The sequence below is a fragment of the Maribellus maritimus genome (genome assembly GCF_022267315.1).
GTDB classification, from domain to species: domain Bacteria; phylum Bacteroidota; class Bacteroidia; order Bacteroidales; family Prolixibacteraceae; genus Draconibacterium; species Draconibacterium maritimum.
Genome location: NZ_JAIKLE010000001.1, coordinates 1 through 57,671, shown reverse-complemented (window position 1 = coordinate 57,671; position 57,671 = coordinate 1). Strand labels below are relative to the sequence as shown.

Sequence of the window (57,671 nt, the reverse complement as noted above, 5' to 3'; positions counted from 1 at the left end):
ATGAAAATTTATATCGAAAAGGATTATCGGCTTCTTCAGGAGCAGCAAGTGCACCACACAACGAGTAAAACTCTTTGATTTTTCCTCCGTCGCTGTGTACTTTGTCAATAATTCGCATCGCAGTCATGTGATCAAACCCCGGATCTACGCCGATCTCATTTAAAATGATAATTCCCGCGTCTTTTGCCTCGTCGTGAAGGGCTTTCATTTCTTCCGAAACATAGGAAGTGGTAACCATATTTTTTTTGAACTTCAGACAGGCTTGGGCAACGTTTACATGGTAGGTATAAGGCAACAACGAAACCACAAGGTCGTGTTCCGAAACCATTTTATCCAGCTCTTCCCGGCGCTCAATAGTCCAGGATACTGCGCGCCCGTTGTTTCTGTTTTGAATTAACTTGTCAGCTTTTTCTTTCGTTCGGCTTGCAATGGTTAGCTCAAACTTGTGGTCGAGAAGATAATCTGCAATTGGTTTGGCTACCATTCCCGCACCAAAAAGAAGTACTTTTTTCATGTTTTATTTTGTTTTTCAAATCAGGAACTGGTTTTTCTGTTGTAGTTCCTGCCACCCTTTTATTTGAAAGTTAAAGTTGGTGATTTTTTTGGAATTAAAACTGAACTTAATGTTACTTAAACAAAAACCGTGCTGTTATACAACATTTCTAAATAGTACAAATAAAAAGGTTTTGCGATCTGTTTTTTTTAAGTGAACAACTTTTCGTAAATTAAATAGATGATTCAATCGTATTCATGTCCGGTTTTCTTTTATGTCGGGATGCCTGAATGTCTCGATGAGGATACCTTTTCGCATTAGTTTTTCCCTTTCAACTTTTTCTTCTGTGAACACAACTACTGAGTTGAGGTGATTTTTTTTAATACTTAAAATGAAAACAATGAAATTTCAATTTGATATAAATGCAGACCTTCAAAAACTGGGGGTTGAAAAAGAAAGTTATGGTATTTGTACCGGAACAAAATGGAAAAAAACGACCGGGAATTTTGTGAAGTCGTTTTCTCCTTCTGATGGGAAATTAATAGGCGGCGTTTACCAGGCTTCTCCCAAAGATTTTTATGAAGTGATTCAAACAGCTAAAAATGCATTCGGAACCTGGAGAATGATTCCTGCTCCCAAACGTGGTGAAATTGTGCGGCAGATTGGTTTGGAATTGAGAAAATACAAAGAACCGCTGGGCAGATTGGTTTCTTATGAAATGGGAAAAATTTTGCAGGAAGGTTTGGGAGAGGTTCAGGAAATGATCGATATCTGCGATTTTGCTGTTGGTCAATCGAGGCAGTTGTACGGATTTACCATGCATTCTGAACGCGAAAAACACAGAATGTATGACCAGTATCATCCGCTTGGAGTTGTGGGCGTGATCTCAGCATTCAATTTTCCGGTGGCTGTTTGGGCGTGGAATGCGATGATTGCGCTGGTTTGTGGCGATGTAGTGGTTTGGAAACCGTCTTCAAAAGTATATTTGTGTGCGGTTGCCGTGCATAAAATTATTGCCAATGTTTTGAAAGAAAATAATGTGCCGGAAGGAGTTGTAAACCTAGTGGCTGCCGATTCCAATCAATTCGGCGACGAATTTCTCAGTAATAGAAATATTCCGCTTATTTCTTTTACCGGCTCAACAAAAGTGGGGAAAAAAGTAGGGCGACTTGTCGGCGGAAGACTTGGAAAAGCAATTCTCGAACTGGGCGGAAACAATGCAATCATAGTTACTAAAAATGCCCATCCGGAAATGGCACTCCGCGCCGTTGTTTTTGGCGCTGTGGGAACTTGCGGGCAGCGATGTACTTCAACGCGGAGAATCATCGTTCATCAATCTATTTTTGAAATGTTTAAAGAAAAGTTGGTGGAGGTTTACAAACAACTTGCTATTGGTCATGCACTCGACCCACAAAAGCTGGTTGGTCCGCTGGTTGATAAAAAAGCAGTGCAAAATTATTTGAATGCCATTCAGCGAGTGGAAGAAGAAGGTGGAAAAATGATTTTGAAAGGAGAAGTTTTGACTGGTGATGAATTTGAGTCAGGATGTTTTGTTAGCCCGTCGATTGCTGAAGTTGAAAACCATTTTTCAATCGTTCAGGAAGAAACTTTTGCACCTTTGCTTTATATGATAAAATATACGGAATTGGATGAGGCGATTCGTTTGCACAACGCCGTTCCACAAGGATTGTCATCCGCAATGTTTTCAACCAATTTATTGGAAACTGAAAAATTTTTGTCACACGAAGGTTCTGATTGCGGAATTGCAAATGTAAACATTGGAACTTCGGGAGCCGAAATTGGCGGTGCTTTTGGCGGAGAGAAAGAAACAGGTGGCGGAAGGGAATCGGGTTCCGACGCCTGGAAAAGTTATATGTGGCGGCAGACAAATACCATCAATTTTAGTACAAATTTGCCTCTGGCGCAGGGAATAAAATTTGACGTGTAGCGATATTGGTGCTTTTTATTTTTGCAGTTTTAGTATCGCAAAATGAGCGCAGTGATCTGAAGCGATACTGTCGCAAATTATTTTGGTTTCAATTACTTTCCATTTGCTTGCTGGTTTGTAAAGTATGTAGTCAATTTTTCTGTTTGGCTTATCCGAAGGAAAGGTAAAAGGAGCTTCGGTTTGATAAACATCTGTCCAAACAGATTCTAAAATACCGATGGCTTCACTTTCAGGAGTAGCATTTAAATCGCCGGCTAAAATTGTGGGATATTTGTTTTCAGAAAAAACACGATTAATTTTTTGGGTTTGCGTAATTCGGTCAACACTATTTGCCAGATGATCAAGGTGAGTGCCAATAAAACAAATGGTGTCGCCGGAAGGGAGTTCTATTGTAATTTCCAATGCTGCGCGTGGCTCATTTTTCGGAGAATGAGGAAGCAAAACATTTTTGCTGGAGATAATCGGATATTTTGACAAAACGCCTTCCCCATAACCGCCGCAATCATAATCCATGGCTTTTCCAAACAGTGGTGCCATTTTTGTGCGCCAGCCGAGTTCTGTGGCTAAATCGTAACCCCGGGCACGCCTGGTTTTGAAATCTACCTCCTGCAAAGCCACCACGTCGGGATTGGTTTGTTTGATCACAGATGCAATTTTATCCAAATCAAAATCTCCTTTGGTTGTTGCGCCATGTAAAATATTAAAGGTTAACACCCGAATTGTTTGCTCTTCCTGCGATTTAACTCCTGTGAAAATCAAAAAAGCGGAAAGAAAAAAGATACATTTTTTCATAAAATATTATAATTCCTTTTTTAAAAAAGAAGTGATTTTGTCGGCAATTTGTTTATATCCTTCCGGGGTATAATGGACATTGTTTGGCGCTTGCCCGTATTTTTTGTGGATTTTTTTAGTGGCTTTCCAAATATCGTTTACCAAAATTCCGTTTTCTTTCATAATTTGTTTTGCCATTTTATTGTATTTCAACTCGTCGCCGGGAAATCTTCCCGCTTCGTTTTCGGGAACATAAGAAGTTGTCACAAAAATTAATTTAGCTCCGGTCATTTTTAGTTCTTTTACGAGTTGTTCCAGATTTTGCTGATACTCTTCAACTGAATAGGTAATTTTTCCATTTATTTTATCGCGGTTTCCCTGTTCTTTGGAATCCTGACTTCGGTAACATAAATCCCACAAACCCCAGTTGAACTGAATTACATCCCATTTTTCATTATTTATCCACGAGTCCAGTTTTTCCAATCCGTTGCCTGTGTGTTGGCCGTTTCCTTCGTTATGAACTATGAGCGCTTTATCTGCCAACGCCTCTTTTACAAACGGAGTGTAGCCAATCGAAATGGAGTCTCCGATAATTAAGATTTTCTTTTGTTTTTGCTGAAACCCTGAAAAACCGATCAGAGCAATGATTATAATTAGATATTTGTACATAACGTTCGTTTAAGTTGGAATAAAAGTATGCTTTTATTTTGAGGCTGTAATAATTTTTAGGTTAACTTTGGTTGCTTGTAACCTAAACCTAAGTTTATGAAACGAAAAATCACAGCCACGGTATTTCCCATTTTACTTTTTTGTGTTGTAAGTTTTGCTCAGAATCCGAATAGCTGGACACATTTTCGAGGCTCTAATATGGACGGACACGCGCAGGTTACAAAAGCACCTTTACATTGGAGCGATTCCACAAATGTTGTATGGAAAGTTCCGGTAAAAGGAACGGGCTGGTCATCTCCGGTTGTTTTTGGCAATCAGATTTGGCTCACTTCGGCAACGGAAGATGGGAAAGAATTTTATACGTTTTGTTTCGATTTAAATTCAGGAAAGTTGTTGGATGAAAAAACAATCTTTTCCTGCGTGGAACCACAACGCATTCACAGCACCAATTCTTATGCAACGCCCACACCTTGTATCGAAGACGATTTTGTATATGTACATTACGGAACATTTGGTACAGCTTGCATCAACACGAATAATTTTGACGTAGTTTGGAAACGCGAAGATTTAAAATGCGACCACATGCAGGGACCGGCATCATCGCCTATTATTTATAAAGATAAATTGATTGTGCATTTGGAGGGAACGGAAGATCCGTATGTTGTTGCGCTTGATAAGTTTACAGGTGAAACCATTTGGAAAAGTGTGCGGCCAAAGGAAGTTTATGATAAGCTGGAACCGGTGTACCGCAAATCGTACCAAACGCCAATTGTAGTGAATGTAAACGGTCGTGATTTGTTAATCAGTAACTCTTCATTTATGTGTTTCGCACACGATATTAATACTGGTGAGGTAATTTGGACGATTGAATATGGCTACGATTCTACCGTCAGCCAGCCACTTTTTTGGAACGGATTGGTATTTGTAAACTCAGGCTGGATTTTTTTGGATAATAAACCCTATTTTACACGGCAATATGCGGTAGACCCTACAGGAAAAGGAAATGTTACAGAAACTCATATTAAATGGATGTATGAAGATGAAGTACCGCAAATTCCAACTCCGGTGATTATTGACGGGAAAATGTACATGGTACACGATCGTGGAATGGTTACCTGCCTTGATGCAATGACCGGAGAAGTGATCTGGAAAGAAAAACTAAGAGGGAATTTTAATTCTTCTCCTGTTTACGCAGGTGGAAATATTTATTTTATCAATGTGAAAGGTTTTTGTTCGATTGTTAAACCCGGAGACACATTCCAAAAAATAGCAGAAAATGATATCGATGAAACTGTAAAAGCGGTTCCCGTTTTTATTCAGGATAAATTACTACTGCGTACAGAAAAGAATTTGTATTTGATAGAGTAGAAGGAACCTGCTTATTGGGAAAATAGAAACTCCTCAATGTTTTCAGGTGAAATCGTTTTTGTTGTATTAATAGGGTAGGCTTCAGTAAACGTTTTTGAAAAGCGAACTCTTTTTTTTGAGTTTAACTTAAATTCAAATGCTGAAAATTTCCCATCTGCTTCCTCAATGAAATCTATTTCCTGTTGTCTGAAAGTTCTCCAGAAATAGTAGTTTCCATAAAATTGATTATAATTCAATTTTTTAATTCTTTCGCTTATAATAAAGTTTTCCCAAAGAGCTCCTTTATCGGTTCGTAGTTCAAACTGCTGAAAATTACCTATTAGCGCATTTCTGATCCCATTATCATAAAAATAGATTTTTTTGCCTTTTTTTATTTCATTTCTGATGTTTCGGTTAAGGGCGTTTAGTTGGAAGATAATAAATGCTTTTTCGAGTAGGTTGATATAGCGTTCAACAGTTTCTTTATCAGCTCCAACTATTTGGCTTAGCTCGTTGAACGATACTTCATTACCAAGTTGGAGTGCCAGTGCTTTTAGTAATTTGTCAAGTAGCACAGGCTTTTGAATGGTCCCAAAAGAGAGAATATCTTTGTATAAATAGCTTCCGGCCAGGCTTTTTAATAGTTTTATTTTATTTCCCGGATTTGTTACAATGTCGGGATAATAACCAAAAATCATGCGATGTTTTAACTGTCGTTTTTCTTCTGTCAGATTTGTGTAATTAACCATTTCTTCAAAAGAAAGGGGGAAAAGTTGATATTCTAATTTTCTTCCTGTGAGTGGTTCGTTTATATTATTGGCAAGTTCAATAGACGAGGAACCTGAGACAAATAATTGTACATCTTTTAAATAATCTGTGATACGTTTTAATGCAATTCCTATATCGGGAATTAGCTGAGCTTCATCAATTAAAATTGCTTGGGCGTTACCAATTGTCGATTTTAAGCGGGAAGACGTCAGATTTACAAGTTGTTCATTGGAATCAGGCTCGTCTCCGTTTATTATTTTCACATGTTTATAATCAGAAACAAGTTTTTGTAATAAAGTTGTTTTTCCAACCTGTCGGGCGCCAGTCAGAACGATTGCTTTTTTTGAGTTTAAAATCTTCTGTTATTGTATGCTCCAGAATTCTTGGTATCATTTACTTTTTTATAAAATGTATATTGTTTCGATTAAAACCGAAGAATTAACCCTTAATTTTTCGGTTCTAATCGAATATTTAACTGTTTGGACTGAGTAGATAAGAGATTCCATTTTGAAAATATTGGAAGTTTAAAACTTATTGTTTTGTGTATTCAGAATCCGATATTAATTTTCTACATATAAATACCGATTTAACCGTAATTTGATTTTTCTGAAAAAAAACTTTCTTACTTTTGCGCGCCAATTTACTTAAATCATTCTGATTCAGTTTAAAGTGCAAACAAAGAATGAGAACATTTTTAGGTAAACATGGTTTTAGTTTTTAGTAAAATTTGAAAATGACAGAAATTAGAAATATTGCAATTATTGCACACGTTGACCATGGGAAAACGACACTGGTTGACAGGATTTTACACCAGGTGAATCTTTTTCGTGAAAACCAGGAAGTTCAGGATTTGATTTTGGATAATAATGAACTGGAGCGTGAACGTGGAATTACCATTCTTTCCAAAAACGTTTCGGTACGTTACAAAGACACAAAAATCAATATTATCGATACCCCCGGTCACTCCGATTTTGGAGGCGAGGTAGAGCGTGTGTTAAACATGGCCGATGGAGTGTTACTGATTGTTGATGCTTTTGAAGGCCCGATGCCACAAACCCGTTTTGTGTTGCAGAAAGCTATTGATCTTGGTTTAAAACCAATTGTTGTGATCAATAAGGTTGACAAGCCAAACTGCACACCTGAAATTGCACAGGAAAAAGTGTTTGATCTGATGTTCAGCCTGGAGGCAACCGAAGATCAGCTGGATTTTCCCACCGTTTTTGGTTCATCAAAAGCTGGCTGGATGGGATCCGACTGGAAAGAACCCACCAGTGATATCAGTTATCTTTTGGATGAAATAATAGAACATATTCCTGCAGCCCAACATAAAGAGGGAACATTACAAATGCGCATTACCTCACTGGATTATTCGTCTTACACCGGGCGGATTGCTGTTGGAAAAGTAACACGTGGTCAATTGGTGCCCGGTTCTCAGGTTTCGCTGGTTAAACGCGACGGAAAAGTGGTAAAAACCGTGGCCAAAGAAATTTACCTTTTTGAAGGTTTGGGAAAAGAAAAAACAAAAGAGCCGGTTCCTTCAGGTGAAATTTGTGCCGTGCTTGGTTTGGAAGGATTTGATATTGGCGATACCATTGCCGACGGAGAAGAGCCGGAGGGATTAACGCCGATAAAAGTGGACGAACCAACGATGAGTATGTATTTTGTAGCAAACAACTCACCTTTTTTTGGGAGAGATGGAAAGTTTGTTACCTCGCGCCAGTTAAGAGACCGATTGTATAAGGAAACAGAAAAAAATCTTGCACTTCGGGTTGAAGATACTGCATCGGCCGATTCTTTTTTGGTTTATGGCCGGGGAATTCTTCACTTGTCTATTTTGGTAGAAACCATGCGTCGTGAAGGTTTTGAGTTGCAGGTTGGACAACCGAAAGTACTCACAAAAGAAATTGACGGAAAAAAACACGAGCCCATTGAAGCTTTAACAGTGCATGTTCCCGACGTATTCTCGGGAAAGGTGATTGAACTGGTTACACAGCGGAAAGGAGATATTGCCAATATTGAGATCAAGGAGGACCGCGCTCATCTTGATTTTTTAATCCCGGCGCGTGGATTAATCGGGTTGCGAAACCAAATGTTAACAGCAACCGAGGGAGAAGCAATAATGGCCCATCGTTTTTATGGGTACGAACCCTGGAAAGGCGATTTGGGAGTTCGCAGAAACGGAGCCCTGATTTCGCTGGAAACCGGAACAGCCATTGCCTATTCAATTGATAAGATGCAAGATCGGGGAAAATTTTTTGTTGAACCAGGCGAAGATGTTTATGCTGGCCAGGTAATCGGAGAAAATACCCGCCAGGATGATTTGACCCTCAATATTGTAAAAACAAAAAAGCTTACCAATATGCGTGCTGCCGGTTCCGACGATAAAACCGCAATTGCTCCGGCTATAAAATTTTCGCTGGAAGAAGCTATGGAATATATTCGCAATGATGAATATATTGAGATTACGCCAAAATATATGCGTTTGAGAAAAATCCTGTTAAATGAGCACGACCGGAAACGACAGGCAAAATCGGTTACTCAGGAATAAGACTGATATTCAAAAATAATTTAAAGCTCTGTTTTGCAGGGCTTTTTTTATGTCTGCATTTGTTAACAAGATCTTAATAAAATGTAAACATATATTACTATTTAGACATGTAATAAATTGAATTCACCCATTGCAAATGATGCGCATTGATTTTATTTTAGACGTTTAATATAAACCTTAAAGTCATGAGTAAAAATACTTTGTTGCTAGTTTTTATCCTTTTGCTAACAAGCTTTGTTTCTGATGCACAAATTCCTACCAAGTGGCGTGGTCCACATGGAAATGGAATCTATGATGAAACTGGTTTGTTAAAAGAATGGCCGGCATCAGGACCCGAAATAATTTGGCATTTTGATGATTTGGGAGAAGGATTCTCATCTCCTGTTTTTGCGAACGATATGATTTATATAACCGGAGGGAAAGATAATGAAGGGTATGTTATTGTTCTCGATAAGAACGGAAAATTGTTATGGGAAGAATCATACGGAAAAGAATTTTTTGAAAGCTACCCCGGCGTTCGGTCTTCGCCAACCGTAGTTGGCAATTTGTTATACATTTATTCCGGTTACGGAGTTCTCACCTGTATGGATGCAAAAGATGGTTCCTTAAAATGGCGAAAAGATATGTTGAATGATTTTGATGGCAGAAATATTCAGTGGGGAGTTACTGAAACGGTAGTTGTTGACGGGGACAGGGTTTTTGTTACACCCGGAGGGAAAAGAAATAACGTAGTTGCTTTAAACCGTTTTAACGGAGATGTGATATGGTCATCGGAAGGGAAAGGTGAGCTTTCTGCTTATTGCACGCCTCTGGTAGTGGAATTGCCCGCAAGGAAACTTTTGGTTACTCACACCGCCGATCATTTGATCGGACTTGATGCTGCCGATGGTAAATTACTATGGTCTTATCCACATACCAATCGTTGGGCCGTTCATCCTAATACACCAATTTATGAAGCAGGGGGGATATTTTGTTTCAGCGGATACGGACAAGGAGGGGAAAAACTTGAACTTAGTGCCGACGGAAGCAGCGTGAAGGAAGTATGGAAAAGTGAGAAACTTGATAGCCGCATTGGTGGAATGGTAATGGTTGACGGATATTTATACGGCTCCGGTGACAACGCCCGCGAATGGAGATGCGTTGATTGGAAAACAGGTGAAGAAAAATATGCATCAAAAGATTTAACAAAAGGCACGTTAATTTATGCCGACGAAATGTTGTATTGTTACAGCGAACGAGGAGAACTGGCACTGGTGAAAACCACTCCTGAAAAATTTGATGTTATAAGTCAAACAAAGGTAGAGTTAGGTTCAGCCCAACATTGGGCTCATCCGGTGATAAACGACGGTAAGTTATATGTAAGACATGGAAATGTGCTGATTGCCTATAAAATCAAATAAAGACTCATTCTAAATAACATAGAAAGAGGAGCTTAAAACATCTAAACATCTTCTTTTATTATGTGTTCGTCGCAGCAATTTGTTTGTTTATCAGGCATGAAGTAAGTTTGGTAAAAATCAAAAATTAAAATGGCAGAAAATCAGCTTCCTATATTTTTCAGGTTCCGCTTTTTGTGGCATCTTTTATTTTGGGTGCTGATTTTTCTGATGTATTGGATTACCTATGGAGGCTACCTCGATCGTTATCATGAAGAACTTATTATTAGCCTTACCTTGTTACCGTCGCGGATTATTGGTACGTATGTCTTCATATACTTGATTCTTCCCTTTGCAACGGAGAAAAAGAAGTTCGTTACTTTTGGAATTCTTGCCGTTTTCCACGCTGTTCTTTATGGTTTTATCATTTGGAGTTCTTATTATTTTACAAACAGATATACCGGGTATTATGACTTTTCTCATTACTCGCTTTTTTATCTCCCTAAAATCTTCAACAAGTTAATTTCAAATTATGGAATTCCGGTTTTGGCAACTGCAATAATAATTTTTAAGAAATGGTATGTCGATGAGCAAAAAAATAAAAAGCTTGCAGAAGAAAAACTGGCCGCAGAGTTGAGTTTTTTGAGAGCCCAGGTTCATCCGCATTTTCTTTTTAACACACTCAATAATTTGTATGCGCTTACTTTAATAAAATCAGAAAAAACACCGGATATAGTATTAAAACTTGCCGGTTTGCTTGATTACATGATTTATAAAAGTAATGACGATTATGTACCGCTGGAAAAAGAACTGGATATATTGGAAAGCTATATTGAATTGGAAAAGATGAGGTATAACCAAAGACTTGAATTAGATTATAAAATTGAAGGAGATATTGATAGTCATCAGATAGCACCGCTTATTTTGTTGCCTTTTATCGAAAACAGTTTTAAACACGGTGCAAGTAACGATAGAGCAAAGCCCAACATTAAAATAAGCTTAAAAGTTGGTGAAAAATTTTTGCGGTTAAATGTGCTCAATACAGTTCCGGGAGAGACTAAAAAAGACGAAACTGTTGGCGAAGGAATAGGCTTGAAAAATGTAAAAAGAAGACTTGAACTGATATATCCTGATTTGCACGATTTGCTTATCAAATTTGATAAAAAACATTTTGAGGTAGATTTAAAAATATTTTGGAATAATTAATTAACGATGGATAAAAAGGCAAAATGTTTAATAGTAGATGATGAACCTCTTGCGATTGAAGTGTTGAAAACACACCTCAGTAAAATAGATTCCATTGAAATTGCAGGAACTGCCTGTGACGCTTATGATGCCTTTAATTTTTTAGCCCAAAATAAAGTTGATTTAATGTTTCTTGATATTCATATGCCTGAAATGAAAGGAACAGAACTCATCAAAACGCTCAAAAATCCGCCTCATGTAATATTAACAACCGCCCATCGGCAATATGCCCTTCAGGGCTACGACTTAAATGTCCTCGACTATTTGTTAAAACCTATTTCGTTTGAACGGTTTATGCAGGCAGTTGATAAGTTTAACGCGTTTTTTGTATCCGGCAGTGAAGTATCCGTTCGTAGAAAAGGAACAAACGAAGCATTTTTATACTTAAGAGAAAAAAATATAATTCATAAAATTCCGGTCTCCGAAATTGTGTTTACCGAGAGTATGGGCGACAACCTGAAAGTGGTTACTGAAAATAGGGAAATAAACATTCGTTATACAATTTCTTCCATCGGTGATATTCTCCCTTCCGACGTTTTTCTGCGTATTCATCGTTCTTTTATCGTGGCAACAGAGAGAATAACAAGTTTCAGTCCGGTAAGTATTTATATTGGTGAAAAGGAATTTCCGATCGGCACAAGTTATAAAGAAGCGGTATTTAAACGCCTTGATTATAACGGATTTATAAATAAATAATATCAATCAAAAAACTAATAATGAGAACAACGATTACAATCTTTATTTTGCTTATGTCCGCTTTGAGTTTAAGTGCTCAACTCGCGCAATGGCGTGGCCCGAACCGTGATGGGATTTTTAATGAGACAGGCTTGTTAAAAGAATGGCCTGCCGATGGGCCCGCACAAATTCTGGAAGTGGAAAAAATTGGCAAAGGTTGGTCATCTCCGATCTTTTACAATAACATGATTTACACAACAGGAATGATTGATACCCTTGATTATCTGTCAGCTATTGATATGGACGGAAATATAAAGTGGCAGGTGTCATATGGCCGCTCTTGGAACCAGTCATTTCCTGACACAAGAAGTACTCCCACAGTTGAAGACGACCGTATTTATGTACAAAGCGGAACCGGCAGACTGGTTTGTTTAAACCGGGAAACCGGTAAAGAAATTTGGGCCGTGGATGTGGACAAAGAATTTGAATGCCAGTACCACGTTTGGGGAAATGCTGAGACTCCGCTTATTGTTGATGACAAAGTTATTTGTACTCCCGGCGGACAGAAAACAAGCGTGGTTGCTTTTGATAAAATGACCGGGGAACTGGCCTGGCAAAGTGAATCGATAGGAGGACCAAGAGCTTACGCCTCTGCAACCGTTTATGAATTTAACGGACATCGGTTTGTGTTGGCTGTGATTGCTTCGCACCTGATTGCCCTGGATCCGAATTCAGGGGAAATAAAATGGACGTATCAATATTGGAAACCGAAAGAATGGAAATGGCAGGACAATGGTTTAATCTGGACAAATACTCCTCTTTGTAAAGACAATCGAATCTTTATAACCATGGGCTATGATTATCCGGCGGTAATGCTTGAAATGGATTCATTGGGATCCGGTGTTTCTGAAGTATTTGTCGATCATACTTTTGATAATCATCACCATGGAGTTATTCTGTATGATGGTTATTTATACGGTTCAAACTGGTTTGATAACAAAAGAGGCCGCTGGGTTTGTATGAGTTGGAATACCGGCGAAATTAAATATGTTGCCGACTGGGATACCAAAGGATCGCTTGTAATGGCCGACGGTATGTTGTATGCATACAACGAAAGAGGAAATGTAGGCTTAGTAAAACCGGATCCTGATGGATTTGAAGTCGTTAGTCAATTTAGAATTAGTAAAGGTGCCGGAACACACTGGGCGCATCCGTTTATTGCCGACAGTAAATTATTTATGCGCCATGGTGAGGTTTTGATGGTTTACGATATCAAAAACAAATAAAAATTAAAGGAATAATTTTGCTTTTTATCAACGAACTTAATTCATGAGATTCATATTTACCATACTATTGTTGTTGCTGTCTGGAGAAGTACTGTTTGCTCAGGAAATTATTGAGTTTCGAGGAGATAATCGTTCAGGTATTTATAACGAATCGGGCCTCTTAAAAGAGTGGTCTGAAAGCGGACCAGAAGTTTTCCTTGAAATTGAAGGAGTCGGGAAAGGATATTCTCAACCAATTTTGGCTGATGAAACAATTTTTATTACAGGTATAAAAGAAGATACCATCGATATTCTTTCAGCATATAATTTAAAAGGGGAGTTGCTTTGGGATGTTCCTTACGGGCGTTCCTGGACGGCCTCTTATATCGACAGCCGCAGCACACCAACTTATGAAAACAAAAAATTGTATGTGTCAAGTGGCACCGGACAGGTAAATTGTATTGATGCACTTACAGGAAAAGTAGTTTGGCAGGTTGATGCCATAAAAAAATATGGAGGCGAAATTTTTAAGCATGGCGATGCAGAGGCGTTGTTACTGATCGATGACGCCGTTTTATATACAACAGGAGGAGAAGAAAATGCACTGGTTGCCTTAAATAAAAAAGACGGCTCGCTTGTTTGGAAAACAAAAAGTATGGGAGGTGCAAAATCATACGCATCGCCGGTTTTAATAAATCATAACGGAAAAAAAATAATTCTGGCACAAACATCGGAGGACTTCATCGCAGTTGCTCCGGAAGATGGCAGGATTATCTGGAGTTTTGACCTTTTACAATTTCACACGGAAAGTATTGGAGTTGGTGCGCAAACAAATCCACCTTTATACCATAACGGAGAAATCTTTCAAACCAGTGGCTACAATCATCCAGGTATACTGTTTTCTCTTTCTGAAGATGGTGAATCCGTAGAAATAAAATGGGAAAATGATACTTTGGATACACACCATGGCGGAACAGTTTTGGTTGATGGGAATATTTACGGCTCAACCTGGACAAATAACGCACGGGGAAAGTGGGCCAGTGTAAATTGGGATACCGGTAAAACAAACTGGGAAACAGATTGGGAAAATAAAGGCTCCATTATTTTTGCGGATGGAATGCTTTATCTTTTTGAAGAAAAAAGAGGAAATGTTGCTCTTGTCAAACCTTCTCCTGAAAAATTAAAAATTATAAGTACTTTTAAGGTTGACAAAGGAGTAGGACCACACTGGGCGCATCCTGCCATTTACAACGGAATGCTTTTTATTAGGCATGGCGATGTTCTGATGGTTTATAACATAAAAGCTTAGAATGAACGACAAAAAAACCATAAAAATCATTCTTCTGATCACCGGTTTCATTGGAGTCGGAATTATATTTTGGTGGCTGAGCAATGATCCGACCCATAACTTTAAGGTCAGCGAAGCAGGTGCTGATAATCGCGGGGCGGGCGATTCGGTTCAGATGGTAAATATAGGTGAGATTATTCGCGAGTATAATACAGAATATACCGAACTTTCAGAAACCTGGCCAAGATTCAGGGGAGCTGATTTTGACAACATCTCGAAGTCTCCGGTAAAGTTGATTGACAAATTCCCGGCAGAGGGACCAAAGATTTTATGGAGCGTTGAATTGGGTGAAGGCCACTCGGGAGCAGCTATATATAAGGGACTTGCCTATGTGTTGGATTACGATGAGGAAAAACGTGCTGATATGCTGCGTTGTTTTTCGGTTGTGGAAGGGAAAGAAATGTGGGCGCGTGGTTACAGTTTAAATATCAAACGAAACCATGGAATGTCGCGCACAATTCCTGCCGTAACCGAAGACTATATTTTAACAATGGGGCCAATGTGCCACGTAATGTGTTTGGAGCGTGAAACGGCCAACTTAATTTGGGGATTGGATGTGGCCAAGGAGTATGAATCGGAAATTCCATTGTGGTACACCGGTCAGTGTCCGCTAATCGATGACGGGAAAGCGATAATTGCAACCGGAGGAAAAGCGTTGATGGTAGCAATTGATTGTGCAACCGGAGAAAAAATCTGGGAAACGCCTAATCCAAACAATTGGTTAATGTCGCATTCTTCAGTAATTCCTTTCACTTTTGGAGGGAGAAAGATGTATGTCTACAGTGCAGTTGGTGGAATGGTTGCTGTGGCTGCTGAAGGCGACGATGCCGGACAAATACTTTGGGAAACACCCGCCTGGAACCACTCTGTTGTTGCGCCCTCACCGGTATGTATGTCCGATGGGAAGATATTTATGACTGCCGGTTACGGTGCAGGAAGTATGGTGCTTCAGCTTTCTGAAAACAATGGCATTTATTCCATTGAGCCTTTGTATGAATATGCACCAAAGGATGGATTAGCTTGTGAGCAGCAAACGCCAATTCTTTGGGAGAATCATCTTTTTGGAATTTTACCTAAAGATGGTGGTGCTCTCAGGAATCAGTTGATTTGTGTAGACCCCTCCGATACAAGAAAAGTAGTATGGTCGAGTGGTAAAGAGGTTCGTTTTGGTTTGGGCCCTTACTTTATGGCCGACAACAAAATGTTTGTGTTGAGCGATGACGGTACACTTACTATTGTAAAACCAAGTACCCAAAGTTATATTCAGCTCGATCAGGTGAAAGTAATTGAAGACGGGCACGATGCCTGGGCTCCGTTTGCCCTGTCTGATGGATATTTAATTATGAGGGATTCAAAAACAATGGTTTGTATTGATTTGAACGTCTAATTTATCAAAATGAAAAACAAAGGAATCGTTATTTTTTTGGTAATTCTGGCCTTGGTAATTGTGGCTGTTTTTGTGGGTGAATATATGTCGGATAAACCCAATAAAAGCAAGGCAAATCCTTATGAATATAATATCGATGAATTTAAGGATGTAGATGACGATTTGGTTTTATATAAAGAGACAAAAAATTTCAAAATAGGTTTTGATGAACCAGATGCTGTTGCTGCGGGAGAGGGAAAGATTTTAGTTTCCGGAGACGGTAGTTTGAAAATTATTGATTTTTCCGGGGTTTTACAAAATGAATTCAGCTTACCCGGAAAATCTCATTCATTAAAGATTGAAGGAGGCAGTGTTTATGTAACACTTGAAAAACAGGTTTTGGTTTTTTCTGAAAATGGCGATGAACTTTTAAAAATGGATCTGCCTGGTGAGAATACATATCTTACTTCTGTCGCGGTTTTTGGAAACGATATTTTTGTTGCAGATGCCGGAAACAGGAGAATTATTCGTTTCTCAAAAGCAGGAGAAAAAATTGCAGAATTTGAAGGCAAAGCCGGCGATGATATCTTACACGGTTTTATCATTCCAAGTCCATATTTTGACATAGATATAAATGGTGAAGGTGAATTATGGGTAGTAAACCCCGGGATGCATGCACTTGAAAATTATACATTTGATGGTGACTTGCGGGCTTTTTGGGAGAACACAAGCATGAAAATAGACGGATTCAGCGGGTGTTGTAATCCGGCACATTTTACTTTTTTGCCCGATGGGAATTTTGTCACCAGCGAAAAAGGGCTGGTTAGAATAAAAGTGCATAAACCATCGGGGGAATTGCTGGGCGTTGTAGCACCACCGGTTAAATTTGACACCGAGGACCAAGCGCCGGATATAGCCGCAGATAGTTTGGGAAATATTTACGCGCTCGATTTTGAGCGAAAAATAATACGTGTTTTTGAATTGAAATGAAGAATCAATAATGGAATGGTAAAATTGGGAATGGGATATACGCCCGTTTTCCAATTCAGAATTCCGACTTGAAATTATGAATCGAAAAGAATTTTTTAAAACCGGAGGGAGATTATTCCTGTTGGGAGGAATAGCAGTATCCACAGGATATTTGGTTGTCAATAAAAAGGTAAGCTTAAACTGCAGTGTTTCTTCTACCTGCAAAAGCTGTGGAATTTATTCCGACTGTGTCAATCCGGAAGTTAAAACCGAAAGGGAAAAAAGATAGAGTTTCAGAAGTTCGGTGAGCGAAGCGAAATAAAAGGTGCATCTACGCCCGTATTTTTGAAAACGGTGTTCCATGCATCGCACAACGAGAGAACCATTAAGAGACATGGAAAAAAACAATAAATCAAAAAATCGAAGGGAATTTCTGCAAAGCGGAGTACGTTTATCGCTTGCTCTCGCGTTGGGAGGTGTTAGCGGATTGTCGTTAAGTAAAGCAATCAAAGATGATTATGTGTGGCAGATCGACCCTTTTGCCTGCACACAATGCGGACGTTGCGCCACCGAGTGTGTTTTGAATCCATCGGCTGTGAAATGTGTACATGCCTATGATTTATGTGGTTACTGCGATTTATGTGGAGGTTATCTGAAACCCGACTCAAATGCAAGAACAACTGCGGCAGAAAATCAGTTGTGTCCCACTGCCGCTATTGAGCGAAAGTTTATCGAAGAGCCTTATTTTGAATATCATATCAACGAAGACCTTTGTATTGGTTGTGCCAAATGTGTAAAAGGTTGTACATCGTTTGGAAACGGCTCGCTGCACCTTCAGATTATCCACGACATTTGCCTGAATTGTAATGAATGTTCCATTGCAAGGATGTGCCCTTCTGATGCAATAAAAAGAGTGAAGGCAAGTGAAGCCTACAATATTAAAGGAGACTGGACAAAACCAACTATCTGATTAAGGATTTGAGTTAGACATGAAAAAACTAAAATACATACTTTACACTTTTGCCTTTTTATTGCTGACTGTTTCGGTGTATGCTCAGCAACAGAGGTTTCCAAAACCGGAGTTTGACTCCGGTTATACACAGCCCAGTACAATAACACCTGAGCCGCGTGCGCTTCAACTCGAATATTTTGATGTTTTAATACTGGCAATTTTTCTCGCCGTTGCATCTTATTTGATTATAAAAAAGCGTTCGCGCAGAGGAATTTTGTGGCTTTCTGTTTTGGCCCTGCTTTATTTTGGTTTTTACCGGAACGGTTGTATATGTTCCATTGGTGCTATTCAGAATGTTACCTTGTCTTTTTTCGATGCAACGTATGCAGTATCAATAACGGCACTGTTGTTTTTTGTATTGCCTCTTATTGTTACGCTTTTTTACGGAAGAACCTTCTGTGCAGGTGTTTGTCCGCTGGGAGCTATCCAGGATTTAGTGATTATCAAACCTTTAAGTCTACCAAAATGGTTAAATAAAACTTTGGGGTTGATTCCCTATGTTTACTTATCTCTTGCCGTACTTTTTGCAGCAACAGGAACCGATTTTATCATTTGTCGTTACGATCCTTTTATCGGTATATTCCGCATGGACGCGAAGGCTCTGATGATTATACTGGGAGTTGCCATGTTGTTGATGGGAATGTTTATCGGAAGGCCCTACTGTCGTTTTCTCTGTCCCTACGGAGTTCTGCTGAGTTGGATGTCGCGGTTTTCAAAGCGGCATTTAACCATTACACCTTCTGAATGTATTCAGTGTAAACTTTGCTCAAAATCCTGCCCTTTTGATGCAATTGATTATCCTACCAATGAAAAAGAGGTTGTAAAGTCAGGATTAGGCCCCAAAAGGTTTATTACCTATGCGTTAATAATTCCTTTGTGGATTGCGGCAGGTGTTTTTGTTGGTGTAAAATCACACACATTTTTGTCAAAAGCAAATCCCGATGTTTATCTGGCTGAATTGCTGATTTCGCAACCCGAAGTAAAAAATGATCCGGATAATATCGATGTGCAAACCTTTTTGGCTTCAGGAAAATCAATGGAGACACTTGTTGAAGAAGCAGAAGTAATTCAGGATAAGTTCTACACCGGAAGTATGATTGCCGGCGGATTTTTGGGATTGGTAATTGGTATGACTCTATTAAATACGGTTGTTTTTCGAAAAAGACAGGACTACGAACCACACAAAGGAAATTGTTATAGTTGCGGGCGCTGTATGGATTATTGCCCGGTAGAAAAATGAAAAAGCTGCCTCCCCTAACCCCTCCTAAGGAGGGGGATAAAGGATAGAGTTGTTTGGGGAAAGTTGAAATAATGAAACGAAGAGAGCTCTGAAAGAGTTTGATTACAGTAACTCCGAAGGAGTTCAATAAAAATAGCCCGGAATTTTTACTCCGGGAAAATAAACAAAGCGAATAAAAGGCGCATTCACTCCCGCCAAGTCGAAAAGACGGGAACCATTCGCCGCAAAAAGAAACCAGGATTAAAAAGGAACAAACATAAAATGGAACTAAAAGATAAAATCAAACTTTCACAAAACGTAGCAGTATTTTCCGGCATTTTTTGCGTTACTGTAGCGTTGTTGTTGCTTCTAAACTTTTGGCAGATGTCAAAAAGCGACCCGACAGAAAGTAAAGTAATTGAAGCTTTGGTGGAACGATTAAAACAGGAACCCAACAACGAAGAATTAAAGGCAGAAATCCGTAATTTCGACCTGTTAGCCAGAAAAGCTTATTTTAATAGTCAGTGGCAGGTAAAAACAGGCGCATATCTTCTATTGTTCGGAGCCATTGTTTTAGCGCTCGCGCTGCGATACTATTATTCTTTGAAATCAAAAATTGAAGTGCCTGATACACAGCATGAGAATGAAATTGCCAGTAGGATTCTGGCGCAAAAAGGGATAATAATAGTTGGTGCGTTAGTACTTGTTTTGGGGCTGGGAGCTTCGTTTGCTACTGTAAATCATTTAAATTATTACGATGCAGAGAATAGTGTTGCGCAGGCTGTGCCAACACCGGAAGAAGAGGGGATTGAAGTGATTGAAGTTGGTGAAAATGTTGAGGAGGCAGATACCAAAAGTGAACAGGAACAAGCTCTTCAGGAACCGACACCGGAACAATCGCAACCCGTGGAAACTTCGGCAGAAAAAGAGGTGGATTCCGGAGTCAATGAGAATGAAGAAAAAGTGGTGAAGAAAACAGAACCCAAACCTTCAACAGCGGCAACTTCCAACAATTTCTTCGCCGAAATTCGGAAAAATTATAACTCATTTCGAGGTCCGTTAGCGCAGGGAATAAGTTACAGTAAAAATATACCAACAGAATGGGATGGAACTGCCGGAACAAATGTAGTTTGGAAATCACCCATCCCAAAACATGGATTTAACTCTCCCGTGATTTGGGGAGATAAAATATTTATTGCAGGTGCAGATGCTTCCTCCCGGGAAATATATTGCTATAGTCGGGCCGACGGGAAATTACTATGGACAGCAAAGGCCGATAATATTCAGGGGTCACCGTCCTCAATGCCCAGGGTTACACCAGATACTGGTCTTTCAGCCTCCACTTTAACAACTGATGGGAAACGGGTTTATGCCATTTTTGCTACAGGTGATGTTGTTGCTTTTGATATGAACGGGAACCGTGTTTGGGCAAAAAATCTGGGAGTTCCGGAAAATCACTACGGGCATTCTTCATCATTGATTACATGGACAAACAAGCTTTTTGTTCAGTTTGATACCAATCGTGGTGGTAAGGTTATAGCATTAGAAGCCGCAACCGGAAATACAGCCTGGGAAACCGTAAGACAGTCTAAGATTTCGTGGGCCAGCCCTGTTTTGGCAGAAGTTGATGGCAAATACCAGTTGGTTTTAACGGCTGATCCCATTGTTGCGGGTTACGATGTGGAAACAGGAAAGGAACTGTGGTCAGTGGATTGTATGATGGGTGAAGTTGGTCCTTCAGTGGCTTATTCAGATGGAATTGTTGTGGCTGCCAATGAATATGCAAGAATGGTTGCCATTGATATAAAAACGGGAGAAACGCTTTGGGAAGACGATATGTATTTGCCCGAGGCTTCCAGTCCGGTAGCTTATAACGGGCTTTTGTTTATTGCTACAAGTTATGGTGTTATTGTTTGCTATGATTTGAAAACCGGAGAGGAATATTGGGAAGATGATACCGGTTCTGCTATTTATTCGTCGCCGACCATTGCCGATGGGAAAATGTATTTGATGGATAACGACGGAGTAATGCGGATTTATGAGTGTTCAAAGGAAATGAAAAAAATCAGCGAAAATGAACTCGGTGAAACTGCCGGAACAACCCCGGCTTATATGGACGGATATATTTATATCCGCGGAGAAAACAATTTATATTGTATCGGCAAATAAGATGATTTGTTAAAACTGAGACTTAAAAAAAATGAATAAAATAACTACAATAGCAGTATCGGTTTTATTGATTTTGTCGGCAATTGTTATTCACTTTTTGTTGGAAAACTCGACCATTAATTGGGACGAAGAAATTGTTGGGTTTTTTGCAGGAATATGTTTCGGTGTCGGAATAATGTTGCCTTTACGTGTCATTTTTAAGAAGAAAGAATCGTAATGTATTTCTGTTTTTGCAAAAAATAGTATGACAAATAATTTTCAAAATATTGACCAGTTAATTCAGGAGAAAGGTTTCACAAAAAAGAGCTTGATTCCGATTTTACAGGCTATTCAGAAAGAATATAATTATCTGCCTGAGGATGTATTACGGTATGTGGCCGAGAAAACATCTATTACGGCTTCGGATATTATTGGTGTAGCTAGTTTTTATTCGCAGTTTCGGTTGCAACCGGTTGGTGAACACATGGTTAAAGTTTGTGTGGGAACTGCTTGTCATGTAAAAGGAGCAGTTCAGGTTTACGATGCATTCCGTCGCGAATTAAAGTTGCCGGAGGGTGTAAATACAGAGGAATCAGGAAAATATACGCTGGAGAAAGTAAGTTGTTTGGGATGTTGCACATTGGCACCGGTAGTTCAGATTGATAATATAACATATGGACATGTAGCCACAGACCAGGTGGGGCAGATTATTACAGATTTTGAAAGCAACAAAGGAAATAAAAATCCGAAAAAAGCAAGAAAAGCTGATGGCTCGGAAATCAAGGGGGAGATCCGGATTGGACTCGGTTCTTGTTGTGTGGCTAGTGGTAGTGAAGAAATTCGGGAGGAAGTGGAAAGCGTTGTAAATGAAAGTGGGCTGCGGGTACACCTCAAACACGTCGGTTGTGTAGGCATGTGCCACCAGGTTCCTCTTGTTGAGGTCGTTCCAAACGAAGGCGAGCCGACCTTGTATGCCAAGGTAAAGCCGGAGGATGTGAAAAACATTGTCGAATCACACTTTGAAGCACCTGGCTTTTTCACCAAAACCAAAAACAAATTGCTGCACTTGGTAGAAGACATTCAAACCGACCGTAACTGGGATGGCATTGAACGTTACGAAATAAGTATGCGTGAAAAACCGGTCGCTTCTTTTCTTGGAAAACAAATTCCAATTGCTACGGAATATCGTGGAATGATTAATCCGCTGGATATTAACGAATATAAAAAACGCGGAGGTTTTACTGCATTAAAAAAAGTAATTGAATCAATGTCTCCTGATGAAGTAATCAGAGAAGTGAAAGACAGTGGAATTCGCGGACGAGGAGGAGCTGGTTTTCCTACGGGGATTAAGTGGGAATTGGTAAAAAAACAAAAAAACGATACAAAATATCTGATTTGTAACGGAGATGAAGGTGACCCCGGTGCATTTATGGATCGGATGTTGCTTGAGTCTTACCCTTATCGGGTAATTGAAGGGATTTTGATTGCGGCCTTTGCCGCTGAAATCAGTCACGGTTATTTATATATCCGCGCTGAATATCCGTTGGCGGTAAAACGAATTCGTGAGGCATTGAAAATATGCAAAGAGAATAATTTGCTGGGGGGAAATATTCTTGGCACTGATTTCGGTTTTGAGCTAATGATATACGAAGGCGCTGGTGCATTTGTTTGTGGAGAGGAATCCGCTTTAATGGCTTCGATTGAGGGAAAGCGCGGTTTTCCGAGAATTCGGCCACCATTTCCGGCAGAAAGCGGTTTGTGGGGATATCCTACATTGGTAAACAATACAGAGACATTTGCCCAGATTTCATATATTTTAAGAGAAGGTTCCGAAAAATTCAAAAATATTGGTGAAGGGAAAAGTACCGGAACAAAAGTTTTTGCGCTGGCTGGAAAAGTGGCTCGTGGCGGTTTGATAGAGGTTCCTATGGGAATCAGTATTAAACAGGTAATTGAAGAAATAGGTGGAGGTATTGCCAATGGCAGAAAATTTAAAGCGGTTCAAATTGGTGGTCCTTCCGGCGGCTGTATTCCTGCGGAGCATGCCGACACACCAATTAATTACGAATCGTTAAGTGAAATGGGGGCAATGATGGGGTCAGGTGGTTTAGTTGTACTCGACGACACCGATTGTATGGTTGATATTGCCCGTTATTTTTTGTCGTTCACTCAGGAAGAATCTTGTGGGAAATGCACGTTCTGCCGTGTGGGCACAAAACGTATGCTCGATATTCTGGATAATATTACAAAAGGGAAAGGCAAACAAGGGGATATCGAAGACTTGGAGAAATTGGCCGAGTGGACAAAAAAAGGAAGTTTGTGTGGACTCGGAAAGACAGCGCCAAATCCTGTGTTGAGTACATTAAAATATTTCAGAGACGAGTACGAAGCGCACATAAACGGAGTCTGTCCGACAGGGAAGTGTACTGAACTGATTACTTATTCAGTAAACGACAATTGTATTGGCTGTACCAAATGTGTTCAAAAATGTCCGGTTGATGCCATTCCGTTTACACCACATGAGAAACACAGCATTGATACTGAGTTGTGTATTAAATGCGATTCTTGCCGTGCTGCTTGCCCCGTTGATGCAATTGACGTCAAATAAAAAAAAGGTTTGTGTATTAAAATGAATAAATTGAGTAATCTGAAGAATATTAAAAAGATGAAATATTTAATACTTTTTCTGATTTTAATTTTCCCGGTAGCGGGAATGGCAGTTTCTGCAGATAGTTTAAAATATGTTGACGCGGCTACTCTTCCATTGATTGGGAAAGGGTTCGAAGATACTCAAAACCGGTATGACCGTTTGCCGGCACAATTGGAAAACATAACCCGCCCGCCGGTGTGGAATTTGTCGAAAAATTGTAGCGGTTTAGCAATCCGTTTTCGCACCAATTCAACGGTTATTGGAGCAGAGTGGGAAGTAACCAACGACGCTTTTATGAATCATTTTACAATGACCGGAATCAAAGGGTTGGATTTGTATTGTCTTGAAAACGGCGAATGGCAATTTGTAAACACTGCACGTCCTTCGGCAAAAGTCTCAAAGGTGGTAATTATTCAAAATATGCCGGAACAAGAAAAGGAGTACATGTTGTATTTGCCATTGTATGATGGTTTGGAAAGTATAGAGATTGGTGTGGCTGAAAATGCAGAGATTTTGCCGCCGGAAATAAATTCCCCCAAAAAAGGAAAACCTGTCGTTTTTTATGGAACAAGTATTACCCAGGGAGGTTGTGCGTCCCGGGCTGGGATGGCTTATCCGAATATTTTGTCGCGAATGTTGGATCGGGAGATTGTTAACCTTGGTTTTAGTGGCAATGGGAAACTTGATCTTGAAGTGGCTGAAGCAATGGCAGCTATTGATGCTTCCTGTTTTGTTATTGATTGTTTGCCGAATGTAACGACTGAATTAATGAATGAAAAATATGTTCGGTTTTATGAGACAATTCGCAAGAAGAATCAGGAAGTTCCAATAATAATGATTGAAAATATTTTGTATCCGTACATGTATTTTGATCAAAATGTTCATAAACTGATCTTGGAGAAAAATGAAACGTTGAAGCAGATTTTCAAAGAACAGAAGGCAAAGGGCGACAAGAATGTTTTTTACGTAAAAGCTGACGATTTAATTGGGGATAGTCAGGAAGCGACGGTTGACGGTGTTCATTTAACCGATTTAGGTTTTATGAATATTGCCAGGGAACTGTATCCAGTTTTGAAAAAGCGTATTGAATAAGAATGAATCTGAAACGAGCAGAAAGACAATGATTACAGTCAAAATAAATAACACGGAAATTCAGGTAGAAGAAGGAACTTCAGTGATGAAAGCTGCACAGAAAATGGGCATTGATATTCCTAATTTATGCTGGCACGATGAACTGGAGCATTTTACTTCCTGTATGTTGTGTTTGGTAAAAGATAAAAAAAATGGAAAACTTTTCCCTTCATGCTCGGTGAAAGCAACGGAAGGATTGGAAATTATTACCGACGATGCGGAAATTAAGGAGGCGCGCCAAACAGCGCTTGAACTTTTGTTAAGCGAGCACACCGGCGACTGCGAAGCACCATGTCAGATAGCGTGTCCGGCTCACATGAACATTCCTTTAATGAATCGTTTAATTGCTACCGGAAAGTTTGATGAATCTTTGGAAGTAGTTAAGCAAGATATCGCTTTGCCCGCAGTTCTGGGGCGTATCTGCCCTGCTCCGTGTGAAGGCGCTTGCCATCGGAAAACGGTAGATGATCCGGTCTCTATTTGTTTGCTGAAACGATTTGTTGGAGAAGATGGAAATTCACCTCAGATTATTCCTGCTGAGCAGATCGGAAAAAAAGTTGCTGTTCTTGGAGCCGGACCAGCAGGATTAGCTGCCGCTTACTATTTACAATTAAAAGGCATTCAGGTTACTTTATTCGATAAAAATGAAAAAGCGGGCGGTTTGCTTCGTACTGAAATAAATGATGAGATTCTTCCAAAAAATATATTGGATAAAGAAATTGAAACGATTTTAAATACGGGTGTTGATTTTCAGGGAGGAAAAGAAATCAATATAACGGAGTTTGAATCGATGAAAAAGGACTTTGATGCGCTTGTCTTAGCAACCGGAACCGTTTCTGAAAACTCAGAAAAATACGATTTGAAAGCTAGTCCGAAAGGAATTCTTGTTGATAAAGATTCATATCAGGCATCTGATGAAAAAGTATTTGCAATCGGAAATGTGTTGCGCTCGTCGCGTTTGGCAGTACGTTCCGTCGGGCAGGGAAAAGAAGTTGCTTTTTCGGTGATGCAATATTTAAATGGGCAGGAACCGAAAGGCGAACCTCGAATGTTTAATTCGCGTTTCGGAAAGTTGGTAGCCAATGAATTTGCTGAATATCTAAAAGAATCGGTGAATGAGAAACGGACGTTTCCCGAGAAGGGGGGACGTTCAGGTTTTTCAAGTGAAGAGGCGATAGAAGAAGCAAAACGTTGCCTGCACTGCGATTGCCGTGCCATCGATGATTGTAAATTACGAACATATTCAGATAAATATCAGGCGGATCAGAAGCGATTTAAAACCAGTGAACGGCGAAGTATCACAAAAAAAATGAATCATGGTTCGGTTGTTTATGAACCACAAAAATGTATTAAATGTGGTATCTGCGTTCGACTTACAGAAAAATATACTGAGAAGTTTGGCTTCACATACATTGGTCGTGGTTTTGATGTGGAAATTGGAGTGCCTTTCAACGAAGAGTTGGAACAAGGCTTGACTGCAACTGCTGAAAAAGTGGCAAATGCATGTCCAACAGGAGCAATTTCGATGAGGGAAATTTAACTTCTCTGTGCCCTCTGTGGTTAAAAAAATAAAGATGAAAAAATTATTACTTATAACAATTTCAGTTTGCTTGGCATTTCAAACTTTTGCCCAATCAAGCAATTCATGGCCCATTTTTCGTGGTAATCAGCAGTTAACCGGCGTTTCAGAAACAATAATTCCCGATAGTCCCAAATTATTGTGGACTTTTCAAACCGGAGACAATATTAAATCTGCTCCGGTTGTTGAAGATGGAAAAATAGTTGTCGGTTCCACCGATGGTTTTGTATATTGTCTTGATATGAATGGAAAACTCTTTTGGAAATTTGAAACGAATAACACTATTGAAGCTCCGGCTTTGATTCACAATGGAGTGGTGTACGTTGGAAATCTTGATGGTATGCTGTATGCATTTGAATTGGATTCAGGTAAAAAATTGTGGGAATACGAGTGTGATAACCAAATAATTGGTTCCCCAAATTGGTGGAGCGACGGAAAATCAACTTTCATTTTTGCAGGAAGTTATGATTTTTACCTGCACTGTGTGGATGCCAAAACCGGAGATTTGAAATGGAAATATGAATCGGATAATTACATTAACGGTGCGGCCGCGAGTGCCAACGGCAAAGCGATGTTTGGTGGCTGCGATGGTTTTTTACATGTTGTAGATGTTGCTACCGGTAAACTCGATGAAAAAATCGATGTAGCTACCTATGTTGCAGGTTCCGTTGCGGTGGAAAACGATAAAGCTTACATAGGCGATTATGATGGCCGTTTTTTTCAGGTGGATTTGAAAACAAAAAAGACAACCTGGGTTTGGGAAGATGATAAAACACACCTGCAGTTTATTTCTTCTCCCGCGTTGATTGGCGACAAAGTTTTGACTGCCAATTACAACAAATTTTTGTATTGTTTTGATAAAAATTCAGGCGAAAAAATGTGGGAATACAATACCGGTCGGCAGGTAGAAGCATCGCCGGTAGTTGTAAAAGATAAAGTGATTATTGGCAATATGCGTGGTGATCTGGCAATTGTGAACCTTTCAGACGGGAAATTGGTTTGGAGTTATGAAATCGGCAGTCAGATAATAAGTAATCCTGCCGTTGCTTCAGGGAAGATTTTTGTGGGGGCTTACGATGGAAACGTGTACTGTTTTGGGGAATAAAGCCCCTCTTAATCTCCCCCAAGGGGAGAAATTGGAATTTAGTAAAAAAGATAAAATTTAATATAATTATGAATTCTTAAAACTCTCCCCTTTGGGGGAGTTGGAGGGGCTTCTTATTATGAACATCATACAAATTATTCCGGGTTCCGGAGGCAGTTTTTATTGCGGAAACTGTCTTCGCGACAGCAAATATTTTAATGCTTTGCGCGCTGAAGGCCATAACGTGACGAAAATTCCCATGTATTTGCCACTGTTTGCCGATGAACATGACATTTCGGAAGTGCCCATTTTTTATGGAGCTATCAGTTTGTACCTAAAACAGGTGTATCCGATTTTTCGGAAAGCGCCGGCGTGGTTGGACAAATTGTTAAATTCAAAACCGATGATGAAAATGGCGGCTTCCATGGCAGGTTCCACACGAGCCAAGGGATTGGAGGATATGACTGTTTCCATGCTTTTGGGCGAAGAAGGACAGCAAAAAGAAGAACTCGACCACATGGTAACCTGGATTGCCGAACATTGTCAGCCCGATATTATTCATATTTCAAATGCATTACTTCTGGGATTAGCAAAGCGTTTAAAGGAAAAAATTGGTGTTCCCGTGCTTTGTACCTTGCAGGATGAAGATGTGTGGATTGACCCCATGCAACCTAAATTTCAGAAGAAAATCTGGGATTTGATGCACCAGCGGGCGGAGGATGTGGATATGCTGGTTTCGGTGAGCGACTTTTTTGCCGACGTTATGAAAGAGCGGATGAATCTTTCGGATGAGAAAATTACTACGATTCATTTGGGCGTTGATATTGATGATTACGAGTATATTTCAACAAAGGAAAAAGACCGGAATGTCGGTTATATTTCGCGGATGTGCCACAAAGATGGTTTTGATATTGTGGTTGATGCGTTTATTGAGTTAAAAAAGAAACCCGGTTTTGAAGATGTGAAATTGATTGCCACAGGCGGTTCAACCGGCGATGATACAAAATTTAATAAAGAACAAAAACACAAACTAAAGGAAAACAACTTACTGAATTCATTTGAAATTTTACCCGATTTTGAAGGAAAAGAAGTGAATGATTTTTTCAAAAGGGTTTCGTTGGTTTCGGTGCCTGTTCGAATTGGAGAAGCCTTTGGAATGTACATGATTGAATCCATGGCTTCCGGTGTTCCGGTGGTTCAGCCTGCTTTGGGAGCATTTCCCGAAATAGTTGAACTCTCTGGTGGCGGAGTTAATTACATGCCAAATACACCTAAGAAATTAAGTGAAACCTGGGCTGAGTTATTATCGAACCCGGGAAAATTAGAAGAATTGAGCAAAAATGGTTATGAAGGAGTAACTAAAAAGTTCAATATTCACAATCACGCCAAAGAAATTATAACTTTATACGAAAGTCTTCGTCACCCTGAGTGAAGTTGAAGGATGAGTAACAAACAAATTAAAATAAAACACCCTTCGACTACGCTTAGGGTGACAGAGAAAAAATGCTACTACAACTACAAAACATAACAAAAGGATACGGTGAACCGGGGACACACAGTTACCGGGCGGTTCTGAAAGATTTAAATTTTGAACTAGTGCGGGGAACGAAAGTGGCTATCGTAGGGCCAAGTGGTTCCGGGAAGACAACTTTGCTGAATCTGATTGGAGCGCTCGACCAGCCGGAATCCGGCAAAATTCTTTTTGAAGGGAAAGAAATTACCGGGTATTCAAAAACAGAATTAGCAACTTTTCGAAATAAACATCTGGGTTTTGTTTTTCAGTTGCACCATTTAATGCCGCAGCTTAGTTTATGGGAAAATGTGCTGTTGCCGATTTTGCCACAGGGAAATAAAATTTCAAAAGAACAAAAAGACTGGGCCGAGTATCTGACTAAAAAAGTGGGGATTTGGGAACAGCGATACCAGAAACCATCAGAGATGTCGGGAGGAGAGTGTCAGAGAACTGCGGTGGTTCGCGCATTAATCAATAAACCCAAATTGATCCTGGCCGACGAACCAACCGGCGCGCTCGATGAAGAAAATGCAACTGCCTTAACCGATTTGCTAAAGCAGTTGAGCGACGATGAAGGTGTGACGCTCGTAAGCGTAACACACTCATCGGTTTTGGCAGAGCAGATGGATAAAAAATATTTACTTAAGAATGGAAAAGCCTCCCCTGCCCCCTCCATTGGAGGGGAATAAGAGAGTAGTGGTAATAAATTCGTATTCAACGTGAAATCAAAAAAATCGTATTTAAATAAAAATCGTTCTTTATTTTTCTCCCCTTTTGGGGGAGCCAGAGGGAGCTTTGTATTAAAAACATTCTTTCATTATTTTAAAGCTAATTTGCTGGTAGCACTTGGTGTGGTAGTCAGTACTATGGTTTTAACCGGTTCGCTCATTATTGGCGATTCAGTGCGGTACAGTCTGGAGCAATCTACATTTTACCGCTTGGGAGAAACAACACATTTGGTTTCGGTTGTGGAACGTTATTTCAGACAGGAAATGGCAGAAGAAATAGAAGCTGACAATCCGCAAATTGAGGCTGCCCCGGTTTTGCTTCTTGAGGGTGTTGCTGTGGCCGACGGTGGCCAGCGCCGTGCAAATAAAGTACAGATTGTTGGCGTTGATAAGGATTTCGAAAAGATTTCAAAAACAACTGTTTTTTCTGAAATTGAAAACAGTGAAATAATTGTGAGTCAGAATTTGGCTGAGCGGCTTGAAATAAATGAGGGTGACAATTTATTGGTACGGGTAAAAAAGGCCAGTCTAATTCCACTGAACGCACCGTTTATCTCAGCAGAAGAAACCAGCGTTTCATTGCGGGCAACGGTTAAACAAATTGTTCAACGTGATGAGTTGGGGCGGTTTAGTTTAAAAAATTCGCAAACAGCTCCCTACAATATTTTTCTTCCCATTTCACAGTTAAATCAGTTAATGGAATTTGAAGGAAAAGCAAATCAGATTCTTATTTCAACCAATCTGGAAACTGCAGAAGTGTTTCAAGCTGTAAAAAATTGTTTGACTCCCTCTGATGCAGGCTTAAAAATAAAAAATATTGAAGCCACCGACGAAATAGAAGTTTCTACCGAGCGTGTATTTATGGAAGAAAAAGTGGCGAAAACACTTCAAAAATTGCCAAGCGCCCAGCCGATGTTAACCTATTTTGTTAATGAAGTTTCGAAGTTGGAAGCAGGAAGTCAGGAAAACAAAGCCGGGATCCCATATTCTTTTGTTTCAACTTTGGTTTCCCGAGCAAACAAAGATGAGATTATTCTAAACCAATGGGCGGCAAATGATTTGGGTGTTCAGGTTGGCGATTCCATACGGCTAAAATACTGGGAAATTGGCCCACTCCGTAAGCTGATTGAGAAAAAGTCTGATTTTGTTTTAACAAAAATTGTTCCCATGGTTCCCGGTTGGGCAGACAGCACACGAATTCCCAATCTTCCCGGACTTTCAGATGCAGGTCATTGCCGCGAATGGGAAGCCGGTGTTCCGATAGATTTGGATGCCATTCGCGATAAAGATGAAGATTATTGGAATGATTATAAAGGAGCACCCAAAGCATATATTTCGTTGGAGAAAGCTTTGGAAATTTGGTCAAACCGCTTTGGTGATTATACGGCAGTACGTTACTCTGTAAATTCTTTTGACCTTGAAGAATATAAAAAAGTTTTTGCTGAAAATATTACACCAGGCGATTTGGGAATATCAGTCGAGCCTATCCGTGAAATGGGTGTAAGTGCAGCAAAGAACGGAACTGATTTTAGCGGGCTTTTTATCGGACTGAGTTTCTTTTTGTTGGTTGCAGGAGTTGTGCTCACTTCATTGTTGTTCCGGTTAAATCTGGAAACCCGTTCCTCGCAGATTGGACTGCTCGATGCATTGGGATTTAAGCAGAAGCAGGTACGAGGGTTTTATTTGTGGGAAGGTCTTATTGTTGCACTGTTTGGTGGAATTTTAGGAATAATTGTGTCGGTATTTTATACCCAGCTGGTTTTTAAAGTTCTGAATACACTTTGGTTTGATATTGTCAGGACGGATGTTTTACTTATAAAAATTTATCCGCTTACCGCATTTTTAGGTTTGGTTATAAGTATACTCGTGTCACTTGCAGCAATTTATATTTCAGTTTCCCGTTTCCAGAAGCAAAAAACTTCTGAACTTCAAAAACAAACACTGGCAGCAAAGAATAAAACAAAGGAAAGAATATGGAGCGTAGTAATGGGATTCACTCTGTTTGTCTCAGTCGCGATTTTTGGCTTTCAGATTTTCTTCTCCAATCAAATGGATTCGTCCTTGTTTTTTGTTGTTGGCGGGTTACTGTTAATTGGATTACTGCTTGTTTTCCGGCGTTTTATTAGTAAAATGGAAAACAGTAAAAAAGAAACACTCTGGTTGGGACGTTTGGCTCAACTCAACCTTTCGCGTAACAAAGGGCGGTCTTTAACAGTGGTTATTTTGTTTGCATTGGGAACTTTTACGGTTATTTCAACCGGTTCCTACAAAATGGATTTATTTGCCAATGCACAAAATAAGTCGAGTGGCACAGGTGGATTTCTTTATTTTGCAGAAACTACAATGCCTGTTTTATTTGATTTGAATAATCAGGAAAAGCGGGCGGAAGAAGGTATCTTTGAGGAATTTAATGCCGTTCAGTTTCGGAAGGTGGAAGGTGACGATGCCAGTTGCTTGAACCTCAATCGAATATCTCAACCGGCAATTTTAGGCGTTGATTCAGAGACCTTGCAGGGACGTTTTTCTTTTGCTGCAAAAATAAAAGACTTAGGCGATGAAGAACCCTGGCAGGTGCTGAACCAAACCTTTGATGATGGAACGATTCCCGCCATTGCCGATCAAACGGTAATTCAATGGGGACTTGGCAAAAAAGTGGGCGATGTACTTTTATATCAAAACGAACTGGGAGACACACTGCGGTTAAAATTGATTGCAGGAACAACACCTTCTATTTTTCAGGGGTACGTGCTTATTGGCAATCAGAATTTTTTAAAAAATTATCCAACAAACAGTGGCTCTCATATTTTTTTGATTGATGGAGATCCGGAAAATGCGCAGCAAATAGGAGACGAGCTTCAGTCAGTTTTTCGCGATTATGGATGGGAAATGGAATCGACAGCCAAACGTTTGGTTGAATTCTACTCGGTAACAAATACTTACCTTTCTATTTTTCTGGCGTTAGGAGCTTTGGGATTAATTCTTGGAACCATTGGATTGGCAGTAATTCTGGCCAGGACACTTTTGGAACGACGCCGCGAAATTTCGGTGATGCAGGCCATTGGTTTTAACAATAAACCTATTTTTAAAATTATAACTACTGAATATTTAATTTTATTGGTAATCGGTGTAATCATCGGCTTTATAACCGCAGTGGTAGCTACGCTTCCTGCATTTTTATCCACTAATTCCGATGCGTCTTTCAGCACGGTGTCTATAATCACCGCATTGATTTTAGTCAATGGTTTTTTCTGGATTTTTGGCCTGACCTGGATTTCGCTTCAGAAGAAAACTTTGGTGACCGGGTTGAGGGTGGAGTAATTTTTAATCAGAACCATGAATTACACTATCCGCCCAATCATCCGGAATTTCCTGAACAGCCTGAGTGAGCTTGTCACCCCAAAGGTGTGATATTTCAGAAAGCTCTCTTTCTTCAAAACGTTTTATAATCAGGTTTTTACTTCCTTTTGGATAAACAATTACGTCGATTGGAAAACCTACATCGTTGGCAGAAACCCGAGTTGAGTCAAAAGACAAAAAGCCTGTTTTTAATGCAAAACGGATACTCGATTCATAATAACTTATGGTTCGTCGTAAAACCGGAGTTCCGTACCCTGAATTTCCGATGATAGTAAAAGGATAACCTTTGCCAATTTTTATCCAGTTTCCCTGCGGATATAGAAGATATAGTTTCTGTTCCTCGTCGCCATCCAATTGCCCTCCAATAATGGTATTTATGCTAAATTCGATACCACTGTCTTCCAGCATTTTTTTGTCTTCTTTTGCAACGCGTTTTATCTGTTCTCCCAGCGCATTAACCACCTGGTGCATTCGGGTCATGTCTTTTAATTTTTCTTCCATTATTTCAGAAAAATAAGTCAGTGTTTTGTCACGCACCGAACGCAAACCCGAAGTCATCAGGAAAATATTATAGTCGCCTTTTTTATATAATTTGTATTTTTTTGCAGTAACGGTTTGGTTACCTGAAGTTATTCGGGTGTCGCTTAAAGCTACCAGCCCTTCTTTTAAACGGATTCCTAAACAGTATGTCATTGATTTGCTTCTTTATTTTGTTCTTCAACCAAAACGTGGTAATTGGTTTGGTTTGTGCCGCGTCCTTTTATTACTCCTTTTAAGGTTGTACAATCGTTGATGTCAATACCATGCGCAATCTTTACATAATGATGATCTTCCAGCAGGTTATTGGTGGGATCAAAACCAATCCAACCAGCATTTGGAACATAAGCTTCAACCCAGGCATGAACTGCACTTGCGCCCACCGCATTTTCGCCCGGGTTTAAATAACCGCTTACATATCGGGCCGGAATTTTATTTTTCCGCAAAATAGCCAGCATTAAATGTGCATAATCCTGGCAAACACCACGTCTTTCGTTAATGGTTGCCTGAAGTAATCGGTGAGGATCGTCTACCAGGTTGTCGTATTTTATTTCCGAGTGTACAAACTGATTGACCTGTTGAACAAACTGAAAGACTCCTTCTGTTTTTTCTTTTTTTGGAAAATCAAATCTAACCGGGATTTGAGTATGTTCACCAATATTTAGAAAAAGATAATTATCTATTTGGAACCCGGGAGTGTTTATTATTTTGTATTCTTCTTCAACCGGCAAAAAAGAAAACTCAAAAGGATTAGTCTCTTCTTTTTCAACCGATGCTTTTAAAGTAAAAGAGAAGTTTTTTTCCAGATTTTTAATTCTGAAACGTAAAAGTTCAAATCCAAAACAATTTTCGCTGGTATAATATTGTGAAACCGGTTGGTGCTCGAAATGAATACTTTTTATTTTTTGACCGGGAATACTTGCCGGAAATACCAGAAATTCGAGTATGGCCTCGTGAATGAATTCAGAATATTCATTGGTTGTGTGATAAGTTATTTGATAGACAGGCATTTCTATTTAAAATATTCATCAGCAATCAGGTCGCTAATTAAATAAATTTTTGATAATAAATCTTCCAGAAATTCAGTTAAGTTATCATCAATTTCATCAACATCCATATATTGAAACGGGGTAATAATTTTGGCAACTCTAAAATGAAGACTCTTTTTATTTAATGAATGTTCCGGAGAAATTTTGCTAATACAATCAAGCGCCATATCCAATCGGTTCACTACCGACCGCGGAAAAGATTTGTTAAACAAAAGAAATTCTATTGTATTTTGCCGGTTGGGAATACTGGTGTAATATTTATTGCACATGTCTTTTGCCTCAACACAATCGAGTAAAATATCCCATTCGCGTTCGTGTATGGCATCTCCAATTTTTAGTTTACTGATTTCATTGATATCATTTAGTTTACTAATCATGATTCGTACGACCTGTGAAGCACTTTCCAGAAAAAGGCCAAGCTGAATAAAATACCAGCCCACATTATACAATAAAGTATATTGAATCCTTCCGCGTACATTTGAGCAGCTGCCGATAACATTGTAGGTAAAGTCAGACAGTCCTTTTGTTTTATAAATATCTACGGGATAATTGGCAATAAAATGGTAGAAATTATTGATGGCTTCCCATAATTCTGTGGAAATTGCGTCGCGTACACTGCGCGCATTTTCACGTGCCATAAATACCGCAGATACAATCGATACTGGATTATTGTCGTCTAAAGCTGCAGCAACAAGTACTTCTTCCTCGTTGATGTTTTCACCCATTTCCGGTACGGGGAAACCAATCATATCAGCAATTGATAACAGTGCCAGTTCATGTTGTTTTGGGTGTGAACTGTCAAGTGAAGAAAAATATTCAACATTGATATATCTTGCCAGGTGTTCGGTGCGTTCGAGGTACCTGCCCATCCAAAAAAGATTTTCTGCTGCTCTTGATAACATTGTATTCTTTTGATTTTAGAAGAAATAACTAACTACTTTTTTTAATCCACTATCCAGGTATCTTTTGAACCACCTCCCTGCGAAGAATTTACAATCAAACTTCCTTCTTTTAACGCTACACGCGATAAACCTCCCTTTAAAACAAACTCATATTTATTCCCGATTAAGCTAAAAGTCCGTAGATCAACATGCCGGGGTTCAAATGCTTTTTTTCCTTCGATATAAGTTGAATGTAACGATAGGTTCATAATGGGCTGAGCAATGTATCCACGCGGATTTTTCTTTATTATTTCCTTTTGTTTTTCAATATTTTCTTTTGTCTCTTTTGCTCCGATAAATATCCCGTACCCTCCCGATTGATCGACCGGCTTAACTACTAACTTATCAAGGTTTTCCAGAACATATTTAGCTTCTTTTTCGATGTTGCAACGATACGTGGGAACATTGTTTAAAATAGGATCTTCTCCCAAGTAGTATTTTATAACATCCGGAATAAATGTATACACTGCTTTGTCGTCAGCAACTCCTGTTCCGGGGGCATTCACCAGAGTAACGTTTCCTTTCCGGTAGGCCCCCATTAATCCGGGCACTCCCAAAACTGATTCAGGCATAAAAGCCAGTGGATCGATGAACGCGTCGTCAATACGGCGGTAAATTACGTCGACCTTAACGGGACCATCAATCGTATTCATGTAAACAAAATCATGATCAACAAATAAATCACGCCCTTCAACCAGCTCAACTCCCATTTTTTGTGCCAGCGCGGAATGTTCATAATACGCAGAATTATACATTCCCGGAGTGAGAATAACACAAACCGGTTCATCAACACCGGTAGGGCGTACCGAGTGTAAAAGTTTTAACAGTGCCGAAGGATATTCCACAATTGTTGAAACATCGAATTGCTTAAAAATGTGCGAAAGCGTGCGTTTCATTGCCTCGCGGTTTGCAAGTACATAACTTACACCAGACGGGCAGCGAATATTATCTTCTAGAATATAGTAGTTTCCATCTGAGTGTCTGATAAGATCGGTGCCTGAAATATGACAATAGCTTCCGCCCGGTGGAGTAAAGCCGTTCATTTCTTTTAGCATGTGTGCCGACGAAAAAACCAAGTCAGCCGGAATGATTTTATCTTTCAGGATTTTTTTGTCGTGGTATAAATCGTGCAAAAACAGGTTTATAGCATGCCCTCGCTGTAGTAATCCTTTTTCAATGGTATTCCATTCAGACTTGTGGATAATTCGAGGGAAAAGATCAAATGGAAATATCCTTTCCACTCCTTTGGGATTTTCGTTATATGTTGCAAAGGTAATTCCCTGGTTCAGAAAAGAATTTTTTGCCGATTCGTTGATGATTTCGTATTCGGTGTCGTTAATCGTGTCAAATGTAGAAATCAACTGTTGATAGTATTCGAGCACCTTTCCGTTTGCAGAAAATACTTCATCAAACATATTTTGAATTTTCGGATAGTTGTTAAATAATCCGTTTTTTTTTGTCTCTTCCCCTGTTTTCATTCCTTTGGAAATTTGTTTAACCCTTTGTGAATAATTAAAAATAAGAAAATTAATTACATAATGATAGTTATTGTCTTCTATGTTGTCATTTTGATAATAAAATTTTAATATTTATTTCAAAAAGTATATAAGTGGGTTTGTGGTTTTGCAAAATGTTTAACTCGGTTGGAGATTGAGTTATGCTTATTTTAAAATTCTGGTTTTAAGAAAATATTAATTCATTGTGTAGTCTTACTTAAAGGAAAACAATCTATTTAAAGTATTGTTGAAATGGTGACAAAAGCAAAAAACAATGCCCGTAAATATTCCAGAAACAAGTCAGCCCCGAGTTCTGATTATTGGTGCCGGATTTGCCGGATTGCGGCTGGCACGAAAATTATATAAACACGATTTTCAAATCGTATTAATCGACAGGAACAACTATCATCAGTTTCAGCCGCTGTTTTACCAGGTGGCTACATCTGGTTTGGAGCCGAGTTCAATTTCTTTTCCTTTACGAAAGGTTTTTCAAAAAGTAAAAAATGTATTTATCCGGGTTGCCGAAGTAAAAAAAATTAACCCGCAGGAGAAGATTATTGAAACCAGCCTGGGGACAGCTTGGTATGATTACCTGGTGATTGCCTCCGGTGCTACAACCAACTTTTTTGGCGTAGATAGTTTTGAAAAGAACGGTATTCCCATGAAGTCAACTTCGGAGGCTTTGTTTTTACGAAATAAGCTGCTTGAAAATTTTGAAACAGCGGTAACACTTCGTGATCGGGACGAAATTGATCGTTTGCTGAGCGTCGTAGTTGTGGGAGGTGGACCAACCGGTGTTGAAGTATGCGGGGCACTTGCAGAAATGAAAAAATTTGTCCTTCCCAAAGATTACCCCGATTTGGATTTTAATTTAATGACAATTACTCTTGTAGAAGCCAACGAACAGCTTTTGCACGGAATGAGCCGGGAGGCTGGTGTAAAAGCGCTCGAATACCTTACAAGTCTGGGAGTAAAAGTAAAGTTAAATCACAAAGTAAAGAGTTACGATGGAAAGGAAATTGAGCTTGAAGATCAGGAGAATTTCCAAACACGAACCTTAATTTGGGCGGCCGGAGTGAAAGGCCAAATGCCCGACGGAATCTCTGCTGACAATATAGTTGCAGGTAATCGCTTAAAAGTCGATGAATTCAATCGCTTAGAAGACTTTCCCGAAATTTTTGCAATTGGCGATATCGCATACACGGAAACAAAAGATTATCCCAAAGGGCATCCGCAGGTCGCACAGGTTGCGCTCCAGCAGGCAGCTCTGTTGGCAAAAAATCTGATAAATATTAAAAACGGGAACAACCTGGTTCCGTTTCAATATCGCGACAAAGGTTCAATGGCAACTGTAGGGCGAAACCGCGCAGTAGTTGATTTGCCCGGATTCAAATTTTCAGGTTTTCCCGCCTGGCTGGTGTGGATGTTTGTCCACCTGATGTCGATTGTAGGTGTAAAAAACCGACTTGTTATTTTTATTAACTGGCTCTGGAATTATATGACCTACGATCAATCATTACGATTGATTATTCGTCCGAAATCAAAAAATACCTAGACACGATAAACTCTTTTATTTCTTTTTTTGAAAGGTGTTAACGCCGAAATCTGATTTCGACATCTTCTCCTTTTTGCGAAAGATTAAAGATTCCCTTGTTTACAAGCGAATAATTATTTTCTGAAGAAACCTCAGTCATTCGGCTGTACAAATCCTTTTTATCATTAGGATTACAATCGACATGGAAAAAGCAAAATAAATTTTTATCGTTGCTGTCGTCAAACTGGATTAAAAAGGCCATATGTTCAGGGAAGACTAAATCATCATAGGCATAAGTAATATCAAGTCCTGTAGCTTCTTTTACAATCTCGCGTACGGCTTCAAGATTTCTAAATTTCATATTGTTAATTTTAAAGGATTAAAAACCACATTTTTAGCTGCTGAAAACGTTCGGCCTGTTCATATGTCTGGCATTTTACCAGTTCCATATTAATGGCATCTTCAAACTCGCCTTCGTTGAAATCGAGCTTTTTTAGAAGTTCTTCTTTCGAATTGTATTTATAGCATGATTTACGGAGTTCATTATCAACTCCTATCTGTTTTACAAATTTTATTGCTTTTCCAAGTGCCATACTTTTTTATTTTAATTGCATGTAGAACCACAGCTTGAGCATGAGTTGCTATTACACGATGATGAAGAGATAAGTCTTGATTCCTCTGTTGTAAAAGATTTCAGTTCACTTGCCTGAAACAACCTGATGTTTTTTTCAACATCAAAACTCCGGGCTTTAAATACGTTTATGCCATTTCTGTTAAACATCGACAAAACCATGGGGGTGATGTTCATGCTTATGATGGAAAAAATATTTTTTTCCAACAACCCTGAGTTCAGCCCGCCTGGTGTTTCGCTAATCTCTTTTGCCGAAATCCATTCCGTCGTTTTTAAATCAGTGTCGTGAATACAAACATGTCCGAGGTTGTGAAATCCCTCTGCAACCTCGTTCCTTCTCGTTGTATCATCTTTTACAGGTAGCAATACTTTCATATTTTAATTTTTTGAATGCAAAAAAGCAGACAAACCCGGTGCCATAAAATATCGTTTGTTGATTTTTAGTAGTTTAGTTTAATTTAAAGAATGGAAGTCTTTCATTTTTGTAAGAATTTTTAAGCGGAACCTACATAAATGTAGTTTTTATATTTCTTTTTCAACAGATATTTGGTGGTTTGCTTTTCCTGGCTTTTGGTAGTATTTTTAGAGAATAATCTCAGAAAGTATTTTGATGGTAATTCAAAAAAACAGAGACGATAGTTTTAGGGAGGAAAAGGATTTTGAAACGCAACTTTCCGAAATAAAAATGGAGATGGAGGAAATCCTGGCTGCGTTGGAGGAAGAAAAGAACCAGCGGCAGTTTTATCAGTTTGTGGCCGATTTTACTTTTGGCTGGGAGTTGTGGCTCGATCCGTCGGGAAAAATAAAGTATTGTTCTCCTTCTTGCCAGGACTTAACAGGTTTTACTGCAAACCAGGTGATTGCTTCTGAAAATATTAGTGTTTTATTGATTTATGAGCCAGACAGGGAAAAATTTAACCATTTTATTTCCGATTCGCTCGATCAACTAATAATGAATCAATCGCTGGAGTTTCGCATTTTGACCCGCCATAAACAACTTTGCTGGTGTTCGGTGAATGTGCGTGGAGTATATAATAAACAAGGAAGATATTTGGGAATTCGAGCGTCTGTACATGATATCACTCGTTTGAAAAGGGCGTTGGGACATATTCAGGAACTTTCTGAAGGAAAAGAATTTGAAAACCGTGCAAAATGGCGGATGAAATCGAAATTGGACAACAAGGAGCGTGAAGTGATATCCTCTTTGTTGCAGCTTTCGCAAAAAAACGAACTTTTGGCATTGGTTCAGAAACAGCTAAAAAAAATTGTTTCGGGGACTTCTCAGCAGGCTCATCAAAAAGCATCCGCTCTGTTGAAAACATTGGAAAGTGTTTCTATATCACCAGTCGATTGGGAAATGGTTGTTCAACAACTCGAGAATTTGCACCCCGGTTTCATCGACAGGCTAAAACTTAAACACCCGAATTTAAGCTCAAAAGAAGAAAAGTTGTGTTCTTATCTTCGTCTCGGTCTTTCAAGTAAGGAAATTGCCGGTTTGCAAAATATCAATTCCAAAAGTGTTGAAGTCTCCAGAGGCAGGCTTCGTAAAAAATTGAAACTTCAACGGGAGGAACGCTTAAAGGAATATGTAGACCACATTTGAATTTCTGTTTATTGTAGTGTTTATTTGTATTTGTATATTTTATTTGTAGTGTTATTATGTTCTTTAATGTGTTGTTTTATATTTATTTATATTAATATTGTATATTTTTATTAGATTATGTATGAGTTGATGTATTGTTTTTTTATTATGTTTTTAGATTGATTTAAAATATATTTGAAGCATTCTAAAAAGATAAACATGTCCAAATTCACAGAAAAAAAATCTTACCGTTCGTTATATGATGAAGAAATAGGTCAGTTGGTGCATCAGGGGTGTTCTTCCACTGACTGGAGTCTTGTAAGAGTTTCAAATGATTTTATTCCCGATAATGTTGAGAACTGCAAGCTAACAGGTCATATCCGGTTAAACAGTTTTAGTCAAACAGTTGAGTTAATAGGTGGTATAACTTTTAAGGCCGGAATTTACAATGCCTGGTTGCACAATTGCGAAGTAGGAAAGAATGCACTTATTCACAATGTGCGGAGTTATATTGCTAATTACAATATTGGTGAGGGTGTAATTATCCATAATGTAACCACAGTTGCAGTTGACGGTGAAACTACCTTTGGAAACGGAATTCGTGTTGAGACAATTAACGAGGGAGGTGGTCGTGAAATTCCAATTTATGATCATCTGTCAACACATGTCGCCTATATGATGGCTTTGTACCGTCATCGTCCTAAATTGGTGGAAGCCCTTGTTCAAATGGTGGATGAATATTCCGGCTACGTAAAAAATGATGTTGGAGTGATTGGTGCACATTCGAGAATTATAAACTGCAATACCATTTTAAATGTGAAAATGGGACCGGCAACCGTTGTCGATGGCGGTAAAAAATTGAAGAATGGCAGCATTAACAGTAATTTTGAAGCACCGGTGGAGATAGGGGAAGGTGTGATAATGGAGGATTTTATTGTTTGTTCCGGCTCCCGGGTTACCGATGCAACGCTGGTTTCAAAATGTTTTATCGGTCAGGGGTGTATCCTTGATAAACACTATTCAGCGGTAAACTCATTGTTTTTTGCCAACTGTCAGGGGTTTCACGGAGAGGCATGTTCCATATTTGCCGGGCCGTATACGGTAACGCATCATAAATCCACTTTACTCATTGCCGGGATGTACTCTTTTTTAAATGCAGGGAGTGGTTCCAATCAAAGTAATCATTTGTATAAACTGGGGCCTATCCACCAGGGAATTATGGAGCGAGGCGCCAAAACAACCAGCGACTCTTATGTTTTGTGGCCTTCGCGAATTGGAGCATTTTCGCTTGTGATGGGGCGGCATTATAAACACAGTGATACTACTGATTTCCCATTTTCATATCTTATTGAGAGTAAAGATGAGAGTATTCTAGTGCCTGCTATAAACCTAAAAAGTATAGGTACTATTCGCGATTCGCAAAAGTGGCCTAAACGCGATAACCGGAAAGATTCAAACCTGCTCGATTTAATCAATTTTAATTTGCTTAGTCCTTACACCATTCAGAAAATGATGAATGGACGGAAAAAATTGAAAGCCATCCGGAAGACATCGGGTGAATTTGCCAGCGAGTACAGCTACGAAAAAATGAAAATCGAAAAGAAGGCTTTGGACCGTGGAATTGATTTGTATGAAATGGCCATCTGGAAGTTTTTGGGTAACTCACTGATTACACGCCTTCAGGGTAAGGAGTATAAAAATGATGATGAGATTCGTAAAACAATGAAAAAAGACACAGCGCTGGGAGTTGGTTTGTGGGTCGACTTGTCAGGTCTTATTTGTCCCTATGAAGCTTTGAATAATCTTTTAAAGTCTATTGAAGATAAAGTCATAACCTCATTGGAAGAAGTTAATTCAGCTCTGACAGCACTGCATAAAAATTATTACAATTATGAATGGACCTGGGCGCATGATGTTTTGGGAAGGTATTACTGCCGGAAACCGGAGGATTTTACAGCCGAGGATGTTATTGATATTGTTGAAAAATGGAAAGGAAGCGTTTTGGGAATTGACAGGCTGCTCTATGAAGACGCACAAAAAGAGTTTTCGCTTACTAAAATGACTGGTTTTGGAGTTGACGGGCAAAATGGCGACAGGGAAATGGACTTTACACAAGTTAGAGGAGAATTTGAAGAGAATGTTACGGTAAAGGCTATAAAAGTGCATATGGAGACGAAAGAAAGATTGGGAGACGAGCTTATAAACCGGATGAAAAAAACAATAAGCAAACGAGTTCACGTGAATCAGGATTAATCACCAGATAATAAAATAAATATGTGTGGAATTGTAGGTTATATTGGTAACAAGGAAGCATTCCCTGTTTTGATAAATGGATTAAAGCGATTGGAATATCGCGGTTACGATTCAGCAGGGGTTGCCATTTTAAACGGAACACTGGATGTTTATAAACAGCAAGGTAAAGTAGGTGAGTTAGAGGAGTTTGTTCTTTCCCAAAAAGTGCAAGGTAATGTTGGCATTGGTCATACCCGCTGGGCCACACATGGCGAACCAAGTGATGTAAATGCTCATCCTCATTTATCAATGAATGGGAAATTTTCTGTGGTTCACAATGGGATAATAGAGAATTATGCCAAACTAAAAGAAGATCTCGTTAAACATGGCTTTACTTTTTCAAGCGAAACTGACACCGAGGTGTTGGCCAACTTATTTGAGTTTTTTTATAATCAGGGTGATGATATCACTGCAGAAACTGCGGTTCGGCTTGCTCTTTCGAAAGTTATTGGCGCTTATGGAGTTGCCGTTTTGTGTAGCGAAGAAAAAGATAAGATTATTGTAGCCCGCAAAGGAAGCCCGCTGGTGGTTGGCCTGGGAAATGGCGAATATTTTGTTGCCAGCGATGCCTCTCCAATTGCCGAATTTACAAACCATGTTGTCTATCTGAACGATGAAGATGTTGCTGTACTTGACAAGAATAATTTTACATTGAAAAATATACAAAACAATCCGGTTTCAATGAAAATTACCAATCTTGACCTTGAAATTGGTGAACTCGATAAAGGTGATTTTGAGCATTTTATGCTGAAAGAAATTTATGAACAACCCAAAACCATTGAAGAAACATTCCGTGGCCGCTTAAAACCTGAATATTCAGAAATCGTTCTTGGCGGTTTGTTAAACGTGTTTCCACGGATTATGGAAGCCGAACGGATTGTTATTGTAGGATGTGGTACTTCGTGGCATGCGGCGTTAATTGGTGAATATATGCTGGAGGAATATGCACGTGTTCCGGTAGAAGTGGAATATGCCTCCGAGTTTAGATACCGCAAACCGGTGCTGGGCAAAAAAGATGCTGTTATTTTTATCAGCCAAAGTGGCGAAACTGCCGATACAATGGCAGCTTTGCATCTGGCAAAGGAAAAAGGTGCGCTGGTGTTGGGAATTTGTAATGTGGTTGGTTCGTCGTTGTCGCGTGAAACCGATGCCGGAGTTTATACACATGCCGGGGTTGAAATTGGTGTTGCCTCAACAAAAGCATTTACTGCTCAGGTAACAGTTTTAACCATGTTTGCCTTGAAGCTCGCTAAAGCAAAAGGCAATATTGGCGAAGAAGAATACCAGGAGCTGGTGAAAGAGTTGTCGGAAATTCCGGAAAAAGGAAAGCAGGTTCTGGAAAATAATGAAGCGATTAAACAGGTGGCCGAAAAATATAAAGACGCTGTAAATGCATTGTATTTGGGACGCGGATATTTGTTTCCGGTGGCTTTGGAAGGTGCTTTGAAACTGAAAGAGATTTCATATATCCATGCTGAAGGTTATGCAGCCGGCGAAATGAAACACGGACCAATTGCTTTGGTAGACGATAATTTGCCGGTGGTTGTGGTTGCTCCACACGATGCATATTATGAAAAAATTGTAAGCAATATTCAGGAGGTAAAAGCACGAAAAGGGAATGTAATTGCCATTGTGACTGAGGGTGACAAAGGATTAAAGGAAATGGCAAACGATGTTATTGAAATTCCGAAATCACATCCTGCAGTAGCACCATTGCTGGCAGTTTTGCCGTTGCAATTGCTTGCTTATCACATCGCCCAGTTACGTGGATGTAATGTTGACCAGCCCCGCAATTTGGCGAAGTCGGTTACAGTGGAATGAAGCATTGTCCTGAAATAAGGTTTTTACTTAAAAGAGGGTAGGAGATTATATTTTAACCTTCGGTTTGATTTGGTAGTCTGTCAGGAAGTGCTTTTCATCGATTATTTTTTTCAATACAAATTGTAAAAATTAGCTTTGGATAAGATTAAAAATAAATCACCTTTGTATTATCCGGTATAGCTAAACTATATGAATTCCAGTACAGGCGAAAAGAAAGTAAAACTTTCAAAGATTATTATTTTTTGTGTTACAATAATTCTAGCTGTTCTTATTGTTTCTTTTACTGTGGGGAAGGAATTTTACGAAGGGAAAAGCGACAGCATGTTTTCTTTTGGAGCAGTTCATTTTGCCGGTTACCTGTTTTTTCTGCTGATGCCCGTTGAAGCGGCTTTTGTATATTATCTTTCATTTTACGAAGAGTCGAAACTTATAGCAATTGCTTTGGGAACTGCTTTTGTCGCGCAACTAATTGACTACCTGATTGGATATTCATTCAGTTTAAAGTTTATACGCAATTTTGTAGGCGAAAAACGCCTCATAAAAGCTGAGAAACACATTCGGAAGTATGGCAATCTAACCATTTTTATTTTTAATTTATTCCCGTTGTCATCGCCTGTTATTGCGTTGGTTGCAGGAATGCTGAAGTACAAATTAAGAGATTTGATTGTTTTCAGTTTGATAGGATTGATTCTGAAATATGTAATTCTGAGTTTGATTTTTTAGCCATTGCTGACTCCGTTTTTCCCGATTAATTTTGAAGGAAAGATTCGTGTGGGAATGTCAAATTTTATCTGGCCAATGAAAAAGCTTTATATTTGCACCGAATTTAAAAAATAGAATTATGAAGGCATTTGTTTTTCCCGGTCAGGGAGCACAGTACCCGGGAATGGGAAAAGATTTGTATGAAAATTCGGCAGAAGCAAAAGCTTTATTTGATAAAGCAAATGAAATTCTGGGTTTTAATATTACCAATATTATGTTTGAAGGCTCGGTTGACGATCTGAAACAAACCAAAGTAACACAACCGGCTATATTTTTGCATTCGGTTTTACTGGCAAAAACATTAAAAGATTTTTCTCCAGATATGGTTGCAGGCCATTCATTGGGTGAATTTTCAGCATTGGTCGCCAATGGTGTATTAAGTTTTGAAGATGGTTTAACACTGGTTTCAAAACGTGCGATGGCGATGCAAAAAGCCTGTGAAATTGAGCCTTCAACAATGGCCGCAATTGTTGGATTGGATGATGAGGTAGTTGAAGAGGTTTGCAGCAGTATTGAAGAGGTTGTAGTTCCGGCCAATTATAATTGTCCGGGGCAGTTGGTAATTTCCGGCTCAATGGCGGGTATTGACAAAGTTTGTGAAATTTTGACAGAAAAAGGTGCGAAAAGAGCATTGAAATTAGTAGTTGGAGGAGCTTTTCATTCTCCACTTATGGAGCCTGCCCGGGAAGAATTGGCGGCGGCAATTGAATCAACTGTTTTCAGTAATCCTGTTTGTCCGGTTTATCAGAATGTAAACGCAAAACCTGTGACAGATCCGGATACCGTTAAAAAGAACCTGATTGCTCAGTTGACTGCGCCGGTTCGCTGGACACAAACAGTTCAGAATATGATTGCAGATGGCGCCACTTCGTTTACTGAAATCGGGCCGGGAAAAGTATTACAAGGTCTGGTTAAAAAAGTTGACCGGGCGATGGAAACATCAGGAGTAAATAGCTTTGAAGGATAAGAAAGAAAAAGAAATAGATAGAAAGCAAAATCCCGGAAATTCTTCCGGGATTTTTTATTTAAGTAACCAGTGTTTTCTTTTGCAACATTCTGTAAATTGTCGATTTTCCAATCCCAAGTTTTGATGCTACCAGTCGTACATTTTGATTGTATTTGTTCAGAAAATGTTTTATAATTTCATTGTTATATTCTTCAAGTGTTTTTTCATTGGCGAGCAAATTCTGAACGCTGTCATCTACATTCATATTTAAGTGACTTGGTTTTATAACATCGCGGTTTGTCATTACACAGGCCAACTCCATAACAGCTTTTAATTCCCTTATATTTCCGGGAAAGTGGTACGTCAGTAGCATTTTTTTAGCTTCATCGGAAATCGATTTGGGCTCCATTTCATTTTCCTTGCAAAATTCATCAACAAAATATTTTGCCAGGAGGATGATATCATTGCCGCGTTCTCTTAATGGGGGAAGTTCAATGGGCAGCCCCAGCAGGCGGTAATACAAATCCTGTCTGAATTGTCCTTCGCCCACCAGGTTAGAAAGGTTTTTATGGGTAGCTGTTATTATTCTAACGTCCAGGGGGATGGTTTCGCTTCCTCCTAAGCGGGTAACTTCGCGTTCCTGGATTACCCGCAATAATTTAGCCTGAATGGCGATGTCCAGGTCGGCAATTTCATCAAGAAACAAAGTTCCTGAATTTGCCTGTTCAAATTTTCCTATTTTTCTAAAATCAGCACCTGTAAATGCGCCTTTTTCGTGTCCAAAAAGTTCACTTTCAACAAGGGTTTCAGGAATAGCCGAAACATTAACCGCTACAAAAGGTTTTGTGCTTCTTTTGGAATTATAATGAATACCTTTTGCCACCAGTTCCTTTCCTGTGCCTGTTTCACCTGAAACCGAAATGGATATTTGAGTTTGAATGGCTTTTTCCATCAGGTCAAAAACATGATCGATCTCGCGGCTGTTTCCTTTAATCAATTTTCTGAAATTGTATTTTTCTTTCACCGCATCTTTTAGAAGAATATTTTCATTCTTCAGTTGGTCGCTTTTGTATATGTTTTTTATGATGTTGCTCAGCTTTTCCCGGGTATCGGGCGCTTTCATAATGTAATCGTAAGCACCGCTCTTCATCAGTTCTATTGCTGTAGTTATATTTTCCTGGGCTGAGATTACAATAACATGTGTGTCAGGTAGTTTTTGTTGTATTTGTTTTAAAACTTCTTGTCCTGTCATATCGGGCAAAGTATAGTCGAGGGTAATGATGTGGGGATTTTCACCTAAATTTGCGATACAATCCTTACCGTTATAAAATACTTTAACCTGAAACTGATCGCTAACCAGTTGTTTTTTTAAAACTTGTGCATACAATTCGTTGTCTTCAACAATAAAAATCTTGTAATTGTGGTTTATTTTATGATTGGGCATGTGGTGAAATTTTGGTGTTTTCTACTATTCCAAATGCAAATTTTGTAAATCTGTCTCAAAATAGGAATTTTTTCTTATTTTTTTCTCTTATTGGAAGAAAATTTTAGTTTTTGGGAATTTTTCAATTAAAATTTGTATGCAGCCTTTTGTAAATCTTCCAATGTTTTAATCGGATTTTCTGGTTTTAGGTATTTGGCAAGATGCTGGTGGATTGTTAACCTTATCTTTTTCGCGATTTTAGTATCCATTCTGTCAAACGAATGTCCTCCCGGCAAATCTTTAAAGATTTTGTATTCAAATGGTTTTCCTTCAGCTTTTAACGATTTGATGAGGTGTTCCACTTCCAGAACGTTTACATCATCATCGTTGGTGTTGGTGTGAATCAATAATGGTGTTCCGTCGAATTTATGAGTGTTCCATACAGGTGATCTTCTTCTGTATTCCTGTACATTGTCATTGGCACTTTTCCCAATGTGGTAATCAGCCTCGTATAAGTCGCGATAACTTTGCTTGTGGTACCCCATCCTTGCGATCAGATCGCTGACAGGGACTCCTGCAAAGGCCACCTGGTAATCATCAGGATGATCAAAGATATTCATCAATGTAATTAAACCACCATGGCTCCATCCAATAATTCCTACCCGGTTTTTATCGATGAAACTGTAATTCTCAATCATATAATTTCGGCTGTAATATACATCTTCGGTTTCGAGCCCACCGTAGTCTATTTTTTCATAATGACCTTTTCCGTAACCCGTACTTCCCCTGTATTCAGGAGCTACAATTACATAGCCCTCGCTAATTAATTCACGTACTATGTGTGCATAATAAGTTGTGAAATCGGAATGAACTCCACCGTGTGGCAAAACAATTAGAGGGTATTTTTTTGATAAATCAATGTTTGACGGGATAAAAACGTAGGTCCAGAATTTTACCGGATTTCCGGCGCCTTTTGCTGTTGGATTTTCTTCTTTCCATTTAGGAGGGCCATAGATATAAAGTTTGTCAACATGTGCAATATCACCAACTTTGTTAGACCAAAGAATGTCATCAATCATTTTTGCCAACTGATCTATCCGGTGATCCATGTTTTCATTTGAGTTCTGCAGTTGCTCAATTTCTTTTTTTAAAGAATCTGTGTTTTGTGCATTCGTAAATAATGCACATAGTGTGAAAAGTGTAACTAGCAGTGTTGATTTTTTCATAATTTTAGATATTACTTCGTGTTTTATCTCCGAAAAATATATATTATCCGACGAATTTCATATTTCAGGAATTAGTTTTATAAATGTAAAAAAATCTCGTTATTTGGATAAGTTTTCGATTTTGTGAATAAACACGCCGACTAAAATGTTTTATTGGTTCGGTTAATGTTCGCTAGGCGAAATACTCAAATTGATTTATTGAATTTTTAAAATAAACCAACAAATAGAATATTATGAAATACAAAGCTTTTCATAGGTTGTCATATGGACTGTATCTAATCGCTACAGAGCTTGAAGGGAAAAAATACGGATATATTGGAAATACTGCTTTTCAGATAACTTCAAGTCCTTCACAAATTGCCATTAGCAGTCATAAAAAAAATAACTCTACTGATAAGATTATTAACAGCAAGAAATTTTCGTTATCGGTTTTAAAAAAAGAAGTAAATACCACGTTGATAGGTGAATTTGGTTTTATGTCGAGTACGGATATCGATAAATTCAGAAACATAGAAACCAAAACTTCAAAAACCGGAGCCCCAATTGTAACAGATTCCTGTATTGCCTGGTTTGATTGCAAGGTCGTTAATACTGTTGATGTCGGTTCTCATATATTAATTATTGGAGAGGTTGTGGATAGTGATGTCCTTTCAGGAGAAGAACCGTTGACCTATGCGTATTATCGCGAGAAGTACAAAATGCTGTCACCCAAAAATTCACCCACTTATGTTGAAAGAGATCGGCTTGACAGAGAAGAAGAACCAAAAGCGGAAATACAGGAAGAACCAGAAAAGCAACCTGAGAGAGAGTCCGGTTCGGACAATATGAGTACTTTCACTTGTACAATTTGCGGGTTTCGCTACGATCCCGAAGAAGGAGATCCAACAATGGGAATTCCTCCCGGCACTCCGTTCGAAGATCTACCCGATGACTACAAGTGTCCGATTTGTAATGCGTCTAAAGATTACTTCAGAGAGGATTAACAGTACTAATTTCTGTTATTTATTACAAAGAATTGTGGGTTCCGTCGCAGTACGGTTTATTTCCTGTTTGTTTACACCTGCAAAGCCAGGCATCTTGTTTTTCTTCAATTTTGAACATCACAGGAGTAAACTCAGTGCCCCTGTGCGAGCCGTCGCAGAAAGGTTGGTTGTTACTTTGTCCGCAGGCACACCAGAAGTGTGTTCCGGGCTCAAGTGATACTTGAATTGGACTTTTTGCTGCAATTTTCGGTTTTGTCATAGTTTAACAAATTTAAAGGTTCTTTTTTTAGTTAATTATTTTATATGCTACCACATGATTGTCATAAAATGTAGGTACCAAAATTAACTCATATTTTAATGCAAAATCAATATCAGCTGTATTAATTTCCCGGGCTGTTGAATCCAGAAGTTTGATTGTTTTTCCATTTTGATTGATAAAGATACGCCCCGGCCAGTTTGAGAATATAAAATCACCATCACTATTTTTTTCCAGTCCGTCAACACCACCGGCATCTTCAACAACGGAATTAATCTTTTGTGTCAGGATGTCAACTTCGTATATGTCTGTGTCGCCAACATATAGTTTTCCTTTTTCAGTAAATAAGCCATTGGGCGATACGAAAGGTTCTCCTACCATCCAAACTTTAAACTCACCGTGGTTTAAAACATAAATTTTTGCTGTTTCAGAGTCCGATACAAAAATCATCCCGTTCATGCATACTGCAACGTCATTTAAGAATTTGGCTCCTGCCGCTTCATATTTTTTTATGATTTTCCCTTTTTTTATATCTATCTCAATGAGTTGATCGATGTCTGATACATATAATTTACCGTCAAAAATGGCCATCCCTTTAGGAGCATTTAATTTTTTTATCCAGTATAAATCTTTTTCGCTTCCATCAGGATTTAAAATACTGATAAAGCCATTTCCATCTTTTTCCAAAGGGTCTCCATCAATATTCGCAACATAAATAACATCGCTTTCAGCATCATACAACACTGATTCGGGAGTTTTTAAGTCCGCTTTTGTTTCCCAAACCTTTTCTAATCTTATTGCTTTGGAAGAAAAAATACCAAGACTAAAAATAAAGATGAAAATGATTAAAATTGCTTTCATGGTTAAATCATTATATATTTAACTCAAAAGTTACTAAGTTTCAAACCATTTCGCAAATGAAAACTTTTTTATTAAAATGTTTTCAGCAAAATAAAATCAAAAATGAAAAACTTACTTCTTTGTTTACTGCTGTTTAGTGTTACTTTAACGGGGTTTGCCCAGAATACGGAAGGTTGGGAAAAGTTATATGTTGGAACTTTTACTTCGGAAGGGGCAGAGGGAATTTATCTTTGTAATTTTAATCCTAAAACAGGAGATATTCAGCTCGAAAGAACGTTTAAGGCAATAGATGATCCCTCCTTTTTGAAGATATCGCCGGATAAAAAATACATCTATGTTGCCGGAAGGGCAAACGAAAAGATTGAAAAAAGCGGGGGATATATTTACGCTTATAAGATTGAGATAAATGGCGATATTTCATTTCTAAATAAACAGATTTCGCATGGAAAAGACCCTTGTCATGTGGATGTTTCGGCGGATGGTAAGTTTGTTGCCGTTGCTAATTACACCAGTGGAACAACAGCGCTGTATCCGGTGGCTCAGGACGGGACCGTAAATCCAGCCTGCTCGGTAAATCAAAATGAAGGTTCAGGTCCTGATAAATCACGACAAGCTTCGCCTCATGCGCATTCCATAAAATTCTCGCCTTTTGACTCAAGTGTTTTTTCTGCCGATTTAGGAACCGATCAGCTTGATATCTTTTTACTAAAAAATGAAAAGTTGACAAAAACAGAACAGAAGTTTGTGAAAATACCTGAGGGATCGGGACCACGTCATTTTGATTTTCATCCGAATGGGGAAATAATCTATGTTATTAATGAATTAAATTCAACGGTTTCTGTTGTGAAAAATCAAAATGGCGAATGGAAGGTTGTTCAGAATATTTCTTCTTTGCCTGGTGATTTTACAGCGGAAAGTTATTGTGCCGATGTGCACATCTCCAATGACGCTCGTTTTTTGTATGGCTCAAACCGGGGACACAATTCTGTAACTATTTTTGCGATTGACAATTTAACGCAGAAGTTGACATACAAAGGAACGGTCGGTGTAGAAGGGAACTGGCCACGCAACTTTACGCTAAGTCCTGACAATAAATTTATGTTGGTAGCTAACCAACGTAGCGGGAATATTACTGTTTTTAAAATAAATGAAGAAACCGGATTTCCGGAATTTACAGGAAAACAAATTCAACTTCCGGCACCTGTTTGTTTGGAGTTTCTTAACTAAGTTTTGTGCTAATCAGTTTAATGAATTCATCGCGGGTTGCCTCTTTTTGAAATGCACCCGTAAAATCAGATGTTGTTGTAATAGAATGCTGTTTTTGAATTCCACGCATTTGCATACAAAGATGTTGTGCCTCAATTACAACAGCTACTCCAAGGGGGTTTAACGTATCCTGAATACAGTCTTTTATCTGCGAGGTCAACCGTTCCTGTACTTGTAAGCGGCGTGAGAAAACGTCGACAACACGCGCAATTTTACTCAGGCCGGTAATCGTTCCGTTGGGAATATATGCAACATGTGCTTTGCCAAAAAAAGGTAAAAGATGGTGCTCACACATAGAATATATTTCAATATCTTTTACAATTACCATTTGTCGGTAGTCTTCTTTGAACATCGCCGATTTTAGGATTTCAACCGGATCGGTTTTGTATCCCTGTAACAAAAACTGCATTGATTTTGCTACTCGCTCCGGAGTTTTATCCAAACCTTCTCTAAAAATATCTTCACCAATTAATGAAAGTATATTCTTGTAGTTTTTTGAAAGCTCTTTGGTGAGGGTTTCATCAAAATTTTCAATTTTTTCGTACCCGTTGGAAGTATCAATTTTAGGCGAACACATAATTTATAAATAAAAATTTAACACAAAGATTAACTTTTTTTCATAAAATCAGTAAGAAAGGTTGTACGCTTTTCGTAAATGGAAAATTTTACCAGTTTTTAATTATGAAGATTTTAATTGTTGCGGCTACCTGGATGGAGGTAAAATTATTAATCGATGAATTCGATTATTTAGCAGAGAAGACTCACTTTTTATATGAATATCAACTGGCAGGAAATAGAATTGATGTATTGATTGCCGGCATTGGAACAACCTTTACTACTTTTCATTTAACAACCACATTGCAGAAAACCAATTATCATTTGGTGTTGAACATTGGTGTTGCAGCAAGTTTTACGAACGATTTAAAAATAGGAGAGGTTGTAAATGTAATTTCGGAAGAGTTTGCCGACCTCGGAGTTGAGGAGAAGAAACAGTTTTTGACTCTTTTTGAATCAGGATTTATGGAAGGCAATGAGTTTCCTTTTGAAAATGGGATTTTAAAAGCAACTCCATCCAACGGGTTGATGAACCTTAATAAAGTACGTGGAATTACTACAAATAAAAGCCACGGAAAAAATTCGAGTATAACAGCTTTAAAAGAAAAATTTTCGGCTCAAATCGAGTCAATGGAAGGAGCTGCGGTTTTGTACGTTTGTATTTGGTACGGAATTCCGTGTTATGAAATAAGAGCTATCTCAAATTATGTTGCACCCCGGGAAGTTGCTCACTGGAATATACCTCTTGCTCTGGAAAATCTGAAAACATCAGTTTTGGAAGTTTTGACGAAAGTCACTATTTCAGTTCATTGATTTTTTTAATTTTGCGGACGTTTTCTTTAGGATATTTTTCTGGTCAGACTTTTTATCGCGGAGAAATACAAAAAAAATTAGAATTTTCTAAACATTTGGGCAATAAACCCAAATAATGTAAGTTTTAATTACAGCCAAATTTCAGAAAACAGAGATAATTGCTGTACCAGACAAACCGCTTAGATAAATGATAGTTATTACAGGAGCAGCCGGATTTATCGGTAGTTATTTAGTTGGGAAGCTCAATCAGGCAGGTTATAACGACCTTATTTTGGTTGATAGAATGGATGACCCTCTAAAAGATTTAAATATTCTTCACAAGAAGTATCGGAAATTTATAGACCGTGATAATTTTTTCAAATGGTTGATAAAACACTCGTCAAAAGTGGATTTTATATTCCATTTGGGAGCCAGAACTGATACAGTGGGGCAGGAGCCTGAGTTATACCAACAGTTGAATGTTATTTATTCGCAGCGGCTTTGGAATATATGTGCAGAGATTCAGGTGCCGCTTTTGTATGCTTCTTCTGCCGCAACTTATGGGAACGGTGAAGATGGTTTTTCTGATTCACACTTAAGGATCCCTAATCTTCGTCCGCTAAATTTATATGGATGGTCGAAGCACGATTTTGACGTTTGGGCGCTAAAACAAACACATACCCCTCCTTTCTGGGCAGGGATGAAATTTTTTAATGTTTATGGGCCCAACGAATATCACAAAAAGCGGATGGCTTCTGTTGTATTGCATGCGTATCAGAAGATTAAAGAAACCGGGAAAATGAAGTTGTTCCGTTCGCATCATAAAGATTACAGAGATGGTGAGCAACTTCGCGATTTTGTATATGTAGATGATATTGCCGATGTAATGATTCATTTTATGGAAACACAGGAAAATCCTGGAATTTATAACGTTGGAACAGGGCATGCACGCACTTTCCTCGATTTAACGCGTTCTGTTTTTAATAGCATGAAATTGAACCCCGAAATTTCATTTATTGACACTCCTGTTGAGTTGCGGGGAAGATATCAGTATTTCACAGAAGCTGATATTCATAAACTCAGGGAAATTGGATATACAAAACCATTTACAGAGTTGGAGGAAGGCGTGGAAAACTATGTAGGGAAGTATTTGCTGGCCGACACATGCTATTAATTTTCAATTTGTTCTCAAACTCCATTATTTTTATTTCAGTCGAATAGTTCTATTTTTATAGAAAATATTAAGAATGAGAAAAGTTCTCCTTCATGTCGTCTTTTTTTTAATTGTCGCCGGAGATCTGGCCGGAGAGTTGTTTCAGCTTGAGAAGTTGGATTATATTTTCAAACCTCTGATTATGGTTTGGATTGCCGGATTTTTTCTTTTTTATAGCCGGAATGTTGACCGAAAAGTGGTGCAATTTGCAGTTTTTGCTTTTTTGTTTTCATGGTTTGGCGATATTTTGCTGATGTTCGGAAACGACAAATTCTTATTTTTTGTTCTCGGTTTGGCGGCTTTTCTGGTAGCTCAAATTATATATATGAATCTGTTTTTGCATACAATCAATCTTTCAGGTAAAAAGCCTTTTTTAAAGAAACGACCATTTTGGCTGATTGCTTATATCGCTTACGGACTTATAATTTATATTCTACTATTTGAACAGTTGGATGCGATTTTGAGAGTGGCTGTCTTTGTTTATATGCTTGCTCTTTTGGGGATGTCGGTGATGGCATTAAACCGTTTTGGGAATGGGCATCCTATCAGTTTTAGTTTGGTTTTTTTCGGTTCGGTTTTATTTGTTTTGTCCGATACCATGATTGCAATAAATAAGTTTCTTGTGACAATTCCTTATGAAGGGATTTTTGTAATGGTGACTTACATCGGGGCACAGTATCTGATAATGACCGGACTTTTGAAACAATACGAATGAAAAATCCCGGCTGGAAACCGGGAATCCCTATTTTATAATGTTCTGATTTTTGAACTTAGAAATCTGTCAATAAATACCAGAAAAGAAGATGCCAGAAGGATGCCGGCAATACTTAGCGGCACAGATCCTATTCTCTGAAAGAAATTTTCATAATCCTGAGTAACCGTATTTGTATTTAGTCCAGGAATATATTTTCCAAGTTCGCCGGTATCACCTCCTGCTGATGAAAATATAAACATTGCAGCAAAGAGAGCAATAAATAAAGCCAGTATTATCCAAAATCCTTTTCCAAGAACCTTTTCCCGTTTTGCCTTTTCAAGAAGAGATTCTTCATGGAAGATTCTGTTCATCACATTCAATGAAAAATCATTCCCGGGCGACTCCAGTTTTACCGATTTTAATACCGATTTCAATTTCTTATCTTCTTCAAAGGTTTTCATAATATCGTATAAATTTCTTCTTTTAACATATCATTCAAAATTGTATAAAGCTTTTTTCTTGCTCTGAACAATTTTACTTTTGCATTACTTTCCGAAAGACGAGTCACTTTGCTGATTTCCTCAATACTATGGTCTTCAAAATAGTAAAGTAAAACAAGTGTATATTCATCTTCGGGAAGTTTTTCCAACGCAGCTTTTATGTATTTTTCCCGGTTTTCTTCGGGAAGTCCGTCAAGGTTAAAATCACTGTCATCGTCTTTAATTTCAATACTTTCAGTGGAAGCAAAATGTATTTTCCTTTTCCTGACCTCCGATATGCAATTATTATAAGTAATTCGGTAGATCCAGGTAGAAAACTTTGCTTTTCCTTTAAAGGTATGCAACGATTTAAAAGCTTTTATAAAACTTTCCTGTGCCATTTCTTCAGCATCTTCACGATTTTTAAGAACTTTTAGTGCAATGGAAAAAACAATATCCTTATATTTTTCAACAATATAAGAGTAATATTGGGTTTGCCCGTTTTTTACTTTTTCAATATAGTAAATATCGTCTTTACTTTCCATCTGTCACTTTGACGAAAAAATAGTTTTCCGGTTACAATAAAATTACAAAAAAAAGAATTTTGTAAAAAAGTGTAACCGCAAAAACAAAGTTGCGTCCAAAAGGCAGAAAACGAAAAAATAAACATTTAAAAACTGAATATCATGGAAGGAATATTTGTACCAATAGGATTTTTTCTGGCACTGTTTGCCATTTTGTATGTGTACTGGACTACAAGAACAAAAGAACGTTTGGCTTTAATTGATAAAGGGGCAGATGCCAGTATTTTTAAGGGCGGGGAATCAAAATATGCATTGTTAAAATGGGGTATATTTTTGATTGCTCTTGCTGTAGGTGTAATTACCGGCTACGCTTTGTCAGGGGTAATTGACGAAGTTGCAGCATTTTTTACAATGATACTGTTTTGCGGAGGTTTGGGGTTAATTGTTGCATACCTTGTAACCAGTGCTTTGTTAAAGAAAGAGTAAGTTGTAAAAACATATAGGAAAAGAGGCTGTCCCAAAAGTCTGATTATGTATTTGAAGAGTTGAGTATTTGAAAAATTTCTCAGATACCTACCCGAATACAAAATCCTTTTGGG

52 protein-coding genes (1 of these 52 running past the window's edge) are annotated in these 57,671 nt (G+C 38.7%); 34 read left to right on the top strand and 18 right to left on the bottom strand.

Going from position 1 to position 57,671, the window contains the following annotated elements:
- Window positions 1-514 carry the beginning of a saccharopine dehydrogenase C-terminal domain-containing protein gene (locus tag K5G00_RS00260; RefSeq protein WP_238763189.1) on the bottom strand. It extends 818 nt beyond the left edge of the window, so 514 of the gene's 1,332 nt are visible here — the first part of the coding sequence; the start codon lies at window positions 512-514; its stop codon lies off the left edge, out of view.
- Between the two features lie 379 nt (window positions 515-893).
- On the opposite strand from K5G00_RS00260, the gene amaB reads away from it, so the two are divergent.
- The gene (gene amaB, locus K5G00_RS00255; RefSeq protein ID WP_238763187.1) at window positions 894-2,441 is read left to right on the top strand and encodes an L-piperidine-6-carboxylate dehydrogenase; all 1,548 of its coding nucleotides are present in this window, start codon (window positions 894-896) and stop codon (window positions 2,439-2,441) included.
- Between the two features lie 15 nt (window positions 2,442-2,456).
- Here the strand turns inward: amaB and K5G00_RS00250 are convergent, their stop codons facing one another.
- A complete protein-coding gene (locus K5G00_RS00250; protein ID WP_238763185.1) occupies window positions 2,457-3,233 on the bottom strand; it encodes an endonuclease/exonuclease/phosphatase family protein in 777 nt (258 codons plus the stop codon).
- A gap of 6 nt (window positions 3,234-3,239) precedes the next feature.
- A complete protein-coding gene (locus K5G00_RS00245) occupies window positions 3,240-3,881 on the bottom strand; it encodes an SGNH/GDSL hydrolase family protein (RefSeq protein WP_238763183.1) in 642 nt (213 codons plus the stop codon).
- A 96-nt stretch (window positions 3,882-3,977) separates the two neighbouring features.
- Here K5G00_RS00245 and K5G00_RS00240 point away from each other — a divergent pair, with 96 nt between their 5' ends.
- Window positions 3,978-5,249, top strand: a complete 1,272-nt coding sequence (locus K5G00_RS00240; protein WP_238763181.1) for an outer membrane protein assembly factor BamB family protein — start codon at window positions 3,978-3,980, stop codon at window positions 5,247-5,249.
- Window positions 5,250-5,260: 11 nt separating this feature from the next.
- Here K5G00_RS00240 and K5G00_RS00235 read toward each other — a convergent pair whose 3' ends face one another.
- A complete protein-coding gene (locus K5G00_RS00235; RefSeq protein WP_394800846.1) occupies window positions 5,261-6,331 on the bottom strand; it encodes an ATP-binding protein in 1,071 nt (356 codons plus the stop codon).
- A gap of 398 nt (window positions 6,332-6,729) precedes the next feature.
- On the opposite strand from K5G00_RS00235, the gene typA reads away from it, so the two are divergent.
- The 20 genes from typA (at window position 6,730) to K5G00_RS00135 (ending at window position 33,170) form a co-directional block, all read left to right on the top strand.
- Window positions 6,730-8,544: a translational GTPase TypA gene (gene typA / locus K5G00_RS00230; protein ID WP_238763179.1), complete on the top strand. Its 1,815-nt coding sequence runs from the start codon at window positions 6,730-6,732 to the stop codon at window positions 8,542-8,544.
- Between the two features lie 185 nt (window positions 8,545-8,729).
- Window positions 8,730-9,944: a PQQ-binding-like beta-propeller repeat protein gene (locus tag K5G00_RS00225; RefSeq protein WP_238763177.1), complete on the top strand. Its 1,215-nt coding sequence runs from the start codon at window positions 8,730-8,732 to the stop codon at window positions 9,942-9,944.
- Window positions 9,945-10,073: 129 nt separating this feature from the next.
- The gene (locus K5G00_RS00220; protein WP_238763175.1) at window positions 10,074-11,126 is read left to right on the top strand and encodes a sensor histidine kinase; all 1,053 of its coding nucleotides are present in this window, start codon (window positions 10,074-10,076) and stop codon (window positions 11,124-11,126) included.
- Window positions 11,127-11,132: 6 nt separating this feature from the next.
- Window positions 11,133-11,861, top strand: coding sequence for a LytR/AlgR family response regulator transcription factor (locus K5G00_RS00215; protein ID WP_238763173.1), 729 nt, complete (start codon window positions 11,133-11,135; stop codon window positions 11,859-11,861).
- Window positions 11,862-11,881: 20 nt separating this feature from the next.
- Window positions 11,882-13,126: a PQQ-binding-like beta-propeller repeat protein gene (locus K5G00_RS00210; protein WP_238763171.1), complete on the top strand. Its 1,245-nt coding sequence runs from the start codon at window positions 11,882-11,884 to the stop codon at window positions 13,124-13,126.
- A 43-nt stretch (window positions 13,127-13,169) separates the two neighbouring features.
- Window positions 13,170-14,414 (top strand): PQQ-binding-like beta-propeller repeat protein, encoded by a 1,245-nt coding sequence (locus tag K5G00_RS00205; protein WP_238763169.1) that lies wholly within the window; start codon window positions 13,170-13,172, stop codon window positions 14,412-14,414.
- A 1-nt stretch (window position 14,415) separates the two neighbouring features.
- Window positions 14,416-15,840: an outer membrane protein assembly factor BamB family protein gene (locus tag K5G00_RS00200; protein WP_238763167.1), complete on the top strand. Its 1,425-nt coding sequence runs from the start codon at window positions 14,416-14,418 to the stop codon at window positions 15,838-15,840.
- A gap of 9 nt (window positions 15,841-15,849) precedes the next feature.
- Complete coding sequence (locus K5G00_RS00195) at window positions 15,850-16,809, top strand: NHL repeat-containing protein (protein ID WP_238763165.1); 960 nt, start codon at window positions 15,850-15,852, stop codon at window positions 16,807-16,809.
- Between the two features lie 76 nt (window positions 16,810-16,885).
- Entirely contained in the window at window positions 16,886-17,077 is a 192-nt protein-coding gene (locus K5G00_RS00190) for a hypothetical protein (RefSeq protein WP_238763163.1), read from the top strand.
- A 72-nt stretch (window positions 17,078-17,149) separates the two neighbouring features.
- The gene (locus K5G00_RS00185) at window positions 17,150-17,758 is read left to right on the top strand and encodes a hypothetical protein (RefSeq protein ID WP_238763161.1); all 609 of its coding nucleotides are present in this window, start codon (window positions 17,150-17,152) and stop codon (window positions 17,756-17,758) included.
- A 19-nt stretch (window positions 17,759-17,777) separates the two neighbouring features.
- Complete coding sequence (locus K5G00_RS00180) at window positions 17,778-19,040, top strand: 4Fe-4S binding protein (protein WP_238763159.1); 1,263 nt, start codon at window positions 17,778-17,780, stop codon at window positions 19,038-19,040.
- A gap of 363 nt (window positions 19,041-19,403) precedes the next feature.
- On the top strand, window positions 19,404-21,188 hold the full coding sequence (locus tag K5G00_RS00175) for an outer membrane protein assembly factor BamB family protein (protein WP_238763157.1): 1,785 nt from the start codon (window positions 19,404-19,406) through the stop codon (window positions 21,186-21,188).
- A 31-nt stretch (window positions 21,189-21,219) separates the two neighbouring features.
- The gene (locus K5G00_RS00170) at window positions 21,220-21,405 is read left to right on the top strand and encodes a hypothetical protein (protein ID WP_158863779.1); all 186 of its coding nucleotides are present in this window, start codon (window positions 21,220-21,222) and stop codon (window positions 21,403-21,405) included.
- Between the two features lie 27 nt (window positions 21,406-21,432).
- A complete protein-coding gene (locus K5G00_RS00165) occupies window positions 21,433-23,775 on the top strand; it encodes an NAD(P)H-dependent oxidoreductase subunit E (RefSeq protein ID WP_238763155.1) in 2,343 nt (780 codons plus the stop codon).
- Window positions 23,776-23,832: 57 nt separating this feature from the next.
- Window positions 23,833-24,909, top strand: a complete 1,077-nt coding sequence (locus K5G00_RS00160) for an SGNH/GDSL hydrolase family protein (RefSeq protein ID WP_238763153.1) — start codon at window positions 23,833-23,835, stop codon at window positions 24,907-24,909.
- A 28-nt stretch (window positions 24,910-24,937) separates the two neighbouring features.
- The gene (locus tag K5G00_RS00155; RefSeq protein WP_238763151.1) at window positions 24,938-26,488 is read left to right on the top strand and encodes an FAD-dependent oxidoreductase; all 1,551 of its coding nucleotides are present in this window, start codon (window positions 24,938-24,940) and stop codon (window positions 26,486-26,488) included.
- Between the two features lie 34 nt (window positions 26,489-26,522).
- On the top strand, window positions 26,523-27,632 hold the full coding sequence (locus tag K5G00_RS00150) for an outer membrane protein assembly factor BamB family protein (protein WP_238763149.1): 1,110 nt from the start codon (window positions 26,523-26,525) through the stop codon (window positions 27,630-27,632).
- A gap of 91 nt (window positions 27,633-27,723) precedes the next feature.
- Complete coding sequence (locus K5G00_RS00145) at window positions 27,724-29,043, top strand: glycosyltransferase family 4 protein (RefSeq protein WP_238763147.1); 1,320 nt, start codon at window positions 27,724-27,726, stop codon at window positions 29,041-29,043.
- 71 nt (window positions 29,044-29,114) lie between these two features.
- Entirely contained in the window at window positions 29,115-29,813 is a 699-nt protein-coding gene (locus K5G00_RS00140) for an ABC transporter ATP-binding protein (RefSeq protein ID WP_238763145.1), read from the top strand.
- A gap of 30 nt (window positions 29,814-29,843) precedes the next feature.
- A complete protein-coding gene (locus K5G00_RS00135) occupies window positions 29,844-33,170 on the top strand; it encodes an FtsX-like permease family protein (protein WP_238763143.1) in 3,327 nt (1,108 codons plus the stop codon).
- A gap of 3 nt (window positions 33,171-33,173) precedes the next feature.
- On the opposite strand, the gene K5G00_RS00130 is transcribed toward K5G00_RS00135, so the two are convergent.
- The 4 genes from K5G00_RS00130 to K5G00_RS00115 are packed head-to-tail and all read right to left on the bottom strand — an operon-like array spanning window position 33,174 to window position 37,214.
- Window positions 33,174-33,902: a peptidase gene (locus K5G00_RS00130; protein WP_238763141.1), complete on the bottom strand. Its 729-nt coding sequence runs from the start codon at window positions 33,900-33,902 to the stop codon at window positions 33,174-33,176.
- A complete protein-coding gene (locus tag K5G00_RS00125) occupies window positions 33,899-34,756 on the bottom strand; it encodes a transglutaminase-like domain-containing protein (RefSeq protein ID WP_238763139.1) in 858 nt (285 codons plus the stop codon). The genes K5G00_RS00130 and K5G00_RS00125 overlap by 4 nt, the downstream gene beginning before the upstream one ends.
- 2 nt (window positions 34,757-34,758) lie before the next feature.
- Window positions 34,759-35,697, bottom strand: a complete 939-nt coding sequence (locus K5G00_RS00120) for an alpha-E domain-containing protein (protein ID WP_238763137.1) — start codon at window positions 35,695-35,697, stop codon at window positions 34,759-34,761.
- 41 nt (window positions 35,698-35,738) lie between these two features.
- Window positions 35,739-37,214, bottom strand: a complete 1,476-nt coding sequence (locus tag K5G00_RS00115; protein WP_238763135.1) for a circularly permuted type 2 ATP-grasp protein — start codon at window positions 37,212-37,214, stop codon at window positions 35,739-35,741.
- Between the two features lie 292 nt (window positions 37,215-37,506).
- On the opposite strand from K5G00_RS00115, the gene K5G00_RS00110 reads away from it, so the two are divergent.
- Window positions 37,507-38,787, top strand: a complete 1,281-nt coding sequence (locus tag K5G00_RS00110) for an NAD(P)/FAD-dependent oxidoreductase (protein ID WP_238763133.1) — start codon at window positions 37,507-37,509, stop codon at window positions 38,785-38,787.
- 37 nt (window positions 38,788-38,824) lie between these two features.
- On the opposite strand, the gene K5G00_RS00105 is transcribed toward K5G00_RS00110, so the two are convergent.
- The 3 genes from K5G00_RS00105 to K5G00_RS00095 are packed head-to-tail and all read right to left on the bottom strand — an operon-like array spanning window position 38,825 to window position 39,772.
- Window positions 38,825-39,127, bottom strand: a complete 303-nt coding sequence (locus K5G00_RS00105; protein WP_238763131.1) for a hypothetical protein — start codon at window positions 39,125-39,127, stop codon at window positions 38,825-38,827.
- A gap of 10 nt (window positions 39,128-39,137) precedes the next feature.
- The gene (locus K5G00_RS00100; protein WP_158863750.1) at window positions 39,138-39,359 is read right to left on the bottom strand and encodes a hypothetical protein; all 222 of its coding nucleotides are present in this window, start codon (window positions 39,357-39,359) and stop codon (window positions 39,138-39,140) included.
- 11 nt (window positions 39,360-39,370) lie between these two features.
- Window positions 39,371-39,772, bottom strand: a complete 402-nt coding sequence (locus tag K5G00_RS00095; RefSeq protein WP_158863748.1) for a NifB/NifX family molybdenum-iron cluster-binding protein — start codon at window positions 39,770-39,772, stop codon at window positions 39,371-39,373.
- 235 nt (window positions 39,773-40,007) lie between these two features.
- Between K5G00_RS00095 and K5G00_RS00090 the strand changes: the two genes are divergently transcribed.
- The 5 genes from K5G00_RS00090 to fabD all read left to right on the top strand — a co-directional run bounded on the left by K5G00_RS00090 (window position 40,008) and on the right by fabD (window position 46,821).
- A complete protein-coding gene (locus K5G00_RS00090; RefSeq protein WP_238763129.1) occupies window positions 40,008-41,000 on the top strand; it encodes a PAS domain S-box protein in 993 nt (330 codons plus the stop codon).
- A 198-nt stretch (window positions 41,001-41,198) separates the two neighbouring features.
- Complete coding sequence (locus K5G00_RS00085) at window positions 41,199-43,232, top strand: DUF4954 family protein (RefSeq protein WP_238763127.1); 2,034 nt, start codon at window positions 41,199-41,201, stop codon at window positions 43,230-43,232.
- 21 nt (window positions 43,233-43,253) lie between these two features.
- The gene (gene glmS, locus K5G00_RS00080) at window positions 43,254-45,092 is read left to right on the top strand and encodes a glutamine--fructose-6-phosphate transaminase (isomerizing) (protein WP_238763125.1); all 1,839 of its coding nucleotides are present in this window, start codon (window positions 43,254-43,256) and stop codon (window positions 45,090-45,092) included.
- Between the two features lie 189 nt (window positions 45,093-45,281).
- A complete protein-coding gene (locus K5G00_RS00075) occupies window positions 45,282-45,815 on the top strand; it encodes a DedA family protein (protein ID WP_238763123.1) in 534 nt (177 codons plus the stop codon).
- A 118-nt stretch (window positions 45,816-45,933) separates the two neighbouring features.
- On the top strand, window positions 45,934-46,821 hold the full coding sequence (gene fabD, locus K5G00_RS00070) for an ACP S-malonyltransferase (RefSeq protein WP_238763121.1): 888 nt from the start codon (window positions 45,934-45,936) through the stop codon (window positions 46,819-46,821).
- Window positions 46,822-46,879: 58 nt separating this feature from the next.
- On the opposite strand, the gene K5G00_RS00065 is transcribed toward fabD, so the two are convergent.
- Both K5G00_RS00065 and K5G00_RS00060 read right to left on the bottom strand, forming a co-directional pair.
- Window positions 46,880-48,244, bottom strand: coding sequence for a sigma-54-dependent transcriptional regulator (locus tag K5G00_RS00065; protein WP_238763119.1), 1,365 nt, complete (start codon window positions 48,242-48,244; stop codon window positions 46,880-46,882).
- 125 nt (window positions 48,245-48,369) lie between these two features.
- Window positions 48,370-49,449 (bottom strand): alpha/beta hydrolase family protein, encoded by a 1,080-nt coding sequence (locus tag K5G00_RS00060; RefSeq protein ID WP_238763117.1) that lies wholly within the window; start codon window positions 49,447-49,449, stop codon window positions 48,370-48,372.
- 233 nt (window positions 49,450-49,682) lie between these two features.
- Between K5G00_RS00060 and K5G00_RS29935 the strand changes: the two genes are divergently transcribed.
- A complete protein-coding gene (locus tag K5G00_RS29935) occupies window positions 49,683-50,432 on the top strand; it encodes a flavin reductase (protein ID WP_238763115.1) in 750 nt (249 codons plus the stop codon).
- A 22-nt stretch (window positions 50,433-50,454) separates the two neighbouring features.
- Here K5G00_RS29935 and K5G00_RS00050 read toward each other — a convergent pair whose 3' ends face one another.
- Entirely contained in the window at window positions 50,455-50,691 is a 237-nt protein-coding gene (locus tag K5G00_RS00050) for a CDGSH iron-sulfur domain-containing protein (RefSeq protein ID WP_238763112.1), read from the bottom strand.
- Window positions 50,692-50,718: 27 nt separating this feature from the next.
- The gene (locus tag K5G00_RS00045) at window positions 50,719-51,549 is read right to left on the bottom strand and encodes an NHL repeat-containing protein (protein WP_238763110.1); all 831 of its coding nucleotides are present in this window, start codon (window positions 51,547-51,549) and stop codon (window positions 50,719-50,721) included.
- Between the two features lie 102 nt (window positions 51,550-51,651).
- Between K5G00_RS00045 and K5G00_RS00040 the strand changes: the two genes are divergently transcribed.
- Complete coding sequence (locus K5G00_RS00040) at window positions 51,652-52,776, top strand: lactonase family protein (protein WP_238763108.1); 1,125 nt, start codon at window positions 51,652-51,654, stop codon at window positions 52,774-52,776.
- Here K5G00_RS00040 and folE read toward each other — a convergent pair.
- Complete coding sequence (gene folE / locus K5G00_RS00035) at window positions 52,769-53,392, bottom strand: GTP cyclohydrolase I FolE (RefSeq protein ID WP_238763106.1); 624 nt, start codon at window positions 53,390-53,392, stop codon at window positions 52,769-52,771. The two genes, K5G00_RS00040 and folE, sit on opposite strands and share 8 nt — an antisense overlap.
- Before the next feature lie 104 nt (window positions 53,393-53,496).
- On the opposite strand from folE, the gene mqnB reads away from it, so the two are divergent.
- From mqnB to K5G00_RS00020, 3 genes are all read left to right on the top strand, one after another.
- Window positions 53,497-54,183, top strand: coding sequence for a futalosine hydrolase (mqnB, locus tag K5G00_RS00030; RefSeq protein ID WP_238763104.1), 687 nt, complete (start codon window positions 53,497-53,499; stop codon window positions 54,181-54,183).
- A gap of 187 nt (window positions 54,184-54,370) precedes the next feature.
- A complete protein-coding gene (rfaD, locus tag K5G00_RS00025; RefSeq protein WP_238763101.1) occupies window positions 54,371-55,336 on the top strand; it encodes an ADP-glyceromanno-heptose 6-epimerase in 966 nt (321 codons plus the stop codon).
- Between the two features lie 73 nt (window positions 55,337-55,409).
- Window positions 55,410-56,090, top strand: coding sequence for a lysoplasmalogenase (locus K5G00_RS00020; protein ID WP_238763099.1), 681 nt, complete (start codon window positions 55,410-55,412; stop codon window positions 56,088-56,090).
- A 32-nt stretch (window positions 56,091-56,122) separates the two neighbouring features.
- On the opposite strand, the gene K5G00_RS00015 is transcribed toward K5G00_RS00020, so the two are convergent.
- A complete protein-coding gene (locus tag K5G00_RS00015; RefSeq protein WP_238763097.1) occupies window positions 56,123-56,530 on the bottom strand; it encodes a hypothetical protein in 408 nt (135 codons plus the stop codon).
- Window positions 56,527-57,093 carry an RNA polymerase sigma factor gene (locus K5G00_RS00010; RefSeq protein WP_238763095.1) on the bottom strand — a complete coding sequence of 189 codons (567 nt, stop codon included), beginning with the start codon at window positions 57,091-57,093 and terminating at the stop codon, window positions 56,527-56,529. Before K5G00_RS00010 ends, K5G00_RS00015 begins: the two co-directional genes overlap by 4 nt.
- A 141-nt stretch (window positions 57,094-57,234) precedes the next feature.
- Here K5G00_RS00010 and K5G00_RS00005 point away from each other — a divergent pair, with 141 nt between their 5' ends.
- A complete protein-coding gene (locus K5G00_RS00005) occupies window positions 57,235-57,558 on the top strand; it encodes a DUF6249 domain-containing protein (RefSeq protein ID WP_238763093.1) in 324 nt (107 codons plus the stop codon).
- The last annotated feature ends 113 nt before the right edge of the window (window positions 57,559-57,671 follow it).

Excerpts from the sequence above, each read along its gene's own strand:
- amaB (WP_238763187.1), top strand. The coding sequence starts at position 894 with ATGAAATTTCAATTTGATATAAATGCAGACCTTCAAAAACTGGGGGTT.
- K5G00_RS00250 (WP_238763185.1), bottom strand. The coding sequence starts at position 3,233 with ATGAAAAAATGTATCTTTTTTCTTTCCGCTTTTTTGATTTTCACAGGA.
- K5G00_RS00245 (WP_238763183.1), bottom strand. The coding sequence starts at position 3,881 with ATGTACAAATATCTAATTATAATCATTGCTCTGATCGGTTTTTCAGGG.
- K5G00_RS00240 (WP_238763181.1), top strand. The coding sequence starts at position 3,978 with ATGAAACGAAAAATCACAGCCACGGTATTTCCCATTTTACTTTTTTGT.
- typA (WP_238763179.1), top strand. The coding sequence starts at position 6,730 with ATGACAGAAATTAGAAATATTGCAATTATTGCACACGTTGACCATGGG.
- K5G00_RS00225 (WP_238763177.1), top strand. The coding sequence starts at position 8,730 with ATGAGTAAAAATACTTTGTTGCTAGTTTTTATCCTTTTGCTAACAAGC.
- K5G00_RS00220 (WP_238763175.1), top strand. The coding sequence starts at position 10,074 with ATGGCAGAAAATCAGCTTCCTATATTTTTCAGGTTCCGCTTTTTGTGG.
- K5G00_RS00215 (WP_238763173.1), top strand. The coding sequence starts at position 11,133 with ATGGATAAAAAGGCAAAATGTTTAATAGTAGATGATGAACCTCTTGCG.
- K5G00_RS00210 (WP_238763171.1), top strand. The coding sequence starts at position 11,882 with ATGAGAACAACGATTACAATCTTTATTTTGCTTATGTCCGCTTTGAGT.
- K5G00_RS00205 (WP_238763169.1), top strand. The coding sequence starts at position 13,170 with ATGAGATTCATATTTACCATACTATTGTTGTTGCTGTCTGGAGAAGTA.
- K5G00_RS00200 (WP_238763167.1), top strand. The coding sequence starts at position 14,416 with ATGAACGACAAAAAAACCATAAAAATCATTCTTCTGATCACCGGTTTC.
- K5G00_RS00195 (WP_238763165.1), top strand. The coding sequence starts at position 15,850 with ATGAAAAACAAAGGAATCGTTATTTTTTTGGTAATTCTGGCCTTGGTA.
- K5G00_RS00190 (WP_238763163.1), top strand. The coding sequence starts at position 16,886 with ATGAATCGAAAAGAATTTTTTAAAACCGGAGGGAGATTATTCCTGTTG.
- K5G00_RS00185 (WP_238763161.1), top strand. The coding sequence starts at position 17,150 with ATGCATCGCACAACGAGAGAACCATTAAGAGACATGGAAAAAAACAAT.
- K5G00_RS00180 (WP_238763159.1), top strand. The coding sequence starts at position 17,778 with ATGAAAAAACTAAAATACATACTTTACACTTTTGCCTTTTTATTGCTG.
- K5G00_RS00175 (WP_238763157.1), top strand. The coding sequence starts at position 19,404 with ATGTCAAAAAGCGACCCGACAGAAAGTAAAGTAATTGAAGCTTTGGTG.
- K5G00_RS00170 (WP_158863779.1), top strand. The coding sequence starts at position 21,220 with ATGAATAAAATAACTACAATAGCAGTATCGGTTTTATTGATTTTGTCG.
- K5G00_RS00165 (WP_238763155.1), top strand. The coding sequence starts at position 21,433 with ATGACAAATAATTTTCAAAATATTGACCAGTTAATTCAGGAGAAAGGT.
- K5G00_RS00160 (WP_238763153.1), top strand. The coding sequence starts at position 23,833 with ATGAAATATTTAATACTTTTTCTGATTTTAATTTTCCCGGTAGCGGGA.
- K5G00_RS00155 (WP_238763151.1), top strand. The coding sequence starts at position 24,938 with ATGATTACAGTCAAAATAAATAACACGGAAATTCAGGTAGAAGAAGGA.
- K5G00_RS00150 (WP_238763149.1), top strand. The coding sequence starts at position 26,523 with ATGAAAAAATTATTACTTATAACAATTTCAGTTTGCTTGGCATTTCAA.
- K5G00_RS00140 (WP_238763145.1), top strand. The coding sequence starts at position 29,115 with ATGCTACTACAACTACAAAACATAACAAAAGGATACGGTGAACCGGGG.
- K5G00_RS00130 (WP_238763141.1), bottom strand. The coding sequence starts at position 33,902 with ATGACATACTGTTTAGGAATCCGTTTAAAAGAAGGGCTGGTAGCTTTA.
- K5G00_RS00125 (WP_238763139.1), bottom strand. The coding sequence starts at position 34,756 with ATGCCTGTCTATCAAATAACTTATCACACAACCAATGAATATTCTGAA.
- K5G00_RS00120 (WP_238763137.1), bottom strand. The coding sequence starts at position 35,697 with ATGTTATCAAGAGCAGCAGAAAATCTTTTTTGGATGGGCAGGTACCTC.
- K5G00_RS00115 (WP_238763135.1), bottom strand. The coding sequence starts at position 37,214 with ATGAAAACAGGGGAAGAGACAAAAAAAAACGGATTATTTAACAACTAT.
- K5G00_RS00110 (WP_238763133.1), top strand. The coding sequence starts at position 37,507 with ATGCCCGTAAATATTCCAGAAACAAGTCAGCCCCGAGTTCTGATTATT.
- K5G00_RS00105 (WP_238763131.1), bottom strand. The coding sequence starts at position 39,127 with ATGAAATTTAGAAATCTTGAAGCCGTACGCGAGATTGTAAAAGAAGCT.
- K5G00_RS00100 (WP_158863750.1), bottom strand. The coding sequence starts at position 39,359 with ATGGCACTTGGAAAAGCAATAAAATTTGTAAAACAGATAGGAGTTGAT.
- K5G00_RS00095 (WP_158863748.1), bottom strand. The coding sequence starts at position 39,772 with ATGAAAGTATTGCTACCTGTAAAAGATGATACAACGAGAAGGAACGAG.
- K5G00_RS00090 (WP_238763129.1), top strand. The coding sequence starts at position 40,008 with ATGGTAATTCAAAAAAACAGAGACGATAGTTTTAGGGAGGAAAAGGAT.
- K5G00_RS00085 (WP_238763127.1), top strand. The coding sequence starts at position 41,199 with ATGTCCAAATTCACAGAAAAAAAATCTTACCGTTCGTTATATGATGAA.
- glmS (WP_238763125.1), top strand. The coding sequence starts at position 43,254 with ATGTGTGGAATTGTAGGTTATATTGGTAACAAGGAAGCATTCCCTGTT.
- K5G00_RS00075 (WP_238763123.1), top strand. The coding sequence starts at position 45,282 with ATGAATTCCAGTACAGGCGAAAAGAAAGTAAAACTTTCAAAGATTATT.
- fabD (WP_238763121.1), top strand. The coding sequence starts at position 45,934 with ATGAAGGCATTTGTTTTTCCCGGTCAGGGAGCACAGTACCCGGGAATG.
- K5G00_RS00065 (WP_238763119.1), bottom strand. The coding sequence starts at position 48,244 with ATGCCCAATCATAAAATAAACCACAATTACAAGATTTTTATTGTTGAA.
- K5G00_RS00060 (WP_238763117.1), bottom strand. The coding sequence starts at position 49,449 with ATGAAAAAATCAACACTGCTAGTTACACTTTTCACACTATGTGCATTA.
- K5G00_RS29935 (WP_238763115.1), top strand. The coding sequence starts at position 49,683 with ATGAAATACAAAGCTTTTCATAGGTTGTCATATGGACTGTATCTAATC.
- K5G00_RS00050 (WP_238763112.1), bottom strand. The coding sequence starts at position 50,691 with ATGACAAAACCGAAAATTGCAGCAAAAAGTCCAATTCAAGTATCACTT.
- K5G00_RS00045 (WP_238763110.1), bottom strand. The coding sequence starts at position 51,549 with ATGAAAGCAATTTTAATCATTTTCATCTTTATTTTTAGTCTTGGTATT.
- K5G00_RS00040 (WP_238763108.1), top strand. The coding sequence starts at position 51,652 with ATGAAAAACTTACTTCTTTGTTTACTGCTGTTTAGTGTTACTTTAACG.
- folE (WP_238763106.1), bottom strand. The coding sequence starts at position 53,392 with ATGTGTTCGCCTAAAATTGATACTTCCAACGGGTACGAAAAAATTGAA.
- mqnB (WP_238763104.1), top strand. The coding sequence starts at position 53,497 with ATGAAGATTTTAATTGTTGCGGCTACCTGGATGGAGGTAAAATTATTA.
- rfaD (WP_238763101.1), top strand. The coding sequence starts at position 54,371 with ATGATAGTTATTACAGGAGCAGCCGGATTTATCGGTAGTTATTTAGTT.
- K5G00_RS00020 (WP_238763099.1), top strand. The coding sequence starts at position 55,410 with ATGAGAAAAGTTCTCCTTCATGTCGTCTTTTTTTTAATTGTCGCCGGA.
- K5G00_RS00015 (WP_238763097.1), bottom strand. The coding sequence starts at position 56,530 with ATGAAAACCTTTGAAGAAGATAAGAAATTGAAATCGGTATTAAAATCG.
- K5G00_RS00010 (WP_238763095.1), bottom strand. The coding sequence starts at position 57,093 with ATGGAAAGTAAAGACGATATTTACTATATTGAAAAAGTAAAAAACGGG.
- K5G00_RS00005 (WP_238763093.1), top strand. The coding sequence starts at position 57,235 with ATGGAAGGAATATTTGTACCAATAGGATTTTTTCTGGCACTGTTTGCC.